This is a genomic window from Desulfofarcimen acetoxidans DSM 771 (genome assembly GCF_000024205.1).
GTDB classification, from domain to species: Bacteria; Bacillota; Desulfotomaculia; order Desulfotomaculales; family Desulfofarciminaceae; genus Desulfofarcimen; species Desulfofarcimen acetoxidans.
In genome coordinates this window covers 1,556,582-1,614,252 of sequence record NC_013216.1, presented here as the reverse complement: position 1 = coordinate 1,614,252, position 57,671 = coordinate 1,556,582, and the positions used below count along the sequence as shown (strand labels likewise).

Sequence of the window (57,671 nt, the reverse complement as noted above, 5' to 3'; positions counted from 1 at the left end):
GGGGCAAAAATCCAAGTCCAACCAGGCAACAGCAGGAATCTCCTCTACTAAGGTCATCTGGTTTATGATATCCTCACCCTCATCAATTCCCGGGGCACATTCCGTAACTGCCAAGTCCAGCTCACTAATATCTGTTTCAGATTTTTGCGTTCTGTCCACACTATTATAAAGAGAGGTTAAAATCTTAAATAAGAAATTTTCACTGTCATATGACTGCAAGTCCTTAATCCAACTAACTGCTAGAGTCTGCCCCTTAAAAAAGCAAAGGCTATTGAACAAATAATATTTTAAAATAGATTCCCTGTTTTTGTTATACGTATAGTCAACTAGCAAACAATGCCATATAACTTTATATGTATCAGGAAACTGGAGCCTGGCTGCTTCTTTTAACCATGTGTGGGTCAAATAAGCCGGCATACTGTTTATCCTTTTTATGTATTTTACCAAACTTTTCATGGACAAATCTGTTATATGAAGGCTTTCAGTGTTTAATATTAACCCGGCCAATTGCTCAATATTGTGTATCTCCTGTTTCTTGGTTCTTTCCTCCGATTTTTCCTTAGATTTTAGATTTAATAGAACAACTAAAAACCTTCTTAATTCTCGCCTGGTTGCCTTCCAGTCAGACGGGAATGAGTATTCTAAAGCACTTTCTAGTCTGTCAGTTATAATAGCTGATAAAGATAACGAGGTTTTTACTTTATACCATATTTGCCGAAGCATCTCTAGATGACTGTTAATACTCATCTCCTCCCCCTCGTCTGGTAACAGGTGCAGTAGGGTTTGCTCCAACTCCAGGTTAAGGGCAAGAAGTTGCTTTAGAGTAACAGCATAACGCTCCTCCAATATATAAGGAAAAACACGAAAAGGGTTGGTTAAATATTTTTTTGTTCTGTTGCGAAGGGTAATATCTTTTGCCTCATTATCAAAAATACTACTGACATGAACCAAATCACCTAGCACTTTTAACCTTTCATTTATCTCGGCAAGTGAGCTTACTCCCTCCATATAAGGCTCCAAATCTTTAAGCAGCGCACCGGCCCGTGCACCAGAAACCCCCTTATCTTTAACCCAGCCAGAGGTAATACATTCTATAAAAGTATCATACCTCAGGTAAATAATATCCTTTACCTTCTTACACTCGTAAAGATAAAAAAGAAATTTGCCTGCCGGATAAGCTATAATATTATCTTTCTCTTCTTCATTATTACCGTTAAGTTCATCACGCAGAGATTGATTTAAAGGTTCCGCTGATAAAGCTACATACTGCATTTTCCCGCGCTCCGGACGGTTACCTGGAATAGTTAAATACCGTTTAAATTCCACCGGAGAAGAAAAAGAACAGATATTTAATGCAAGCTCGTCCGCCTGGACCCCGGTATTTCCACAAACCTCCTCACCAGGTCCTAAATTTCTTCCTTCTAAGAATTCTAGAAAACGGGTTCCTCTTTTTATAACGATCTTCTCTCCATGGTTCCAGTGTTCACAGGATGTTCTGGCAGCAGTTTCATAGAGTTCCTGCCACCCTCGAAAGACTGATGGAAATCGTTGGTCATAAGGAATGCGAAAAACTACCGGTATGCCCCAACCCCGACACAGGTGAAAGAAAGCCATTTCACAGGCATCTAATTTATTGAAATGATAGGCATAAATAACCCTGATGTGACTATGCCCTAATCTTTCTGCTAAATGCCCGGCATTTACAGCTTCCCTATCCCGCAACAATTGCTGCACCTGCCGGTCACTGACTAAACTGTGAAAAATATCCCGGAACACTTCTTCTGTCCCGCTCTCCCCAGTTAAAACCGGCAGTTGCCTGATCCCCAACTCTACAGCAAAACAAAAACTTCGTACAATTTCTGCCTCTTGATTTTCCATACTTTTTATCACTGCAGGCGACTGGCCCAACATATTATTTAAGCAATTTCGCACCTTAGTAGCTAAAAATATCTGGGTAAAGGGGAAATTCCAATTAGGGTAGAGTAAAGACTGCAAGTTATCATAGGTTAGTATGCTTCTTTTAATTTCGGGGTTAGGAACCTTGTCCTGCAAATACACAGCAAGTTCAGAAACGGGTGTCAGATGTATTTCATTCATGTTAAAAGTAAGCTTATCATAAAACTCTATCGGGTTAAGATATGTTTCCACCTTAAACACTAGATTTCACTCCCGTATAACAAATCACTCCAACAGTTAACAGTATTGGCCCGGGCTAATTTATCCTTGACGTGAACATACAGATTCTTTTTTGCCCTGGTTAAGGCTACATACAAAAGTCTCGTCTCTTCAGCCACAATCTCGGTGTTTTCCGAAGACTTAAGCTGCTCCCAATAACTGTTGCGAAATACATTTCCCTGCATATTTAGCTGATACCCCATAATATAACTGCCGCTTTCCTCCCGCAAAAGAACCTGCTGGCGATCATCACGCAAAAACTGGTGGTCAGTTACAGGCAAAATCACATGATCAAACTCCAAGCCCTTAGCTTTATGAACTGTCATACACCGGAAACGGTGACTTCTCTCCTCCGGGGATGCAGTCATAGGCAGCACATCCGTATCAGTTTGCATCTTCAGGCGTATAAATTGTTCAATCCCGTGCCAGGTCATAACTGTATCCGAGAAATATTTCTGCAGTATATATAAAAGGTAATCTAAATTCAGCTGATACTCTATTTTACAGGTCTCGGCCTCTTTTAACAGCAAATCCCGATCCTGGTCCGGTTGAAGTTTTCTCATTTTATCAATAAAACGACGGGCATAAACCCGGGCCGGCTCAATTTCCCCAATAATCCTTTTCAACACTTGCAATACCGGATAACCATTCGCCATTTCTCTGTATGCCTGCCACTGTTGCCAGTCCGGCTGTGCCTGAAATAAATCCGCTAAAAATCTTTTTTCGGCATTAAATTCTTTAAGAACAATGTAATTGGATAAGGTATTTGCACCATAGGAAGAATGGTGGAGGGCAAAATAGTCCCGCTGAAGATTCTGATTAATCAGTACCCTGAGCATAATATAAAATTCTCGAACAGCCACGGTGCGATAAAAGTTCCCTCTTACCTCCCCATCACAGAAAAACCCCAATGACTGGCACCATTCAGTTAAATCCTGCACATCTTGATTAGAACGAACTAGTATGGCTGTGCTTTCATTAACCTTCCATCTTCCACCCAAACTTTTTAAAATCTCACCTAATTTGGCCCAGGTAACATAGTGTACCAGACCCACCCCGTCTTTATCTTTACTTAACGACTGCAGTTTGTCGTCTGGCCCGTATCTGAATTTTATTACCTTACTGTTCCATTGTTCAAATAAAGGATTCAGCTGAACTAATAATTTTGCAGTGCTGCGATAATTTTTCTGAAGGGGGTATTGCATAACCTGCTCACTACCCAAACCCTCCTCAAGCTGCCGAAAGGCAGTATAATCGGCTCCCCGAAATCGGTAAATGCTCTGTTTTTCATCTCCCACCACAAACAGCCTGCAATCCAACTGCTTCCTTAGCCAGAGCAACAGCTTAACTTGAATGACATCGGTATCCTGAAACTCATCTATGAATAAAAAGCGAATAGGTAGTCCTTTCTGTAAATCTTGTACTTCTTGCAGGCGCTCTAGCTCACGAATAAGATCTGATATCTCCCATTTATTTTCCATGTTTTTAAATTCCTTTAATTCTACATGGAGTCTTTGTAATATGAATCGCAAAAAAATAACAAAATTATCAATATTCTCTCCCAAATCTAGTTCCTGCGCAATTTTATCACTGCTTAATGACTTGTTTTCTAATACTGAATTTACATACAGGACTATATTAACGAGTAGAAACTGTGGCACATACATAAACATCTGATATTCTGCAGGATACTGCAGTGCGTACTCATCTATAGCTTTTTCAATTATTCTTCTTTTCTGAAAATGATACCCGCGTAAAGCTACTGATGGGGAAAATCCTAACTCTTGGCCAACCGTTCCCAGTAAGTATTTGGCAAAGGCATGTACAGTTGATATTTGCATTTTTTGGGTATCCTCAAGCCACTCTAAATATTTTCTCTGCCCGGTTACATGATAATAATTTATTAACTTTTCCGCCAACCTCTGCCTCATCTGAACCGCGGCTTCGTTGGTAAAGGTTATCATAACTATTTCGGCAAAAGAAAGAGACGGATCTATGTGCTTAAGGTAAAGCAGACGATTAATCATAACTGTGGTTTTTCCGGTGCCAGCACCGGCGGAAATCATCAGATGCACATCTGTCCGGGCATGCTCTATAGAAAATTGCTCAGCATTAAAGTTAGTAGTTTTACAAATACATTTGCAAAGAAAATCTTCTGAAACTACACCATCTACAATAGTTAACTCATGATCAGGTATAGAACTACTTTCTATTTGTTCCCAGTATAATAGACCGTATTGTCTAGCTTTAATCAAAAAGTGGTTTTTTTCGTAGTTTTCCAAAGAATCACTTGTAAAAAGATAAATTTTTATCCCCCGTGATATTTGCTTAGTTATATGACTAGCTAAGGATTCATTAATCTCTGAAGTATAAATTAGCAATGAGTATTTGGGTTCATTTCCCATCATAGCACCAATCCCTAACGTTTGTTATAAATACTGGTTGTAGATTTATTCACTGACAATTCAACATTTTCCTGCTTTAAGTTTATTTTTATTACTTTTATCAGTTATCTTTTTAAACTATAATGTTAGGTTAAATATTATTAACAAAATAAGCCACGGTTTTTAAGAGTTCACATAATGGCCACAATACCTTCTGAATTATCTATGATTGTAACAGACGGTTATGACTGTAGTTTGTCAGTATCTATTGTCCTGGATAAAAAAATATCGCCCTAGTTTTCGGGCGATATTTTTTTATCCAGGTATCTTAACAAATATCATACTCAAATTGCTGTCGATAATAATTGACCGGCCAATCTTTAAGCCGCGGTGTAAATATGTAAGCCAAATCTAGCAAAAGTTTGCAATCTTTTTATTGAACCGTCCATATAATCCCACTGCTGCCAGGATGTATCACGTTTTCTATAACTTATGTACATACTTTAGAGTATGAGGCTTGTCTTTCCTTGTCAATTTTTTGCAACCCATTTAAATCTCTGTTTATGCTTATTTAAGTGACTAGACCAAGAAATTATATTATCATGTTGGAGTCGACCAACTAATATACCGGGAGCAATATTTAACTTCTCGGCAAATTTACGTGTAGAATCATGATCAATTATCCCTTTATCAATAAAACGTTTATATTTTGAAGAAGGAATTAAAAAATCTGCTGCAAATTGATTGGCTTCATCTTCTAATTCCCCTTCTCGCCCATTGTATTCAAGAAAAATCTCTCGTTTGCCATGCAAAATTATATGTCCCGCCTCATGAAAAAAGCTAAACCACAAATGGTCATCGGTTTTATATCGTAAGCTTAATTGAATTAGGGCTTTCTGTGGAGTTAACCACCGTGCCACTCCACTAACAGGGCATTTTGGCAACTCAGGAATAAAAACAACTGCAATACCCGCATCAGCACAAATTCTAACCATATCTTTAATGAATACTTCAGGAACTTCTTTTGTAAGACTTTTAATATGCATGAGTGATTTTCGAAATTCTGATACACTGAATGGCTTACAGTCAATTTTTTGTGCTTTAATTTCTCCTTGCCTAAGCCATGCAGATACTGCTCCTGGTTCAGTGTCAAAGACACTAGATTTACGAAAAACTAATCCTGACGTGTTTAAAATATTATCCCAAGTATCCTTCCAAACCTCAATTGATGCAACTCCATAGAAATTAAGCAACTCTTGCAATTGTCTGATTTTATCTTTAAATTCCTTAATCCACCCATATTCAATCATTTTCTTTACAGGTATCTGTTTTAGCCATTCTATTTGAGCTTCTAATCGTTCCTTTTCTTTCTGCATTGCTAATTGTTCCTGATAATTACGTTCCAAGTTATTCCAAAATGTAGCCGGAACACCTAACACCCGCTCCAATTGCAAGGCAGTTTCCGGAGTAATTGCAGATTTACCCTTTATAATTTCGTTTATGGTCTTTACTGGTCTACCAGTGCGTTTAGCTAGATCAGCTTGTGTCATTCCTAAATGTTCGAGCGTTTCCAGCAAAGTTACACCGGGTGGAATTGCATAATCCGGAGTGAATTCATAATTTCCTTCATTTAGCCCTTTTTTACTAGTCACGGTGCTCACCTCCTTCAAAATTAATGGTAATCCATAATATTGACAACCATTATTTCTGTGACTCTACTTAGATCGATTCCACCATCTTCTTTTCTTGGTATCGGCTCAGTAGGTTTAAAAATAATTCTGTATGGATGTCTAATATCTACTGAAAAATGATCCTCCCAATTTTCTCTTAATTCATGTAATCTTGGTGGAGGTAAGTGACTTATATCCGATAAACAGCTTGCCGCCCGCAATTCAGATAATCTTTGCTGGATTTTAAAGCCGTTTCCTTGACCCCACTTTTTTATAATCTCTTGACCCGAGTCGCAGATTTTTTTAAGTTTTCTAGTTTTAAATTTTATTAACATATAATATTCCCCGATTACAAAAATATTAACACAAAAGGTTAATAAAATCTATATAATTTTATGATGCATGCTGACTATTACAGACTGGTAAATATATACCCTATTATAAAAGAAGCACCTGGTCCAATAAGCGGCAAGTGCTTCCTTTATAATGAAAACTAATTAATCAATCTTTTTCTTACCTCTACTTCACGCTGCAGTCGGGCCAAAACTGTATCAACAAGGAGCCTACCCCTTTTCTTCTTCATACTGTCCGCCAGACGACTTGCGGCTTCAACTGCCGCCCGGCCCATTATGCGCGGTACCGGCAGGATGGTTTTATCACCAATAGTAGGAACCTGGCAAGCAAAAAGTAATTCGCCGGTGAATCTCCTCAGGATGTCCGCCGGTAAACCGGTTGCCTGAAGGGGCTCGCGCTCCTCAATTAGAGAGGCAACTTCCTTTAAAACCGGCCAAAAGAGTGCATTTTCTCCGGCAAAACTTGCCCTGACTTTAAGAAAATCTTGAATTACCAGGAAATTGAGCATTTCATGCACCAGAGCAGCCCGTATGTTTTCTCGTTCAATGCGGTCTGCTACCAGGTAGGGCTCAAACTCTTTCAAAACCAGCTGGTAAAGTTGTTCTCGTTGCGACATTATTTCCTCGTCATTTATGGTCTCATCCTCTGCTAAAGCCAAATCCTTGAGGTCACTCCACGCTCGGATAAGCCGCATTTGGCAAACACCACCGTCGCCACGGCAGATTGCTACATAAATAACCACTTCAACATCCTCCAAACCGGGAACAGGGACGGCGATTCGCCGAACACAGGAAGGAAGTTCGAAACTGCTCAGGTGCTCCAAAATAGCATCAAAGAACGGATCACCGTAAGAGGCGAAATGCACGCGTGCGCCGCCATCAGCCAAACCTTCCTCGTAAAGCGCGCGGGAAGTAGTAAGGACTGTTCCACTGGGTATGCCATCAATTCCGAACAATGTCAACGCTGGCTTCGCTGGTTCATCCGAAACGGTGCAACCCAAATGGCGCAGGTACTGCGATTGGCTCAGTGTTTCCCATATTGCCTCCAGATTTACCGGAGTAGTTCTCTGATCATCAATCTGGGCCATACGCTTGTAAATTTCATAAAGTTCTTTAGGGCTAATTTCCATACTCTCTGTATGTTGGCGTTGCAACACGAGTCGTTCTTGGGCACGGGCCATCAATTCTTCGGGTGTCAGTGTTCCTTCAGCCAACTGGCTGAACTCTTCTTGTTCCACCGGCAGAAGCGATACCTGCTGCGTGCCAACAATCATATTGGCATTAGCTAAGCGGTTTAGTAAACGGCCATACACCACTTCTTCTGCACTTCCGGCATAGCATAGGTTGAGGACGTAAATATCCTCATGTTTTTGTCCAATACGGTCAATACGCCCTATTCGCTGCTCAACTTTCATTGGGTTCCAACCCAGATCGAAATTAACCAAAAGATCAGCAGTCTGCAGGTTTAAACCCTCCGCTGCTGCGTCAGTACACACTAAGATGTCAACCTCGCTGCGCAAGAATCTTTCTTTTACCTCTTCACGATCTAGGTTAACCATACGGCCTGTAACCGAATTAAAACACTGTGCTCCCTGCCCCGAATAGGTGCCTACTAGCATCTGCGGGTCTGCCTGGCAGAGTCGCTTCACGATATCAGTGAGCGTATCGTAAAAACGGGTAAAGATAACCGTTTGCTGGATACGCCCGGTTTGCCGGTCTTTACGTTGATCCAGCGTTTGTAAAAGCAGCTTCATTTTAGATGAGTCGCCGGTGAGGTCTGCCATGTCTTTAAGCATGCTCTTGAGACATTCGCGTTCCCATTCCAAATCATCCTGTGTCCGGTTTTGGAGCAATGATTCCACAACCACCAAGTCGTCTTCATCTTCCCCCTCAAAAATAACATCCTGTAGCGAAGAATTGGACCCAGAATCTTCTGCCTCCATTACAAGTTGCTGCCGCAACGTTGCTTCCACTTTATGCAGACGGCGTTCTAATGTCTTATGGAATGCATAAAGACTGGAAGCGAATCGTAACCGCAGAAAGCTAAGTAAAAAGCTCATCATCTGTTGTGATTGCCTGTCTCCATGTTTACGGATTTGCATGGCCAAACCCTTACAGTAATCCTCAAGTTGGTCATAGACACGACGTTCCAGGGGGTTAAATCGAATGCCATCTATCGGCAGGATATGGCGCCGGGCAAGATTTTGCTGTAATTGCTTATTAGCCATTATTGTTTGACCATGACAAAGTAACAACCGCCTATACACAGAATCCCAGTTAATAGTACCCTGCTTATAATTTTTCTTTTGCATGGAATAACAATATTTGCCCCAAGAACCACAATCAACAAATACCTCTACATCAAATTTTACTCCTTCAATATAACCAGAATTAAAGCTTGAATAAATTACAAAGTTACCCCTCTTAAAATAGGTCACAAAAGGTAAATTTGATTTTATATAGAACTTACCCTCTATGGGCAATTCTTTATATGATGTAGCTACTGCACATGCATTTTTATCTTCAACTTTTAACTCTAAGCCCCTTGCCTCGCAACACATTGCATTTTCATCTTGATGTATATCGTATAACATAGGTGTCAGTTCTCCGCCAAGCATTATCGGCTTTGAGAAACCAACATTAATTTGAACTATCTCGGAGACATCATTTATTTTCAATATACGTGATTGAATCTGAATGATTTTGTTTCCCTCCAACGTAAAAAGCTTTTGATCCTTTATATTACCTCTGCTAGTTTTGTGCAAAAACAAAGATGTTTTGTCTTTATAAATCAAGTCTCTACCTTTAGAAACTGCTGGCGGCCAAAGTGGAATTATTTCATCATTTCTATGTTTTAAAAGATATCCTCGTTTTGCAAAATATTGCAATGATTCAGTTGTTACCTCTATGGGTGTTAATTCATAAACATCTATTGAGGCAAGATTTTTAAAATTAACTTCGCCAACCTTTTTAATTTCTATAGCATTATTTTCCTTGTCATAATTCCAATCTGTTCTGCTTTTTAATATTCTGTATGATGTACCAACATAAATAAATCCACCAGTTGATACTCTCATACCACCATCATTCCAAAAATGAAAAATATCCCGACTCACATCTATAGCAGATATACCACAAACCCATTTTCTTTTTACTTCTTCCGGCACATCTCTTAATACATCCCCATTGGAATCTTTTATTTGAACTTCAAAGCCATGTTTTGTATAAGTTGCAATATCAATGTAATTTACATTTTGAGAGCTAAACACATAATGCAAAGAATTATTTTGAAAAAGACATACTTTTGCATTTGATTCTACTAACATTTTCATGGATTGATCAGATAATTGTGGAAAGTAGACTCTTAATTTAAAAAGATCACTTTTCCCTAACAGATATATTGGAATAGCACCTGAGATTCTATATGTATCTACAGGTTTATATTCCCTTTTGTCCGCATTTGTATATCTTGAACAAGCAAGATGTATAGCCGTTCTATTTTCCTTATCTAAATGCTCATGTTCAAACCATGGTGAAGCTCCAGCCCTTGTCTTTAAAAAAACTGGAGAACGACATTCAGGACAATAGAAATCAACTATTACACCTTTAGGAATTCCAACACGACTTCGTATGGTATTACACTTTTTATAAATCTGCTCTGCATATACAACACTATTTGAATTGATATCTAGAGCATCATTCACAAAATCACCTCGAGTAATTTTACTTAACATAATATATAGAATGCTTAATACGTAATAGAAATTAAATCCATAATATTAGCTAAATTCTTACTTTTCCTAAATTAATACATTATTTTCCATGGATACTTTCAAGACTATTGGAAATGGGGTGATTATATTCAATCCAACATAAATTTTCCTTTAGTTGAGTAGTACCTAAATTATCACAAAACCATTTTGAAACATAAACATAGTATAACAGACATACCCTCTGTCCTTTGGGAGCATAATAGAATTTTGTTTGCCATCCATATTCCCCGCGGTGAGTTAACCCATCAATTCCACCGTCACGGCTATGACCAACGGCTTGTCTTGGATGCTGCTTTTACCAAAGTGAAAGCTTTATAGTTTGGTGATCCAGAGTAGTCCTGCAGTACCTCATTTTTCAGGTATTACTTTCCATGTATTAAAATATTCTCTATAACACGACATATTCCTGCAATAGGGGGGATATACAGGAGGAATTAAACAGCGTTTTGTAGAAATAGTTTAAAACTGTAATTGGAGAGTTCAGATGATGAACTACTACAAAAAAAACATAAATTCATTTCTCTCAAACGTATCATCAAACATGTCTGCAATATACCTTCCGGCTTTCTTTGTATCTCTAATTGAATTGCTGGAGGATTTTTATAAGTTTGATGCTACACCAAATAACGGTGAAATAAAGATTAAAAAAACTACAGTAATAATTTCTTACTCTTTAGCCACTAAGGTGGATACCGGAAAGAGTTGCATTGTAAGGAAAAGTTTTAATTAGTGTCTATTGAGGAGGGTAAGCGTGGTAACTTGGCTTGATAAAACTGTTGATTTTATTGCTAATTAAAAGAGGACAATTAAAAGCCCAACATTCATAAAAGAGTTCTCAAAAGAAAACCAACAGATAACTGATTTAGAGGAATTAGCAAAAAAACTAAAAAACGGAGTAAAGAAAAATTTAATTTTACGTGACATATCCTACTTAAAGAAGGGTCTTGAGGGTGAAAATAATGTTTACTATGAATTAAAGAACTCATTTCTTCCTATTCTCTGCCTTCATGATATAAGGTTAGAATATGAAGGATACACTGCACAATATGATTTTATTGTTATATCTGACAGATTTTTATGCGTCCTTGAAACAAAGCAATTAAACGGCAATATTCTAATAAATTCAGATGGTACCTTTATAAGAGTTATTCATGATCGAAAGGGGATAGAAATCAAAAGAGAGGGCATGTACAGCCCTATAACGCAAAACCAGAGACACATAAATATTTTAAAGAAAATACTACTTGAGAATCAATTGATGAGTGAGGAATGGTTCTATTTATCATTTGTAGTTATTGCTAACCCGAAATCTATTATACATAAAGAAAAATGCCCAACTGAAATTAATGAGATGATAATTAGACATGATCAAGTGATAAATAGCTTAAAATATTATCAGCAAAAAAGCATTTATCATAAATTGGAAAAGTATTTGTTTAAAATAGCTTATTGGCTGAAAGAAAATAACAAACCAATAACTTATGATTATTACGCAAAGTATAATTTAACAGATGCTGACTTTTTAGTAATTGATGAAGCGAAAGAGAGTAAACAAAGTAATAATCAATCCGACGCAAGAGAATATATAACAAAAGAAGGCAAAAAGTACATAAAAATTTTAGGAGATTACCAATATGCCGAGATTGTTAGGCAAAAGTATATAGTATATTTTGATTCAAATGTTAGCCCATTGAAGAAGGATAGATATAACGAAAATGAATTTATTTTCTTTATAAATGAAGATCCTTCCGATTTTAATTCTGAAACCATAAAGCAGGTGGCCTGTACAAAAGACAGAAATCAAGAAATAAACAAAAATAGTAGGGAGCAGTTGGCTCAAGAACTAAAAGAATTTAGATTATTAAAATCAAGGGAAGAGAAAATAGCTGCTTATATGATTTATAGTAACGAAGAAATGGAAAATCTAATTTCAGCCTATCCAACAAATAAAGAAGAATTACTGAAGGTAAAGGGGTTTGGACTGAAAAAGGTTGAAAAATATGGTGAGCATATATTAAAAATTTTAAATAAAACAATATAAAAACATTTAAGTAATTGCATAGTAGAGAAAATGTAAATCAACCGATATAAAAGCCAAAAACCCTAGGAAAAAATCCTTAAGGGTTTTAATAAATGAACAATTACAGTTCCATCAAAACTACACAGCGTGAATTGTAGGTCAAGCGTTCGACCTATTAGTACCGGTCAGCTAAACACATTACTATGCTTACACACCCGGCCTATCTACCTGGTGGTCTTCCAGGGGTCTTATTCTTTTAGAAGGGAAACCTAATCTTAAGGTGGGCTTCGCGCTTAGATGCTTTCAGCGCTTATCCCTTCCGGATATAACTACCCGGCATTGCCGCTGGCGCGACAACCGGTACACCAGTGATCCGTCCATCCCGGTCCTCTCGTACTAGGGACAGCTCCTTGCAAGTTTCCTGCGACTGCGATGGATAGGGACCGAACTGTCTCACGACGTTCTGAACCCAGCTCACGTACCGCTTTAATGGGCGAACAGCCCAACCCTTGGGACCTACTACAGCCCCAGGATGCGATGAGCCGACATCGAGGTGCCAAACCTCCCCGTCGATGTGAACTCTTGGGGGAGATAAGCCTGTTATCCCCGGGGTAGCTTTTATCCGTTGAGCGACGGCTCTTCCACTCGATACCGCCGGATCACTAAGCCCGACTTTCGTCCCTGCTCGACCTGTATGTCTCGCAGTCAAGCTCCCTTTTGCCTTTGCACTCTGTGAGCGCGATTTCCAACCGCGCTGAGGGAACCTTTGGGCGCCTCCGTTACTTTTTGGGAGGCGACCGCCCCAGTCAAACTGCCCGCCTGACAATGTCCACCGGCCTGATTCAAGGCCGTATGTTAGAACTTCAATACTGCAAGGGTGGTATCCCAACGTTGGCTCCGCCAAGGCTGGCGCCCTGGCTTCTCCGCCTCCCACCTATCCTGTACATGCAATACCAAAATCCAATATCAAGCTGCAGTAAAGCTCCACGGGGTCTTTCTGTCCTATCGCAGTTAGCCGGCATCTTTACCGGCAGTTCAATTTCACCGAGCCCCTCGTTGAGACAGTGCCCAAATCGTTACGCCTTTCGTGCGGGTCAGAACTTACCTGACAAGGAATTTCGCTACCTTAGGACCGTTATAGTTACGGCCGCCGTTTACCGGGGCTTCAATTCAAAGCTTCGAGTTTCCCCTGACCTCTCCTCTTAACCTTCCGGCACCGGGCAGGCGTCAGCTCCTATACTTCATCTTAGCGATTTAGCAGGAACCTGTGTTTTTGGTAAACAGTCGCTTGGGCCTTTTCTCTGCGGCCTCTTCACGCTCCGAATGTATAAATCTTCACGTTAATGAGGCACCCCTTCTCCCGAAGTTACGGGGTCATTTTGCCGAGTTCCTTAACGAGGGTTCTCTCGCGCGCCTTAGGATTCTCACCCTACCTACCTGTGTCGGTTTGCGGTACGGGCACCAATGAGTCTCGTTAGAGGTTTTTCTTGACAGTATGGGTTCAACCACTTCGGTACTTGTTTTCCCTCCCCATCACTTCTCAGGCTTTGTGTCAGACGGATTTGCCTATCTGACGCCCTACGAGCTTGGACGCGCTTTTCCATCCGCGCGCTTGGCCTTCCCTCCTGTGTCACCCCATCCTGATAACGACTTTTGGTGGCATAGGATTTTCAACCTATTGTCCATCGCCTACGCCTTTCGGCCTCGGCTTAGGTCCCGGCTTACCCTGGGCGGACGAGCCTTCCCCAGGAATCCTTAGGTTTTCGGCGGGCAGGATTCTCACCTGCCTTTTCGCTTACTTATACCGGCATTCTCACTTCCATACGCTCCACCGCTCCTTACGGTACGACTTCGCTGCATATGGAACGCTCCTCTACCATGTCTTGCGACATCCGTGGCTTCGGTGACATGCTTTAGCCCCGTTACATTTTCGGCGCAGGGCCACTTGACCAGTGAGCTATTACGCACTCTTTGAATGGTGGCTGCTTCTAAGCCAACATCCTGGTTGTCTGTGCAACCCCACATCCTTTTCCACTTAGCATGTCTTTGGGACCTTAGCCGACGGTCTGGGCTGTTTCCCTTTTGACTATGAACCTTAGCACCCATAGTCTGACTCTTGAGTATGTTTTAATCCGGCATTCGGAGTTTGATTGAGTTCGGTAACCGGTGAAGGCCCCTAGCCCAGTCAGTGCTCTACCTCCGGATTTTTTTCTCAAGGCTAGCCCTAAAGCTATTTCGAGGAGAACCAGCTATCTCCGGGTTCGATTGGCATTTCACCTCTACCCACGTTTCATCCGCCTCCTTTTCAACGAAGGTCGGTTCGAGCCTCCACTTTATTTTACTAAAGCTTCACTCTGAACATGGGTAGATCACCCGGTTTCGGGTCTACTCCAACGGACTTGCCGCCCTATTAAGACTTGCTTTCGCTTCGGCTCCGTCTTTTCTGACTTAACCTTGCCCGTTAGATGTAACTCGCCGGTCCGTTCTACAAAAAGTACGCCGTCACACTTTTAACGTGCTTCGACTGGCTTGTAAGCATACGGTTTCAGGTTCTTTTTCACTCCCCTTCCGGGGTGCTTTTCACCTTTCCCTCACGGTACTTATCACTATCGGTTGCTGCAGGTATTTAGCCTTGGGAGGTGGTCCTCCCTGTTTCCCACGGGGTTCCTCGTGTCCCGCAGTACTTGGGATCCACTCTAAACTTCTCGCCTTTTCGCCTACAGGGTTGTTACCTTCTGTGACGGGTCTTTCCAGACCACTTCGGCTAAAGCAATGGTTTGTGATGAGTGTCCCGCTACCCCTAATCTGCAAGCAGTTTAGGTTTTGGCTGGTCCCTTTTCGCTCGCCGCTACTCGGGGAATCGCTGTTGCTTTCTTTTCCTCAGGGTACTAAGATGTTTCAGTTCCCCTGGTGCCCTCCTATAACCTATGGATTCGGTTATAGGTGACGAGGGTTTTCCTCGCCGGGTTGCCCCATTCGGATATCCACGGATCGTTGCCTGCTTGCGGCTTCCCGTGGCTTTTCGCAGCTTGCCGCGTCCTTCTTCGGCCTGCAGCACCTAGGCATTCGCCGTATGCTCTTTTTTGCTTGACCTATTTTTTGCGCTTGAGAGTTCTATTTTGTTAAATAGAGCTTTCTTTTGCTTCACGCTGTGTAGTTTTCAAAGAACTTTTTTTTGGTTGCGGAGATAGGACTTGAACCTATGACCTTCGGGTTATGAGCCCGACGAGCTACCAACTGCTCCACCCCGCGATGTTGTTTAAAAACCCTTTTTACAGGGTAAATTTAGTTTCCGGCAACGTCTTACTCTCTCAGGGGGTAACCCCAAGTACCATCAGCGCTGAAGAGCTTGACTTCCGTGTTCGGGATGGGAACGGGTATGACCTCTTCGCTATTGCCACCGGAAAAAGTCTCTCAAAACTAAACAGTTGTGTCGATGGATGTCGACCAATATTGAGATATGGAGATTTTGTTAGCTGTGTGAGATTTCTCTCCCTGTGGCTAACCGTTAACTTCCAACATCCAATATCCTTAGAAAGGAGGTGATCCAGCCGCACCTTCCGATACGGCTACCTTGTTACGACTTCACCCCAATCACCGACCCCACCTTCGACGGCTCTCTCTCTTGCGAGTTAAGTCACCGGCTTCGGGTGTTGCCGACTTTCGTGGTGTGACGGGCGGTGTGTACAAGGCCCGGGAACGTATTCACCGCAGTATGCTGACCTGCGATTACTAGCGATTCCGACTTCATGTAGGCGAGTTGCAGCCTACAATCCGAACTGGGACCTGTTTTTAGGGGTTGGCTCTACTTCGCAGTTTCGCTGCCCTCTGTTCAGGCCATTGTAGTACGTGTGTAGCCCAAGACATAAGGGGCATGATGATTTGACGTCATCCCCACCTTCCTCCGTTTTGTCAACGGCAGTTCTGCCAGAGTTCCCACCCTAAGTGCTGGCAACTGGCTGTAGGGGTTGCGCTCGTTGCGGGACTTAACCCAACATCTCACGACACGAGCTGACGACAACCATGCACCACCTGTCTCCGTGTCTTAGTAAACTAAGAAAACCATATTTCTACAGCGGTCACGGGATGTCAAGCCTTGGTAAGGTTCTTCGCGTTGCGTCGAATTAAACCACATACTCCACCGCTTGTGCGGGCCCCCGTCAATTCCTTTGAGTTTCAGTCTTGCGACCGTACTCCCCAGGCGGAGTGCTTATTGTGTTAACTGTGGCACCGAGGGGGTCGATACCCCCGACACCTAGCACTCATCGTTTACGGCGTGGACTACCAGGGTATCTAATCCTGTTTGATCCCCACGCTTTCGCGCCTCAGTGTCAGTTACAGGCCAGGAAGCCGCCTTCGCCACTGGTGTTCCTCCTAATATCTACGCATTTCACCGCTACACTAGGAATTCCGCTTCCCTCTCCTGCACTCAAGTCTACCAGTTTCAGAAGCAGTCTCCAGGTTGAGCCCGGAGTTTTCACTTCTGACTTAATAAACCACCTACTCGCCCTTTACGCCCAGTAATTCCGGACAACGTTTGCCACCTACGTATTACCGCGGCTGCTGGCACGTAGTTAGCCGTGGCTTCCTCTTATTGTACCGTCATTTTTCCTTGCTATTTACAAGAAATCTGTTCGTCCAATATCACAGAGCTTTACAATCCGAAGACCTTCTTCGCTCACGCGGCGTTGCTCCGTCAGGCTTTCGCCCATTGCGGAAGATTCCCCACTGCTGCCTCCCGTAGGAGTCTGGACCGTGTCTCAGTTCCAGTGTGGCCGGTCACCCTCTCAGGCCGGCTACCCATCGTCGCTTTGGTGGGCCGTTACCCCACCAACTGGCTAATGGGACGCGGATTCATCTGTAAGCGGCAGCTTTGTTAAGAGGCCACCTTTTCTCTTCAGACCATGCGGCCCAAAGAGGTTATCCGGTATTAGCACCGGTTTCCCGGCGTTATTCCTGTCTTACAGGCAGATTATCCACGCGTTACTCACCCGTCCGCCACTAAGTTAAGCAAAAAGTAAACTTCTTTCTTAACTCCGTTCGACTTGCATGTGTTAAGCACGCCGCCAACGTTCGTCCTGAGCCAGGATCAAACTCTCCGTTAAATATGTGAAAAGTTTGATTGCTCATTAAAATTTGGCTAAAAATTCGTTAAAAGTTAAAACTTCTGACGAGGTTTGTTTAATTTCATCCATCTTACACTGTTTAGTTTTCAAAGACCTGTTTGTTCGCCGGTTTTCCGCCGGCAAGAACTTATTTTATCAGGTCTTGTCCTCTCGGTCAAGAACCAGTTTTTGTTATCGCCACCACAGCGGCGACAATATGTATTTTACCGCAATATACGCTATAAATCAATAGGTAATATTTGAAAACAGATATTAACTGTAATTAGCTCTTTTATATATAAACAACAGCCCATATTGCATATTCCGTCTTTACTTGTTTTCTCGCCTTGTCCATTGGACATATTGCATTCGCTGATAGGATATAGTTTCTTATCTGTGTGTTCTACTGAGGCAAACTACTGTCCCAACGTGCCTCGAGGCTGTGGAAAAAATGTCGTACTCCTCTTATATCCCCTTGGCGGGATATTATTTTCCTTTAAAACGGATTACAATGATCCGCTTTTTTCTGGTCCTAACCTCATATCTACAACAACATTTTCATAACTTGCATCTATTATTGTTTTGGGATTTTGATCAAATCCTAGTTTGTTTTTAGCATATTGAGATACGCTGTGTGACAAATAATCCCCCAATGCTCTATCAGTAATATATCTATTCTCCTTTATAATTTCATGTACATTACCGCTAATAGCTTCGACTAGATAATGTGTCCATATTCCATTTTTCAAATCATCGCAGGAATACGACTTTTCTCCTGTTTGACAAGACAAAAACAATGCATAGTAAGGGAAATCATTTGAAAAAATTATTAATTCTTCATCGTTGATATTTGACAAACTGCTCCTTGCATTTTCATCTGTGAAGCTTTGCGCACAAGCATCAATACAAATCAATGCATTTTTGCATTTAGATTGTTTCAAAGGGTCAAGTAATAATTTACGTAAGGAAATTGCTGTATTGGCTATATCGTATTGGCTCATATCATATGTTGAAAGATAATTAGTAACTCCGTTATGAAAACCATGCCCCACATAATAAAAAATCAATCTGTCTTCTTCTGACATAGAAAATATTTGATACTTAACTACATCCTCAACTTCAGTTTTTATTGCTTGTTCATTTCTTAATATATAAATATCATCTTCGCTTATATCTAATTTGCTTAATAAGACTTCCTTGAATTTTTCAGCATCGCTATCCGCGTATTTTACTGGTGGAATTTGGTTTCTTTGCTTTGGATAATAGGTTTCTATCGCTATGATAATTGCAATTGTTCTTTTGATGTCTGGATTATTCAATATGCATTGGCTGCTTATATGAATTTCCTCTAATTTACTTGTAGCACTTTCTCGGATATATTTTTGTTCATTTAATAGTATATCTCCATCTGATTTTTCTGTTCTAATTACAAAAATAGATTGTTCTCCAACTTTTAGCCAGTCAAAAGTAACAGCAGGTATTGGGGAAAGCATAGAAATTGCTTTTTTTGTAATCTCAACAACTTTAAATTCCGAACTGAGTCCTACAATCTCGTTATCAAGTGATGAAGTTTCTTTTATTCCAAAAATTAACGTACCTCCATCTGTATTCGCAAATGATGAAATAATTCTTGCAGTTTTTTCTGGTGAATAGGGTACGGCACTAAAATCAAAAACATCAGATTTTGGATTGTTTAATAATGTTTCAAGTTCATAATCTTTAATATCAATATTTTTAATAGGAATTTTATTTATTCCTGTCATTTTTAGAAGCTGCCCAAATGTAAATTGTTTTGGTGGTGTAACGCCATCTTCATACCATAATTCTGCATCTACATATTCAAGTACATCAAATTCAGCGTCGTAATAAAGTCGTATTTTATCATAGTCTGATGGTCTGGCTACTACTGTTATTTCATTTCCATTTTTAGTAATACCACTAATAATACTCTCTGCAATTATATAAGAAGATGAGCAATCATACTCTGGCAATACACTAAGGTGTGCGAGTACATTTTTTACAGCTCTAGGTATAAGTTGTTTTATGTACTGCTGCCGACCAAAATCATGTATTGTCGTATCAAAGAAATCTTGAGATATAATATTGGGGTTAATCTCTATCAAAGCATTCGTGCTCTCCACTGCATCCTTGAAATCATCCACATCTGTTGGAACTTGTATGTTTTCTTGTTCGAAATATCTTTGTATTTCATCACTCGTAGACCTAAGTAAAAAATCCAGTTTTTTGTCATGACCAGTCAAATCAAAATATCTACTCAGAACCTCTGATAACTTTAATAACACGCTATTTGAGTTCCAGGGGGTTGTTACATAGAGTGCATCTTCATCAAAATGAACATTTACCCCTTTTGTAAAATCTATCACATTATATGTTATGGCAAGGCTCACAGCTTGATATATTTCTAGCTTTTCAATTTTATTTTTAAGATTAACCAGGCATTTCAGCGTATCTACATCTTGATTTTCACTTTTAATCCAAGATTCGAAATATCTATAAATAAACGCAAGTTTTTCTTTCAAACTTGAACACACTTCTTCTCGAACTGAAATAAGTTCAAATTCGCTTTGTCTCAATACACTTATGTTAAAACACTCTAGAAACGTTATCAAATTTGGATGTTTCTTATTTTCAGCATTTATCATTACAAAATCATATTGATTTTGAAATATCCCTTCATTACCATCTAAGAAATATTTGAGAGAGCTACATTCTGTGAATTGATTTTTTGTATTTAGTAAATGTCCTTTAATAGCCCATACTTCGACTTTTTCAATATCATCAGTGCTCCAATTAACACATTGGGCTAACAATGCCGCGTAGATAGATTGAATTCTTTTGTAGTTATCATTTTTTATTCTTCCTTTATCGTCTATATCTGACGAAATTGTACCAAGCAATTCTAAGTAATCTGATAATTCAAAGCTTGTTCGAAAATTAAAGAAAGCTTTCCAATCTGGCGATAATTCAGGTCCATTGAATACTGGCAAATATTTACCAGCAATAGCTTTTATCTCTTCTGTATTAAGAAATATAGAAGAGGCAATTTCACATTTTTCTGATACAGTAGGGATACATTGCATATTCTTGATAAACCATGGAACAAAGTTCTCTACTCGATCACCGCTTGTCCGTCCAGGCCTACCCTCATACCCCCAATATGCGATTGCTGGAGTCTTGATAATACTTGGCAGATAATTTTCAATATAATCAGACCAGAATTTGAAAGCAAACTTGGGGTTATTTTCTGTAAGTTGAATATAGGTCATAGTTGCTAAATCGCTGAAACAATCCGCTATAAACGTAGATTGAAAAGGGGTAAACCTTTTATCCTTAGTTCCAAAATATTCATCATTAAACTCAGCATTAGTTAATTCAGAGCGATAAAGTCTATTTGTGAATTGTAAGGCTGTAATTCCCTCATGAACCCCAAGCAATTTAAAAAAACGTTTCCATTCATCCTTCTCAAGGATATCAAGACAATAGGTTTCAGAGACGAAAATATCATTTTCTATTATTTTTTCAATTTCTATCCTCGGTTTGTAATAATCCGAAAGAAAACAGTCTCTGGCAGGACATAAAGAATCGCTTTGCGTTATAAGTTTAATTCTCGATAATTGTCCAATCAAATCTTCCCTAAGATTTCCTTTTTTATACAAACTAAATAAATCACGAATAGTTTGCAATGCATTCTCGGGCGTTATGTAACTTTCGATTTTCGGTATAATAGTCTGAGTAATATAGGTGACATCCGTCTTTTCTTGAACTCCCAAACTCTCCAGCCAGTGCCTAATTTCTGAATCTTTGAGCAGCCATATCTGCAATTGCTTATGTAAGAACGATAATTCACTATTTGGATTATCCCAGTTTTGATCGTCTGCTGTAGGAAAACATACTTGATATGGATAATTAATGTGATTTTTATGATCCCAAATAAATGGTAATTTCATTAATACTTCTTTTGAAATTTCTATAACCTTATCTGATTCGCAGAGTTTCTTTAAATGTTTTATAAATTCAATATTATATGCTATTGTGTGAGCATCTTTAAAATATGTCGAGGCTAGAAATCGTTGGAGATGTATCCATTCAAAACAAGAAGCACCAAGCCTTTTGAACTCAGAGAAAAAACTAGAGTTCTTAGCAAATTGTTTAGAACTACCCGTCTCATTTGCCTCAATAATAAACTTTTTAATTGGTTCTTCGCCTATAAAATACTTCTCAGACAAGTATGTAAAATCAACTATTGTTTCTTCTATTTTAATTAGTTGCTCTTTTCTAGAAACAACAAACGGAATGCTTTTTAGCGCATCTTTAATTCCATCATTAAATTTCTTACCCAGTTCATCAGCAATAGTTTCCCTAGGTATTAATTGATATGCTTGAAAATGGAACTCAGTATTAACCAATCTTGAAATCCACTTAAAAATTTCAACGGCAATTGTTTTAAATAGCCATTGGTTCCATTTTGAATCAGCATGAAGTGATTCGCGATTCGCAGCGGTTAGAAAACTTGTATTAACAAGTACTGGCAAAGAATACTTCGTCTCATCAGTCGGCAAATATGAATATAGAAGTTTTTCTTGATTAGAAAGCTTAGTAATGCCATCGCTCCCAACTTTTGCGGCCAAAGACAACTCTATAGAATCAGTATTGAGTAATTTTTCAGGAATATTTCTTTCATCTTGTAAGACAGCCTTTACGTCATTAGGCACTGCAAGACTAACTGTATTTATTAACCAGTCTACTTTTGAACTGTTACCTTTCTGTAAAGTGATTCTATCCTTTTTTGTGCGATCAATTTTAACAGTAACTGATTCTGCTATATCAAAATTAATCTCACTAATATTCTTAAGAAATAAGAACATATTTAAGTTCTGCGATAGATTTTGAGCAGCCAGACTCGTCTCATTAACATTCTTCATTTGAATTATTGTCGCAACGTTTGCATTGTTTTGGTTAAGGAACTGATTAATTGGCTCCGAAACTTCTTTTGCTTCTGTATATATAGGGATTATCTGCCAGGGAAATTGGAATTTTCGGTCGTTATTATTCTCCCATATTGTCTTTGATTCCGCCCACTTCCATTCAAACGAATAGGAGGCATCGAATCTAAAATATTCATTTTTTGTATATATCGTTACTTTATCAGATTGTCCAAAAACTGATTTAAAACCAATACCCTTATAGCCTGTTTTTGTCAGATCCGACTTTTTTGTGCCATTATTTACATTGCAAATTCCTTGAAGATCACGAACAGTAAATGGGCTCCCTGAATGAGCAATGACTAAGTTGTTATTAAAAATTTTTATCCATACTTTCACAGTGTCATTGTTTTGAGAAGAATCATCTGCATTTTGTAGAAGCTCATAAATAAATCGCTTTGAATCTGTATATAAATCAGCTGATAATGCGTTAAGCGAACTTGCTTGGTTTACTGCTTGACTAGGATTTGCATAGCTGGTATTATCCAGAAAAATTCTTTCAATGTCTGCTTTTAAACTCATTTTAATCTCCTGTTCGCACTTTTGCTATGTGATTTATATATTTGTTTAATATCTGATGCGCATCTCATTACATCAGCTTTTATGTCGCTTTCCCAAACTCTAATAACATGCCATCCCATATTCGTTAACTCGTTATTTACAGTTTCATCCCGGTTGATATTCCCTCTAATTTTATTCGACCAAAACTCAGAGTAATGGGACAGTTCCTCATCCAGGCTCTTTAATCCTCTGATAGCCCAATTGTGGCCATGCCAATAATCTCCGTCGCAAAATACCGCGATTCTGGCTTTTGTGAAAACAACGTCTGGTTTTCCGGGTATTTGCTTATAATTTATCCTATAGCGTAGCCCCATGCCCCATAAAGCTTTACGAAGAGCGATTTCAGGCCGCGTATCCTTTGATTTTACGGATGACATTATCTTATGTGTTATTTGTGGATCACGCGCCATATATAGTCTCCATTCACCAGAATTAAGTGAACAACCATGGATTCTCATCAAAAGTAGCCAGGTTTCTTATCCGACGTTCAACATCATCGGAGAATGGAGGAGGTACAACATTTCCGCTAATTAGTTTAGATGTACCATCATCATATTTTAAAGTGCATCTCCATTCATAACCATTACATATATCGATAGAGTAGTCGATTTCCCAATCTGTTGTTATCGGCTCGATAAAATTAAGGAAATCCCTTGTCCAATATTTATCCGCGCTATAACAATATGAATTTACCGCTTTCCTATTTTCTCTATTATAAAGGAAATGCGTCACTTTCCCAGTTCCATTGATATCAACTCTATGTTCAGCTATATCGGAAGGGCATAACAAATCTAACGACTTATGCCTTATACTAATAGACTTTATTCTTTTAACATCAACACCTGCTTTTTTCCTGCGATAATCAGATAAAAATCTTTTGAAAGCAAAAGCTGTAATCAATTTTTCTGTGCAGTCTTTAATTTCAAGTTTGTTGTTAGAAGAAATATGATATTCCTTCAGTTTTGCGTCATTAATATAATTCTCAACACATGTTGGATAAGCTTCTATTGATTGATGGAACTCCTCGTGTTCTTGTTTATTTTCGAAATACAGAACAACCTCATCAAATCTGCCCTTTGCGATTCTTGCCTCATCACTTTCTTCATCATATATAAACTGCTGTAAAGCGTAATCTATACTATCTTTTAGAATATATTTGTAAACATATAATGACTCCGAATATCTGGTTGGATCGTGAATAAATCCCCATGTGGGGGCAGGAGTCTTATATCTACCACTATCTAGTAACACTACTTGGAATTCTTTTAAAACCGTTTCCCTGCATAAAACATGCAAATTGATATAATTAGTGCTTTCATTATATTGATTATACGAATAATATTCGCGCTTGTAGTCCCTATACTCTTCCTGATCCCACTCTTCCTTCATTTTAAAGTCTGGGTTAAATACATTGTAGTATGTATCACCAATTTCTTGCCATTCTGATTTGTTCCTCATCCTTGAAACAATCTGCTCCAACGGCGGACTAAGTAAGCCCAGCCTTTTCTTCCAGAGCAATTCAATCTGCTGCATAGAGCTATTTTCAGAGATAGGAGTATTTCTATCATTCTTTCTGGAGTAAATATATCCTTCTACAATTGAATGGTACTTTTTTGACTTGGATCGAAGGTAAAAGGGTACATTGTACGAGTTAAAAACGGTAAGTACATCTATTTCCTTTTTGTTTACTAATATTGTTTCAACAGAAACCTCTGGTACAAAATCGCCCGCGAACATTGAATTTGATAACAGATCTATTACGGCCGCTTGATTCTTTCTATTTGGGCTATTTTCCGTTAATCCTATAATCTCACCATTATCCGCAACTCCAATTATTAGATAGCAATCTTTATTATGGACGGTATTGGCAAAACATAATATATCAAGAAGAAGGCGCTCATTATCACTATGCCATTCTTGCTTATAATCCCAATAATCGCCCTCAATTTTTTTATCAATCAGTTTAATTATTTCGCTATATTCTTTTGAATTGATTATAAACACCTTCTTATTGTTAGCTGAGTTATTTTGTTTATGTTTCGTAACTGCCGCAGCATTTCTTATATTTAATGCCAGATTGGCATGGGCACGGATCATTGCGGCTAACCCGCTGGTTTAGGATTTGCTCAATTTCAAACATCCGCCTGACCATATCAGCCGGTAATGAAAATGTATTTCCTTTTGACTTTGCCGCTATTTGGTCACGCTCATTAAAAAGAGTAATGAACTCCGCCACCAATGGGGATGAAGTCAATGCCTTTCGAATATTAGGTATGCAATTGCCGTCATATGCCATTTGGGGATCGACTAAAAACAAGATGGAATCTTCTCCATTGTTGTGCGGGGTAATATCAACCATGTCACCGCTTGGAGACCGCCATACGGCATGAGCCTCGGCTTCAATTAAGACATTCGCTCTTTGCCAAATGCACCTACCGAAAACGCTTTGACCACCATACTCTTTAACATGTGCGGCAACGTTCGGGAAACACTCGTTAATGAGACTTCTTGGATCAGCTTTAACCTCGACATATGCAGGTTCATATTCAGATATGGATTGGCATAGCTGCCTAATCTGCTGTGTAATAACTCGTGGGGTGGTCACTCTTCCCATTTGAGAATCTCCTTGAATCAACACTTAATGTTCGGGTATTTTTGCTTGAAGCGCCGTTTTGCTTTGGCATATATTTTGGTCAGAGCTTCAGTATCTTCGCGGCTTTCCATTAAAACAACGTCCACACATTCTTCAGGCGTAAAAAGATGTAACGGAGCGCTTAAGCGATTCATCCGCTCAAGCATTGCTGTTTTAAGTTCTTCGTCCGACATATTAAGTTCTTTCTGACAATGAATAACCGCGCTGGTTATACCCGGTGCCATTGTAACAATGGAGTCCTTATACGGGAAAAAGCTCTGAGCGTATATATCAAGAAACTGGGGATCATAGTTATTGCTTAGTCCGCTCAAGTCGTAGAACACAACTTCCGACAACATACCCAATGCGTCCCTAATCTTGTTTTCTTCCATTAAAAAAGTTGACATGCTGTGTCTGCAGTTTCTGTATAGGCCAAAGTTATGGCCCGCGAAATGCTCCATGCCGCGTTTGTTGAGGTAGCCCCAGATTTTATCCCGATAGGGCATGTAGGGCGGGTCATGTATTATTCTGTTGAGTGACCATATATCCAGATCTTCAAGAGTATGTCGATGTATATATGGCACATAACCTTCTTCTTCAAGTGCCAGCTTTCCGAGGTCGGTTAGCTGGTATGTTCTTTTTGCGAAACGGGAATTAAGTTCTTCCTGTTTTACTTCAGACATTAGGCGTTGTACCAGTTCATCTTTTTTGCCACTAACCTTAAGCCCGTGCTTTTTCAATTCTTCTTTGAGAACTGTCGCATTTTCCAGTGCAATAGCACTATGTAAATCCCCCATTTGCAAGAATGCTCGATTCATCAGGGAATGCAGACATTTTCCGACATCCCTTACACCATACCGATACCACCAAAAACCTTGAAACGAGTTACTATCCGTATAAAAAGAACCAGCATAATCAAGAACCAACACTTCGTGCGGATACAGCCCATGCTTGCTTGCAATGGCGCCTTTGATTCTTTTCTCAACAGGAATAACATCATCTGGCGCAGAGGGTAATATCTCCGTTGTCATCTTAATAAATGACGATATGTTATCCTTGGGTTGCCTTTCAGCAGCTCTCGGCGCTTCAGATGGCTTACTAATTTTGTCTGGCTTCTGTTTTCCCTTAAATATATCGAAGAATGACACGACATAACCCCCTCTCTGACTATTTCTGCTCCTTCTCCTTCCATGTACCCATGGTCTTATAAGGCACGGGAGTAAAATCCGACCTGTCCAATAACGTAATCTTGTTGTGATCCATTAATTCAGAATCCGTTCCGTAACAGCATTTCTTATACTTCTTGGCACTTCCGCAAGGACAAGGAGCGTTTCTCTGAGCACCCACAAATTCTGGTTTCAGCCTTTTCTCTATCTCCAACATCCATCTGTCATATGGAGTATCCAGACCTTTGAATAGAATGTCTAATGCCTCATAGTTATACTCCATCCCCTCTGGGAACAAAACGGTACATTTATCAAACGGGTTTGTCACAATGGATTCAGCGAGAAACTCCACATCTTCGACCACCCGGCAACACATTTCGCCCATGTAGAGTCCTCCGACTTCATGCTCACATCTGCTCCTGATAGTGTTTATTCTACCGCATATCGAGCATGACTCTTTCTTAATTACCGCTTCACGGCTCATAAAAAACTGATACGGGAATAGTTTCTGGTATTTCCTCGTATATTCTTCGATAAACTCTAAGTCATATAAATTACCGCTGTAATCAAAGTGCTTTCGCAAGAAGCTCAGCTTTATATCAACAGAATCATATGAGTTCCATGCATCAAAATGCTTCCCATCTTTGATGGAATTGAAAGCACTAATATATGCCCGCTGTATTTCACTGATCGTCTCCAAACACCATATCTCATTAGCAAGAGCCTCATTATTTTGAGCGACAGCTTCAGCTTTTAATTCCTTTAAATATGCCTTGATGTTGGCATCGAAGTCCGACATATTATGTTGGCTCAGGTACTGCTTAATTTGATCTAAGTCCATAACAACTCCTATTTAAATATGGTTTCATCAAGACTCTTCATGGCCCTTTCAAAGCTTTCAATATCTCCTTCAAAACTTACGGTTTTTGCTTTCCCGTTTTTTTCAACGGTTATTTTTACATTAGCGTTCATCTTTTTCTTTCGTTGCCGGACCAAATCGTATAAATAAGCTGAAATCATGCCGGTTACTATGGGAAACAGCACCCATTGTATTAGGATATCAGCGATATTAACAACATCGGCATGAAGTTCAATTTCCTTGTAATCTTCATCCGAAACAGCAAGATCAACCGATAAGCTCTGCTTTTCCGCTTCATTCATAAGATGCGTATAAAATTGATATGTTTGTTCAGGAAACAGGCAATTTTGATACCCTTTGAAATCCGTATAAGGCAAAAGTAAAATGTCTGCCGTCTTAATCTTCTCCAACAATTCTGAAGACAGATTAGGGGCTTTATAAACATCTTCAAATGATACGGTTGCGTCATTTATTTGTATTTTCGATTTTTCACTACTTCCATGAAGCATTTCTATGTCCCCCTAAAAAAGATGCGCCAAAAGGCGCAGTTTTAGCTATTAAAGAAATTATGTAAGTATTCAGCCACGCGCTGCTCTACCTGCTCAGCTGTGTATTGGCACGGTTTTAAACGTGTCGCCCAGGCACGACCTGGATGCAAACAGTCCCATTGCGGCATCATGCCATTATACCTGCCACTGCCGGGATCATGATTTCCGAAGCCGTCAAGCACACGGTTCCATACCGGCTGAAATCTCTCAATTAGCAAAGACTCCGTAAGTGGAATCCAGATATCGTCCACAACGAGAAAACGGCAGTAAAAGTCGTTGATATCCAGATTTGTGGCGGCGGTTATTGATTCCCCATGCTCCGCAAGCCTTTTTTGAAGAGCTTGTCCATGGTCAACCTCCAGACCTAACCCACCTTTACGCGCTCCGGCCGGAACCGCCTTACCAACATAAATAGGGCAGCGGAACTGATTATCCCGATTGACTGCGGCAAGTTCCTTATAACCTGAAAAAGGGCCGGTATAATACAAAGCATATACACCCGCCCCTATAAAAGGTTCGGGTGGTATGGGATGAACGTCTGTCGCGAGTAATGCTTCTGCGGCGCTTTCGCCGAGATGTTTTTTATCCAGTGGATTAAACGGCTTTATAACCGGAATGTCGTTGTTTTTCATATTCATTCAACCTTTCAAGTTGGTGATAAACCGAGCTGCCAATAATATTAGCCAGCTGTACGGGTACAGCGTTTCCGATTTGCCGCATACTCTCTGTCCACGAGCCGTGGAAGACATATTCGTCAGGGAAGGTCTGCAGCCTTGCGCTTTCTCTCACTGTATAATATCTGAGCGAACCGTCATCCAACACGATCATATTCTCGCCCCCTGGAACACCGTGATCTCCGGCTTTCAGGGTCTTCGACGGTTCGTCCATGACACTTCCGGAGTGCCCTGGATACGGCTTGGCTCCAGCTCTGAATTCGTGATTTTCAAATTTGCTGTTTCTTTGGCTCTTTCGGGGGTCAGACAATCCGAGAAAAGCATCGCGCACGGTTTGCCACCGGCCAAGAAGCTCTCCGCGTTCCGTTGCCTTCCGAATCCTGAGCCGCTCCGTTTCTGATATCGTCGGGCGTTTCGCCTTTGCTATTTTGTGTTCTTCCCAATACTCTCCGCTGATCCATTTGGAGTATCGCAGAGCGTCCTGCGAATGCGTGGCGTCCGGGAATGACCAGTTGGCGTTCAGGTCGTTTCGGAATCCGACGATAATCACACGGTGCCTGGACTGCGGGACGCCATAATCGGCGGCATTAACCAGCCGGAAGACTACGTTATATGAAAGTCCGTGGTCACCAACGGATGTATGGTATTCTTCCAGTGCTTTCAGGTGTTCGAGCCAAGTCATTCCATCCTTGATTGTCACTTCGGGATGTGACAGCTGCAGGATGATATAGTTAAAGTATGTACTGAAGGACTTTCTCAGCAACCCCTTCACATTTTCAAAAATAAACGCTTGTGGCTTCAGCTCCCTTACAGCTCTAACGGCTTCGGGGAACATATCCCTTTTATCGTTATATGCCTGATGCTTACCGCCTAAAGAAAATGGCTGGCAGGGAGGCCCTCCGGCCACTAATTTAATGCCTTCACCAAAATCGTCGTAATGTACCAATTTCACGTCGGTCTGGATGACATTCCAGTTCTGGACAAGGGGAAAGCCCCGTTCAATGTTAGCCTTGATATTGTCGCACGAGTCCTTATCCCATTCGAGTAAAGCCCGATGGTCAAACCCTGACTTTTGTAATCCTAACGCGAGACCTCCGGTCCCACTGAACAATTCAATTGAGCTGTACAATACGAGCACCTTCACTTTCTGAGTATCTGTATATTAACGGCTGACCGTATTAATCCTCTTCAATTTCCATGATATCTGAAATATCGCATTTTAGGGCAGTGCAAACCTTCAGGAGCACGTCGGTGGTGACGTTTTCGTTCTTCCCCAGCTTAGCCATCGAAGCCGGGCTTATACCGGATAACTCCCGCAGATCCTTCTTTTTCATATTTCTATCAATAAGGAGCTTCCACAGCTTTTTGTAGCTGAGCGCCATGCTTTCACCCCGTAAAATTCATTTGTTCTAGTATATCACTCGGAGGGATATTTTTCAATCTAAAAATTCGCGGATGTGAATTAAAAGTTCACGAGTTCAGGCGTTTTTGGCTTGCGTGTTTTGTAATCAATACGAACAGAAAAGGCAGAACCATTTGGACAATTTTGCTTCTTATATGATTTATCGGGGCATAAATGACAAAAGCGGTTATCATTTCTTAAATGTAATACGCAGCTTTCCATCCTGTTTAACCTTGATGCGTTCTATCAAAACCCGCGATAGCCTATCGTCATATTGATTAGCAGGGAGGAAGTAGTCTTTTATCGCTTTTGCTTTGGCATTTCTGTTTATCGCGGCGGCAATCATTTTGTGGAGAGTGCCCTCATCAAGTGTCGGAGAATTGGTACAAAACCGGTTCCCATTCATGAGTCTGTTTTTGCAGCGCCATACGACTTTGGATTTACCTCTCCTCGCGCGTGTCACCCTGCGATAGGGATATCCGCATTCGCCGCATATCATGATGTTTGATATCGCGTACAGGGCGCTGTATTTTTGTTTCAGCGCGCTTTCCCCACATGACATATTGATTCGCCTGAGCTTTTCATCCTGAACGCTTTGGAATAAATCCGCGGGAATAATGGCTTCATGATTGTTCTTAACGTAGTATTGAGGTACGATGCCTTTGTTGACTACCCTCTTTTTTGTCAGAAAATTGATGGTATAGGTTTTCTGGAGCAGGGCATCTCCCATATATTTTTCATTACTCAGCATTTTGATGAGGGTACTGTCCCGCCACTTGGAATTCCCCGTAACTGTTTTTATGCCTGAGTTTTCCAGAGCCTGACATATTTGAATATAGCTTCGCCCTTCCATATACAGCTGAAAAATCATTCTGACGATTTCGGCTTCTTCCGGCACAATAATCAACTGCCCGTTTTCGTCCATGGTATAGCCCATAAACTTTTTATAGTTTACATGAAAGACGCCTTTCTCAAACTGTCGGACGATACCCCATCGGGTGTTCTCACTTATATTCCGGCTTTCTTCCTGCGCCTGGCCGCTTAAAACCGTGATCAGCAATTCACCTGTACTTTCCAGTGTGTTGATACCTTCCTTTTCGAATATGACTCCGATATTCATCTCTTTGAGCTTTCGGATGAACAGTAAAGAATCCACCGTGTTCCGGGCAAAGCGGCTGACAGATTTGGTGATCACCAAATCAATTTTCCCGGCCGCGCAGTCATCAATTAAGGCGTTGAAATCATCGCGCTTTTTGGTATTGGTGGCACTTCTCCCATTATCGGAATATATGCCGGCCAGAACCCAGTCGGGATTATTCGCTATCTTGTCCATGTAACAAGCGACCTGCGCGTCATAGCTGTTTTCCTGCCGCTCGTAAACCGTGCTAACACGGCAATAAGCGGCTACCCGCAAACAGACCGTTTTTGCTTGAATACTTTGATCATGCCGCTCTTGTGTTGGAATAATGGTCAGTTTCTTTTTCAAAATAATCTATTCTCAACTCCCTCAGTCTTGAAAAACAGGAACAACCTCTTGCGGCCACTCCTGCCAATGCCGCTTAATCAAAGTATGAAACCCTCTGCTTCATTACAATGCCGGATTTAAACTGGATTTCTATCTCGTCATCCCTGATGGCCTTGACGCTCTGCAGGAGCCTTCGAACAAGGTCATGGTCAAAGTCCCTGACATCGCAGGTGGTTTTCTTCAGGCAGGCGTCCATATCGTTGAGCCGTTGCTGATAATTCTCAGCCATTTTCAGCTCCCGAACCTGATCCAGCTTCTTTTGCTTCATGTCGTTTATCCGCTCGGAGATCCCTTTATACCGTTCGTCAAAATCCTCCGTTACAACGCCTTGCTTGGCGTTTTCCTCTATCAGAGCCAGCATCTCGGTTTGGAGCTTTTCTATCTGCATGTCATATTCGGTAGATAAATTCTTGGTAGAGTAACTGCCGATGACCCTGATGACATTTTCCCGGAAGGCGCCGACAAACTCACCGCGATTTTCCACGACACTGTTGATAGCGGCCATTATGGCTTCATACAGCATGACCTCTTTGTAGGTGGGGGAGTGCTTGCAGTTCTTGGTCCCGTTCTTCAGGCGGTTCTCACACCGCCACACGGCGTTTTTCTGGCCATATTTCGACCAGACCTGCCTGCGGTAGGGCTGTCCGCATTCCCTGCAGACCATAATGTCGGACAGGGCGAATTTGGAGCTGTACCTGCTTTTTTCTTTTTCATCCCGCTTTGCTTTTCGAGACATCGCCTGTTTACAGAGGCTTGCCCGCCTCGCCTTTTCCTCCTGCACCTGATAATATAATTCCTTTGGGATGATGGCCTCGTGGTCGTCCTCTATGTAATACTGCGGGACAATACCTTTGTTTTTCACACGTTTTTTGGTGAGGAAATCGATGGTATAGGTCTTTTGCTGAAGGACGTCGCCCATATATTTTTCGTTAAGTAGCATTTTATCTATGACAGTGGAGCACCATTTACTTTTGCCGGTAACGGTAAGGACACCTTCTGATTCTAATATCTTGGCTATCTGTATTGAACTGCTGCCTTCAAGATAAAGCCGGAAAATCCGTCTGACCAACTCGGCTTCTTCCGGCACGATGACCAGCTCACCGTTCTTATCTTTGGTGTAGCCTAAAAACTTGTTGTGGTTGACTGAGACGACGCCGTTCTCAAACCGCCTTACCAGACCCCACCGGGTATTCTCACTGAGGTTACGGCTTTCCTCCTGTGCCTGGCTGCTTAAGATGGTTATTAAAAGCTCGCCGGTACCCTCCAGCGTATTCACGCCCTCTTTCTCGAAGAACACGGCGATGTTCTTTTCCTTGAGCTTGCGGATGTTCTGAAGACTATCCACTGTGTTCCTAGCAAAGCGGCTGACAGACTTGGTGATGACCATGTCGATTTTCCCAGCCATGCAGTCCTCGATCATGGCATTGAAGTCCTCGCGCTTTTTGGTGTTGGTGGCACTTTTACCGTCATCGGCGTAGATCCCGGCGAGCTTCCAGTTGGGATTGCTCTTTATTTTTTCCGTATAATAGGAAACTTGGGCTTCATAGCTGGTTTCCTGCTGCTCCAGCGTGGTGCTGACTCGGCAGTATGCCGCTACCCGCAGGGCTTTAAACTGAGGCTTTATACTCCTGTCGTATTCCGGCTTGGAGGGTATCATGGATATGCTTTTCTTTTTGGCTGTCGCTGCCTGCATTGTGCTTTTCTCCTTCCTTGGCTTAGTATCCGGTTTCCATGGCCAGGCCGTTTATAAATTCAAACACCAGCTGATGGTCGGCGTGGACCGTGATTTGCTTTACCACGGTATCAAACAGTTCCTCATCAAACTCCACAAGAAGCTGTTTGCCTGAAAACATTTGCTTCATCTTCTCGGTGTTGTATTCGGCATCATTGATTCGCGCTGTTTTATATAGGGCTTTTGCCCTGTTAAAAATAAGAGCCGGAAGCTCTTTGGACGAATACCGTCCTTCCGCTTCCAGCTCTTTGATTTGTTGATCCAGGTTATTAAACTCTCTATTATTTGCAATTGGCTCTTTCCATGGTGCCCGGTCGAGCACTTGAGGTCTTGCCAGAAGCCGGTTTATCACATCAAGGAAGGCTTCCTTTATCTGCTCATCTGATAGAAATCCACACCGGCAGTGTACACGGTTCTTGTAAATATATTTCTTACATTTCCAGAGGGACTTCTCGGATGCCTTGCCGCTATGCTCAACGTATTTGCGGTAAACCTCGCCGCATTCTCCGCAGCGGAGCCTTCCCGTGAATGGGTATTGCCGGTTCACACTGTTAGGCTGGAGGCTTCGCCCCAGCTGGTCACAGCGTTCTTGCCGGCGCTGTTGCACCCGCCCGAACAGCTCGGCTTCAATCATTTGCGGATAGAACTCATCCCCAAGATATTTGACATTTTCCAGTATCTTGCCGATGGAGCCATGGTTCCAGGAGGCTTTGTTGTTGGCGTTGGGGAAGCCCAGTTCAGTGAGTTGCTTCGCGAGGGCGGAGGTGGAGGCACCGGACAGATAGTCTGAAAATATCCTTTTCACAACAGCCGCCTTGTGTTCGTCAAGCTGTATTTTGCCGTCCACCAGCCTATATCCTATGGGCATATGCCTTTGCACCATCCTCTGCCGCCTCCTTCCTGATTGACTCGGACAATTCCAGCCGGTTGATGAGCCAGAAGGTGATTTGTCCGTTTTTCTGTACGATGACTTTGTCAATAGCCTGTAAAAATAAATCCTCACGGTATTCTTCAATAACGTGAGGATTGTTTCTGATTAGCTCTATTAGCTGTTCTGTTCCGTCTATCTCTCGGTCGAAGCCGTTATTATCCAGCAGCTGGCTCCGTTTCTTTTTAGCTGCGGCAAGCTCTATAGTCAGAGCGTTTTGACGCTCTATAAAAACCGCGTGGTCGATATACCCCTTCGATACCAGTCTGCTGAGTATATGACCCTGCTCTGTCAGTTCCATGATCCGGTTACCGCATTCTCCGATTTCCTGCTCCTGCTGTTCGTCTATCCGGAGCTTTTTAAGCACCTCCAGAAGGGGAGTGAGGATTTCGGTATAATTGCTTACGAGCTTGTTCCAAATTGTGGTGAAAGCCCATTGAACATCATCCTCCCGGACTGCCTTTTGACCGCATTTTGTGCTATCGAATATGTGCTGGCGGCAGCACCATTGGATTTTTTCATATGGCTTGCCGATGTAGATTTTCTGCCTCCGGAACAGGCTGCCGCATTCTCCGCAGAGGATTTTACTGCTGAAGGCATACCGGCTTTGGTATTTCTCCAAATCATCCACCCCCATCTGCTTTCTGCGGTATTCAAAAATTTCTTTGACTTCCTCCGCCTGATCCTGCGAGATAATGGCTGCATGGTTATCCTCAATCAGGTACTGAGGAAGCTGGCCTTTGTTTCTCTGCCGCCTAAAGGGTAGCACCTCTGTGGTCATGGTTTTCTGATGAAGCAGCTTGCCGGTATAAATGGGATTTAGGAGCATTTCCTTTATCACGCCGTCATTCCATTTCTCAGCCGAGCGTATCGTGGGGAGTCCTTCCTCCGATAAATCCTTAGCGATGGCATATGTACCCTTGCCATTTAAGTATTCGTGGAAGATACGGCGGACCACCGCGGCTGCTTCCTCCTGTATGACCAGCTCGCCGTTTTCATCCTTGGTATAGCCGTATGCGGGAGTTCCGAGGATGAAGGTACCGTCCTGAAAGCGTTTTATCGCCGCCCACTTGTTGTTGGTGGAAACGCTTTCCGCTTCTCCCTGTGCCAGAGAGCTTAAGATGGTCAGCATTTGTTCGCTTTTCTCCGAAAGGCTGTTGATATTTTCCTTTTCAAAAAAGACAGCAACGCCAAGCTCCTTCAGTCTCCGGATTGCCTGGATGCTGTCCACTGTGTTTCTTGCGAAGCGGGTCACGGATTTCGTGATAATCATATCGACCTTGCCATCTTCGCAGTCCTTCATCATCCTTAAAAAGTCATCTCTTTTTTGCAGCTTCGTCCCGCTTCGGGCTTCGTCAGCATAGATACCAGCAAACTGCCAGTCCTCATGATTTTCAATAAAGCTTTTATAATATTCCAACTGTACAGAGAAAGAATTGTGCTGCTCACGGGAGTCGGTACTTACCCGGCAGTAGGCGCAAACCCGTTTCTGGGGCTGTAACTGCTTTGTGATCTGTTGCTTAACAGGATCGATTTTTACTATTTTCTTTGCCATGTTTTTCTCTCCTTTCTCTCGTATTTGATCTCCTGTTAGCAACACACAATACCACACAAGTATTGATATATCCAGGTGTTTTTACGCATATACCTTAGAAAGTTCAGGCGTGAAGGTCTGTCGGTTCAATTCGTCGATTTTTTTGTATTCAGCAGGGGAGATTAGGCCATTGCGAAGCATGATATCCAGTAGTTTTAAGGCTACCTTGTATTTCACCTCGTTGGCCGCCTGATTTTTTGACATATAGCTCGCCCTCCTTTACTGCAGGGAAAGGTGAGGGCTTTGCTCCAGCTTGATTATGCCCTCCAGCGGTGAATAAAGCTCGATGCCCAGCTGTTCCAAGCCTCGGATAAATTCCAATGTCTTGGCGGTATCCCGCCCCAGACGATCAAGCTTCTTAACCAGCAGCACATCCATCTTGCCTTCTCCGGCTGCCTTCAAGACCTCCGTTAGACCAGTGCGGTCAAAATCCTGTCCGTTTCCGAGATCCTCAGATTCACCGACGACCTCAAAGCTCATCTGCTCCGCGTAATCCATAAGCTCCTTTTTCTGACCCTTCAAGGCGCCATGGGTATCCTCCGGCGCATCGATCCGACAGTAAAGCCAGGCGCGTTGCTGATTTTCCTGGCTCCAGAAGGCTTGAGCTTCCTCCACACTCACAATCGGTATTTCAGCCGGCTCCTTATCACCCATCTGCATGGGTACCAGCACCTTTGTGATTTCCTGCAGGAGTTTCTGATCTGGGCAACGGTTAATAAATTCACCGTAGGTGTCCAACACCAGTCTGTCCAGCGTATCTGTCAGAATCATCTTGTCCGCATGCTCCTTTTTTAGCATGATAAAGCTCGCAATGCCAGACGGGGACTTCTCAAAATAGAATTCCTGATGCTCTCCGTCAGATCCGTACACATATCCGATAATGAGATCCTTCTTTAGCAGTTCTGCTAATGCTTCCTTTTGCATATCGATTTCCTCCTTAATATTTTGAATTTAATCTCAGAAGGATACGGCAGGGCGGAAAAATCCGCTCTGCCGCATAGTTTCCAAGATCAAAAAACGATTTGCTTGTTCTTCATAACAAATTGCCGCTTCTATTCGACACTACTTCCCGAAGCGGAAAAGCCTTACGGCTCTCAGGGCGGCAGCACAAACGGCTTGTGGTTAATAAGCCTCATAGGGATTTCACCTCTCCCAGGATCTCTGCGAGCCGCCCCCATTGCGTGCGTCTGTGGCTGGACGGAAGTAGCATTATCACTGTCCATTTCATTGCGAAACAGTCCACCACAGACTGTTTTATAACCGGGACTTGTCGCTCGTCACCTTCGATGCCATCGTTTTGCGGATGCCTGTCACTCATCCGAGGCAGTCTTGGCGCTCCCGTCAACGTCGCTGCCGCTTTTTAGACGGCTGGACAGCTCATGTATTTAAGCTGCCGGATATGAATTTTTCAAAGAACAGCAGGGATAAAAAAATCCCCTCACTTCTTTAGGGAAAAAAGTGAGGGGCTGCACGGAAAAATTTTTACTTTTACATCATATTTTTGAGCTTATTAAGTATTTTTCTCTTGCGGTCATGTATCGTCATAGGCGGAATACCGATTTCCTTGGACAGCTGGCGTTCGCTTTTACCTCGAAGATACAGTTCTATGATCAGCCTTTTCTCAGGTTCGTTAAGCATTTTAAGGCATTGGCGAAGCTTAACGAGTAACATACCGGTTATAATCGTATCCTCCATGGAATCCTCTGCCGCAGAAATTATGTACTCCACAGAGATGCCTTTCTCATAACAGCCTTCAAGTGAGATATTGTTATCCTCCGCGAGCTTGTCCAGATATTTCTCTCTGTCCCGGCAGCGGTAATAGGCCTTATAGACCTCCTCGTATAATAGAGTCAGAACAACCGAATACGACATGTTCTAAAATAGTAGAATGTTGTGGTCCGGATGTTCAGGGAACCGGTTCCCATATCAAGGGTACCTGGGTTTGATGAAGTCAATAACAATACCACAACAATGCAGTAAAGGTACCTATTAATCACGTGAATTACTGCATGTGGGTTACTTATTGGAAGTAGTTGCGCCAAGGTACCCAATCAATGATAGGATGGTGATGTCTATACGAACCGAAAATTTTATTGACAGAAAAATATCCACAGGCAAATCATTTTCAAAGAGACAGCCCACACTGAAAAATTAGTAAGATGAATTCATCAGTCCTCCTCGCATGTGGTGATATCCACAATGCTTTTTAAGTCTGTTTCTCTTTCCCCGTCAGGGTTTGATTCTGACACTTAGAATGTTTGCTTAGCAATTCTGATTTACGTGAGGCTGTTTAAACCCGGGGGAGTGGTGTTGTCAACTTTCTTTAAAGAGTGCTATAATTTACAATGGTTTAGATAGTACTTTTTAGGTGCCTGTCTGTCAATGTTTGATGAAATAAGCAATTTAAATAATCATTTAGTTAGAATGATCCCGGTAAGATGGTAAATTCTCAATACCCCGAGCAGCATAGACTGCTTAATAAAGTATGTTTCTTTTCCTTCTACGTTTTAGTTCTAACACCTAGCCTGTTCAGCATGATAGTTGACCTGGATGGCAGCAGATCCAGGTAGTCTCCCGCTCCATGTCAGTTCTGATTACGAGGATGTTCTCGCGTAGAAAACGGAAAAGTTAATCCACTTACCAGAGGTGTTTTTATGACAATATCCTTGCATGTTGGCATTGATATTGGTAAGAATAAGAATGTGGCTTGCTTTATGAAATTAGACGGAACGATTTTGTTGAAAAAGTTAGTTTTCGATAACTCCATTTCAGGTGCCGAGAGTTTGGCATCTAAAACTAAAGAGTTATCGATTAAAGATAGCTTTGATCATGTTGTTTTTGGAATGGAAGCTACTTCTTTATACCACTTTCACTTGATGAATTATTTACTAATCACCGAAGAATTAAAGCCATACAGGCCTACAGTTTACCAACTCAATGCCAGAAGTATCAAGAACTTCAAGAAGTCTTATCCTCCAAAGGGCAAGAACGATGCATATGACGCTTATATCATAGCTGAAAAACTAAGACACGGCAGATTACCTAAACCTTACGAGGTTGATGAGATGTATCTTCCGCTACAGCGACTGACCCGTTACAGGTTTCACCTGGTGGGTTCACTTGTGCGAGAAAAAAGTTATTTTTTAACTATGTTGTTTATGAAATTTAGTAATTATGGTGATGTATTCAGTGATATCTTTGGAGCCACCAGCATGTCTATTATTACCGATTTTTTTGGCCCGGAAGAAATTATTAATACACCACTTGAAGACTTGGTTCAATTGCTTGTGGATAAAGGAAATAAGCAATTTTCTAACCCTGAAACATTGGCTACTGAGCTAAAACGAATTTGCCGTGAATCCTACCGGATGAGTCCGAAGCTCACGGATTCGGTTAATCTGATTCTTGAAACCAGTATGAATAATATCCGCTTTTTTGAGCAAACCATCCGCAAATTGGACAGTGTGATTGCCAGGGATATGGCCAAGCTCTCGAATCCATTGATGTCAATCAAGGGAATTGGGCCAGTGTTTTCCGCCGGCATTATCTCTGAAATTGGGGATATTAACAAGTTCGAAGATCAGTCCCAGTTAGCTAAATTTTCAGGTATCACCTGGAATAGCAATCAATCCGGCGAATTTGACGGTGAAGATAAACCCCTGAATAGGGCTGGAAACCGGTATCTCAGGTATTATCTGATAGAAGCTGCGGACAGTTTGAGGAGACATAATGACGAGTACCGAGCTTACTATCAAAAAAAATTTCAAGAATCAAAAAAACATGCCCATAAACGAGCTCAGGTTCTTACAGCTAGGAAGTTTGTAAGGCTGGTTTTTTCCTTACTTTCAAAGAACCAGCTTTACAGGTCGGACAGGGGATAGCTGTTTAAATAACTGCGGTAACGGTGCTGATTAATATTCCTGCGGTTGTCTGCTGCCAACTGGCTAGGAATATTAATTATCATAGTTATCCACAGGTAAAAGAGTGGTGATGCACTGAAATATTATTTGTGCACCAATATATGTTTTTCCCTGAGCTTTATTGGTGCAAACAATAACCATATTTTAAGATTATGCCTTAATATCAGGGAATAATTTTATAGCCGCAACAGGAATTTTTGGGTGTTTCTGTGGTGGTTAATTTTTTATACCCAAAAACAAGGAAAAATATGTTTTTAAATTCCCTCTTGACATATTACCCTAGCACTTGGTGACAGAAACGCGCATGCCCCTAACCAACAGGGTGTATTTCTTGTTATTGTCAGCCATATGGCTTGTCCTCCATTTCATGATTTTTTGAAATCGGAAATGAAGAACAAGCGGGGGAGAACGACAGCCGACGCAATTCTCCTTTATGCGACAAAAAAAGCTCGCTTGGATGCAACCCAATTGAGCTTTTACTAATTTATGGAATTTATATATCCTATTTCCAAGTCCTGACAGTTCTACTTGCTGGCCGCACTTTACCCTTAAACAGAATAGGATTTTTTTAACCGTTTACCACTAAATGCGTTATATAAAATGATGTCAGCTTTATTACGCCCGGCTGCTATTCAAAAGCAGCCTCTGAATTTTTGTTGCGTCCTGAATAAGCATTAAAATACCCTCCAAACTTGCGAGTCTGGAGGGAAAGAATATTTTAGCATGAAGAATGCCCCGCCAAACTCAAGTTTTTTTTGTTGGGCGGGTTTTGCCTCATACTTCTATGTAAACTTTTTTAATAGGGAATTATTGCATTGATACGCTCCAATAATTCCTATTTATGCGTTCCTTTATATCGTTTCACCTTCTAAACAGGAACTATAAACTGTTATCGGAGGTGAACTAATGGAACTAAATAATTCTGATAGACTCGGCAGTATCCTTAAAACTGCCCGAAAAACCAAAGGCCTTACACGAGAGCAGTTAGCTGAAATCATAAACATAACACCTCGCTATCTAATGTCCATTGAGAACGAGAGCAAGAAACCGAGCTACGACGTCTTGTTCCGGCTTATCAGGGAGCTAGGCATACCAGCGGATACAATCTTTTATCCCGAAAATCAAAATATTGATACCGAGGTTGAACATCTTGTGCGATTATTATATCTTTGCAATGAGCGGGAGCTAAAGATTGCAACTGCAACAATTCAAGCATTGGTAGACAACAAACAATAACTAAAATCAACCATCCCCTTCACGAATTATATTAATCAAATGAAAAAACCTGCCGCAAAAAATGGGCAGGTTTTGACACAGCTACTGCGGCAACCAGGCTATCATAGCGCTTATTCAGCACCTTAGACCCTAGGCTTTGCGTCCCTATTTTTAAATAGGTTTGCCCTTACTAATATCCTATTGAGTTTTTAAATACATACTTGAGAATGTGGTTTTCCTTCAATCAAAATTGCCCGATTTATTTTTTCTTATTTACCGCCGGTCTTTATTAAGTGCTATATGATTTCCGCAAAAATTCTGCAGTGATTGTTTCTCCATTTATTAACATTTCTGATGGCGTTCCCGCAAATACTAATTTACCACCATTTATGCCTCCCTCCGGACCAAGGTCTGTAATCCAGTCAGAGGCTTTGATTACTTGCTGATTATGCTCTACAACAATTACCGTATTTCCTGAATCAACCATACGGTTTAAAAGGGTAAGAAAATTCTCAACATCTATTGGGTGCAGTCCGGTTGTTGGCTCGTCCATCAAATACAGACTGTGCTTACCGTTATTGTTAATCAGTTCCTTTGCTAATTTTAAACGCTGTCCTTCGCCACCAGACAGGGTTGTCAAAGACTGACCGAGTTCTAAATAGCCTAGTCCCACATCCTCAAGCAGTTTCAGTATCCGTTCAATTTTGGGATGGTTGTGGAACATGGAGAAAGCCTCTTCAACAGACATTTGCAGAATGTCCTTTATGGAGCAATCCTTGTACTTTACAGATAAGACGTCATCGCTAAACTGCTTTCCACCGCAGACCGGGCATGTTACCTCAATGTCTTTGAAGAACAGCATGTTACTGGTGACATATCCCAGCCCCTCACAATTTTCACAGCGGCCTCCCGGTGTATTAAAGGAAAAATGTTTAGCAGATAACCCTCTGTCCTTGGCTTCTTTTAAACTGCCAAAGATTTTCCTAACCTCTGTATATACCTCGGAATAGGTGGCAATATTGGAACGTTTCATTTTAGTTATCGCAGACTGCTCTATAGTAACAATCTGATCAAATTGCTCCATTCCGGATATAACGTTTCGGGAAGTCTGCTTTTTATTCCTTGCTTCCGCGAGCACTTCAAATACCAATGTCGATTTTCCTGACCCTGAAACACCTGTGACGGTATTTAGACATCCAATCGGGAAGCTTACGCCAATGTTTTTCAGGTTATATAAATTAGCATTTTCTACTTTGATTGCATTACCGGTTCCTTTTCTGAACTCTTTCCGATCCTGCTTTTCTTTTCTTAAATATGTCCCTGTTACAGAGGCTTCTTGTTCTTTAAGTTCATCCAAAGTTCCTGTTCCAATAATTTCACCGCCGTGCTTTCCCGAACCAGGGCCGATATCCACGATATAATCTGCAGCCTGCATGATATCAGGATCATGCTCAATGACGATAACTGTATTACCTAAATCCCGCAGCTTTTTCAGTATCGTTATCATTCCTTCAGTGTCCTTCGGATGAAGACCAATCGTTGGTTCATCCATAATATAGATAATACCAGTTAAATCTGAATCCAAAGTTGCAGCGAGTTTTACCCTTTGCAACTCTCCGCCAGACAGGGTAATAGTTTGCCGGTCAAGAGAAAGGTACCCCAGACCGACATTTAAGATTCTCTGAATTTTTGTTTTTAAATCCATTAAATAGGGTTCAACGAGCTTATAATTTTGATCCGTTAAAGAATCTTCCAGCTTTTGTATCCACGTATATAATTCTTCCAAGGACAGCAAAGACAACTCCGGAAGACGCGTGCTTTCAACCGTAACGCTGCGGCTTAATGCCCCCAGCCTTTCACCCCTGCAATCCGGGCAAATGTCATAATTAAAATAATCATTCAATTGTTTAGCTTCGCCGCCCTTATCGGACATCCGCCTCCAGAGTGTTGGAAAAACACCTTCGAATCTGCCTCCTGCAACGGTCTTTGGCGGGAGTATTCCTGAAAACGCTTTTTTAACCTCCTCACTCTCCACCCCTTGATAAAGAATGGCTTTTTGAATATTGCTAAAATCCGCTACCGGAGTATTATCATTGAAAGGAATGCCATAATGCCGGAAAGCGTTGTATAAAGATGAAATTTGATATTCCTTATATTTCTGCTCCCAAAAGTCAATCGCGCCGTCTTCCAGTGACAAAGATTCGTTAGCAACATTTTCTTTGTTTATGTCAAGAACCTTTCCTAATCCCTCACAGGTTGTGCAAGCCCCTTCCCTGGTGTTACACGAAAAGTAAGTTCTTGTCAGTTTTTCCATCCTGTAACCGCATTGGCTGCAATACATAAAAACTTTAAAATCTTCATCCGTTTTTTCAACTTCCTCTTTGCATTCTGCAGCCGAAATTACTTTATTGCATTTGGGGCAGACTCGTACTCCCAGCTTTTCATAGACCATCCGCAGGTCTGTATAAATATCAGTAAGTGTTCCGACGGTCGACCGGGGGTTCTTATTGGATTCATTCTGTGTAATAATGACTGCCGGTGACACATTGTGGATAAAATCAATTTTGGGCTTATTAATACCCTGAAGCCCCATTGCTTCTAAATACTGTCTCTGGCATTCTTGAAAAATTACATCAATCGCCAAAGTTGTTTTTCCTGAACCTGACAGTCCAGTAAAAACAATTAGCTTTTCACGGGGTATCTCAAGTGAGATATCTTTTAAATTTCCCTCTCTTGCACCTCTTACTATAATATTTGACATTCATATTCCTCCTTCCTTTCTTATGTTGAGACATTAATTGAAACTGATAAAGCTATGCTTATACCAGTAATAATTATTATGGCTATTCCCGCAATAACAAACCAAACAGGCACACCATAACGTTCAGCAGTCGGCCCCGCGATCAACAATCCGATAGGCATTGCTACCGACATTAAGCTGCCCATGAGCGAAAATGCCCGGCCATGTGCCTCTTTTGGTATGGTTTCCTGTAAATAAGCTGCATATGGAATGCTATAGGCATTCCCAACAGCTCCCATAACCAAACACACTGCTGTGAAAAACCAAAATCCTGTTAAGTTATGCGGTAGAATTCCGCTGAGAATCGATGTTACACCTAAAGCAACAATTCCAATGCGTACTATTCCTAGCTTGTTTTTTATTACTCCGATACTACTTATAATAGCAGCTCCAATCATCATACCGACAGCATACGAAATTTGATTAATGCTAGCATGCCAAGCAGTAGCCTTAAAATAATCACTTATCATAAGAGGATACAATGATGCTAGGGGCATAAAGAAGATCATGCTGACCATCATAGTAATTGTAACGTTGAAAAGCCTTTTGTCGCTCACATATACTTGAAACCCTTCCTTGATTTCGCCTAAATAATTCGGGCGGATTTGCTTTTCATGTTCGATTTCGGGGATTTTTACTATGGCAGTTGATACACTTGCAACTATTGCGCCAACAAGATCAGAAATCAGGATAATAGGTAATGGTAATGATGCATACATGGCGGCGCCCACGACAGGGCCGAGCATGTATGCTCCCGATTGCATAAATTGGTTCCACCCGTTTGCTCGGATAAGTTCTTCCCTAGGAACGAGCATAGGCACAACAGCTTGAATTGCTGGTGTGTGAAAAACACTTCCAACCGCACGAATACCTAGTACCATACAGGCCATCCAGAATGGTGGGTTCCATATAATGAATGAAATTGCAAAAAATGCAGCAACAAGACCGATAAACAAATCAGCGCAAATGATGATAGTTTTTCTCTTCAGACGGTCAACCCAAACACCTGCAAATGGCCCCAATATGAGTTGCGGCAAAAATGCAAACAAGCCTGCGAATGACATCATGAGCGGCGAAGAAGTTTCAGTGGCCAACCACCAAATTAACGAGAATTGCACCGCACTGCTACCAATAATGGATATTGTTTGCCCGCTTATAATAGTAAGGAATCCTTTTTTCCAATCCTTGTTGCTTAATTGATTATTATTCTTATTATCCATATTACCCTCTTGCTATTTATTATTTTTTATTCTGCATATTAATTATATAACATTGATGCAACTGCTAAACTTCAAGGGCTTTAACCTTAATATTTATAGAATGATATTTGAATAAACCTTACACCTATTGTATAATGTTTTCTATATATGTAGAGAGGTGAGAGAATGTCTATGTCTATAAGACCAATTGATATTGCTAGAAAGTTAGGTATAAGCACTACAACTTTGAGAAAGTATGAAGAAATGGGTTTGGTTCCTCCTGTATTACGCTCTGAGTCAGGTTATAGAAATTACACAGTGGAACATATTGCCTATTTTATTTGTGTTCGAGACATGCTTCCCGGATTCAATTTGACCATTATATCCGAGGTTTTAAAGTATGTAATGGCCAATAGAATAGATTCTGCATATTGGGTTCTTAATAAAGCTCAAGCGGATTTACGGCAAGATAAAGCTATATCCGAAAAAATTATTAAGCATCTTTATCATAAGGAAGGTTTACAGAAAAATTATAAGCAAACCATATTGTCTATTAGCGACATCAGCCAAGAGACAGGCATTCCTGCAACAACGATTCGCTATTGGGACAAGATCGGACTTATAGCTGCACAACGTAGTGAAGAGAACAATTATAGGATTTTTACACCTGAGCATGTACAACAAGCATTAGCGGTGTATGCTTTAAAATTATCCGCAATTACAAATCGTCGCAAATATTTTATTGACCAGGTCAGGAACGAAATAAAAGAGTTTAATTATAATGATAAAAATAAAATCAAAGAAATCGCAAACAATATTATGCAAAATCTTGACAAGATGAACAGATTGCAAATTCGAGGAATCGCTGCCCTATATAATTTATGTGTTCAGGTAGAAACAAATTTTTTCTATAACTCCTTTAATAAAAATTAGAAGCTGTAGGTTTAGCCTACAGCTTCCGAATATAATACTTTGTTTTGCTGAAAGGGAGGCTCCTCGGACTGTTATTTACTTAAACTTTATCCATCAAGTATATTAATTGTAAACCATCATTCTTTCGATAATTCTACAATAACTTTGGAGTCTTTATGCAATCCACATCGCAAAGCAACCATATGACAAAATAAAATAATTAGACAATTATTCTTTTTCTGATTTTAGTATTCTTAGAGTGAGAGGTTCGCCTTGACGGTTCACCATGAACCCTTCCATGGTCCATTGAAGGACAGACCTTCCCCTTGGCGGAGAAGGTCATTTTAATACGATTAGCTGGAATCCAGCTGCTTAATGCAATAGAGATTGCTGCTCTTGCCGCCGTTCTCACGCCACCGCTGCTCCTTGCGCAGATGGCCGCTTTGCTCAAGGTCGACTATGGCGCGCTTGACTGTGCTACGAGAGAGATTCAGCTCTCTGGCAATGGTACCAATCGCAGGGAAGCATTTGCCGCCCTTACCGGCATGGTCGCGCAGGTACATATAGACAGATCTCGCCCGGTGCGGCAACTCCGAGGTATAAACGGGTGTAAAATAACCCACGGCTTCACTTCCTTTCAGGTCCCTTCGGTTGTATGAATTCTTCAAAGGTTATCGCTTGCGTTGGCGTATGCACCGGACCGCCCGACGCAGCCGCTTCTGTTTCAGCTTCCTCCGGCACATCCTCACAGGCTGCATGGCGACGGATTATTTCTTCCTCTACCTGGCGCCTGTCGGCATACTCCACCTGTCTGGCCGATTGCTCAGCAACCTCATAGGGCTTGCCAAAGGTAATGCCCCATTCCTTGAACAGTTTAAGCCGGGTACGCATGGGATAGGCGCCGGTCTTGGTAACGATAAAGCGGCCTTTGGGCATGGATTTGAGTTCGTCGGGTGTCATCAGCGGCCGTTCGATCATCTGCAGGCTCTGCGAAGGATCATTTTTGTTCCGGCTCACCGAACCACTCATGACGGTCTTTGTTCCCATGGCTTTCGATAAAAGCTGCGCCGACTCGCTGTTGGGAGCAAAGCCGCCGAACACCGTGTCCTGGCAGTTGTCGATGATGATGGCGGAGCCTTCTCTGCCATAGCTTTTCTCCAACTGCGCAAAGCTCTGGATGATAGCCACGATGGACACACGGCGGGAGCGTGATGCGGAAAATATCATCTCGGCCGACTCTATTTTGGGTATGGTCCCGATCTCGTCGAGGAACATCATCACACGGTTGGGGAGCTTGCCGCCATGCTCGTCAGCTACCGACAATATTTCACGGTAGAGCTGCTGGACGATCAGGCTGATAATGAAATACTTTGTGTTATCTTCCTCCGGCATGACGAGAAAGATGGCGTTTTTTTTGGTGCAGAACCTTTCAGCGTCGATTGCTGTGTCAAAGCACAGGATCTGCTCCAGCTCGGAATCCAGAAAAGCGTTGAGTCGGGAGAGCGCGGTTGAGAGGACGCTCTGCATGGCCTGCTCCGCTGAGTTGAGCGCTGCCCCCGCAAACCACTTGGTCTTGTGCTCGTCCGGCAGATGAGCGAGGAGCAGCTGAAACAAAGTCCTGCCCTTGACGCCGCTGGGCGCCAGCAGATCCTGTATGAGCTTGAACACTGACACGATGTGCCGCTGCTTCGGCTCACAGTATTCGGCGATGAGCAGAATCACGGAGGTCAGCAGACCCTCGGCGGCATCGTAGAAGAAAGCGTTTTGTCCTGCCATCGCCGTGTCGAAGCCGCCGGAGGAGATAATGGTCTTTGCAGTGATCTTGGCATATTTCTCCGCTCTGGCCTTGTATGCCAGGTTCTGAGAATTCTTTAGATATGCGTCCATGTACCTGTTGACCAGATGGAGCAGATTGTTTCCGTCCGAACGGGTGGGATTTCTCAGGTCGATGACCGCCACGTCGTAGCCGTAGCTGTCCTTGGCGATCCCCGCGTAGTTGCGGTAGAGATCGCCCTTGGTGTCGGTGGTGACAAAACTCATGCCGCATGCGCAGGCGTACTCCAGGTTCGGATAAAGGAAGTTGGCGGTCTTGCCGACGCCGGCCGCGCCGATCATCAGGCAGTGGATATCGTCATCGTCCACCAGTGCATATCCGTGGGGAGCAGTATTGTCAAATAGCGAGGCTTTCCTCCAGCCGACAATGAAACCCTGCGCTTTCGGGAGGCTTTCTCCCTTGCGCCATTTTTCAGGCTCATATGCAACCTCGGAATATGTCTTTTTTATCTCCCTCTTGGTAGCCCAGCGAGCTGTACCATGCTGGCCGTCGCCGACCGTTTTGGATTTGATGCCATTCAGGGTGTAGTAGTGCGCTATAAGGGATAATAAACCGATCACGCCGAACATGGTCGCCCCCGCGGCAGTTAATATTATGATTTGGGATGTCTGCAATCAGATCCCTCCTTTACATGGTCATAGAAAAATTTACGGCCTGCTCCTGTGCTGGAAGCATGGACGGCAGCTCCTGTTCAACAAACATCATGGCTTTGACGCAGTCCAGCGCAAGGCGCTGATAGGAGGACAGGAGCTTTTCCTTATCTGCCTGTGTGCGGATGCCCGGTGTCTGGAGCTGTCGGCCAATGTCCGATACATCCTGGCATATCTGTTCCGCCTTGGTCCGGAGCCAGCCCCTATCTTCATGGGGACGGTAGCTGTCCTGCAGCTTTTGAAGGAGCCGCTCTGTTGTCAGAGGCAGCTCCATCTGACGGAGCTGCCTCTGCATTGCAATAAGCGAACCGGAGGCAAGACACTGCAGGCATTCCCGAACAGCCTCCGCGTTCTCCGCCGCCGACTTGCCGGATGCCAGAAACGGCTCCACTGCCTCGGCGCACTCTCTGAGAAAGAAGTCGATGTCCCTATTCGTTTCCAGGGCTTTGCACAAATCGTGCAGCTCTCCGACAACCTTCGGCAGAAGCGTGAGCTTCGGATGCTCCTGTGCCGGAATCGGATTAACGCCGTTTCCGGCTTTCAGATCCTCGTTCCAGTCCTTGTACTGAGATTGCCTTATTGAATTATCCACATAACCCTTTTCTGTCAGGATATCCTTCAGCCGTCCTGTGGCTTCGATGCCAGCCTCGTCATGGTCCAGGCATACCACGACGCTTTTCAGGTGAGGGTTCAGCTCCAGTTGGCGGAGCATGGCGTGTTCCGACACGCCGTCCAGTGTGACGTAGCTGTGCTGCTGCCAATCCTTCCGGTTCAGCGTGATAAAGGACAGCATATCCACCGGCGCCTCGAACACATAGAGGACTCCGCTCTCTCCGATCCAATGGAAGCTGTATTTCGGATCGCTGCCCTCCACGTTTCCTTTGTAGGGTGCGCCCTGAGTGTAGGTGCCGCGCTTGTGAGCGTGGCGGGCGGCGCCTTTTTCATCCAGTCCGACAAACACCGCGTTATGGTATTCCTTGTCCTCATAGATCAGCTTGTAGCGCGCGAAGTGAGACAGCACCTCACGGTCAATGAACCGCTGCTTGATCAGGTATGCGAATACCCGGCGCATATCTTGGTTGGCCTCCGGAAGGGCGAATTCCTTACGGGGCGTCGGCGCGCTCTTGGCGGTCTGATTCCATTCCACGCCGCAGTCCTCTCCGAGCAGGAAATTCATCGCTTTGGGAAAACTCATGTCAAAGAACTGCTGGACGAAATCGACGGCATGACCGCCTTCCTTGCGGGAATGACGGAACCACTGATTGCCGCGCACGGTTACGCTGTCATGACGCTTCCATCGCCACTCACGGCCGGAGCGGATGAGCTGCTCTCCCTGGCGCTGGAGGAAGTCCACCAGGTCGACGGAGTTTGCCTGCTGCTTCTGCTCGTCTGTAAAATGAATGTATGCCATACCATAACCCTCCTTTGTCAGCGCTTTCGCTTACCGCACCGGCGAAAAAAAGCCACCCGCTTGTGAGCGGATGGCCTGCGTGATGACGGATTGAGTTTTTCGGGGAGCGGTTCTTTTGTCTGTATATGTTTCGTTTGAGGCTTTTGCATGAAAATCCTCCTTTGCTAATAGGTTGTTTGTCTGAGCTCGTGATCGTCGGTCGCGTGACCCTGGGCGATCTTCTTTTCCCGTATCCTGCGCCGGAGCTTGCTGTCGGTCTGCATACCTGGGCCGCCGGAGAGTCTTGTCTGTTCGTCGCGGAAGATCCGGCTTAAGTGATGCAGAAGCCTTGTCGCCGCCAGGAAGAGAGGCGGATCACGATAAACGTCGGGATGGTCGAGGAAAAACTGTGCGTAAATATTGCCCTGTTCGGCGGACAGGGTGAACCAGCGCATGGCGGCTTCCCGGTCGCGGGGAACATCCCTGCCCATGAGATACAGCTTGCCGAGGGTATACTGCGCGTACTGGTTATTCTGCTCCGCGGACATGATCAGCCATCTGAGGGCGGCTTCCACGTCCTTTGGTATATCCTCTCCCAGCAGATAGAGCTTTCCGAGCTGATACATAGCGAATGAATTGTTCTGTTCTGCTGCTTTCGTGAACAACTCTACTGCTTTTGCGACGTCCTTCTCCACATGCTCTCCGTCGCGGTAGAGCTTGCCCAGGGCTAACTGAGCAAGGTTGTTGCCATTATCCGCAGCTCTGGTCAGCCACAGAACAGCCTTTTCCGGATTTCTGTGTCCGCCGTCCTCGTCGAGATAAACCTTGCCCAGCATATACTGAGCGTAGACGTTACCGAGCCGGGCGGACTTTTCAAAATATTCAATAGCCGCTTTCACGTCCTTTTCCGTTCCGGTCCCGGTATAGAGCATCTGGCCGAGACGGTATTGGAGCTTATCGTCATGGCTTTTTTCCTCAAGCTGTTTAAAGACATAAAAGGCTTCTTCAAAATTCAGCTCCGCTTCCTCGGCGTCCTTCTCCGTGCCGATGGCGTCCCTGTACATCTTCGCCAGCTCATAATTGGCGTAGGGAACATGCTGGGTAGCGGATTTACCGTAGAGCCGGAACGCCGTTTCGTAGCTCTGCTGCACACCCTGCCCTCGGTAGTACAGACCGGCGAGAGAATATTGGGCGTATTTGTGATTTCGGGAAGCCGCCATTTCAAACCATCCGGCCGCTTCCTCATAGTCCTGCTCTGTGCCAAGCCCTGCCGCGTGCATTTTACCGATACGGTATTCCACATACCGACTGTTCCTATTTGCTTCGATATCCATAAACGCGGAGAGCGCTTTTTCGTACCATGCGAATGAAACCCCCGCGTCCATGTCGACACCGAGCCCATCGGCGTACATCCTGCCAAGGTCGTGCATGGCGAGAGCGTTGCCGCTTTCGGCTTCCTCCAGAAATAAACGGAGGGCCTCCGTGAAGTCAGGCTCCAGCTCATCGCTGCCATAGAGAAAAACGCGGGCTTGCTTGTAGCGGTCGCTCCACTTGATATGCGGTATGCCGGATTCGGCCTCATCGGAATTACCCTGACGGGATGAAGTATCCGAAGCGGATGAAGATATATCTTCATCGCCATCTGGAGCTTCATCCCCGGCCGGTTGGTATTCGTCCTCCATGAGCAGGGTATCGGAAGCTTCATGTAAATCCTCCGCCGGTTCATCGCCCTCGAAGGTGAAATGGTGACTGCCAATATTCACGGCTTCCGTGATCACCATATTTTTTATGTGCTTGAATTCCTTTTGTCGTGAGAGCGGAACGGGATCGGGGAGCTTATCCAGATAGGTCCGTAGCACTTCATTACGAAGTTCCTGCCATTTCGCATAGGCTTCCGCCACCCGAGTCTCCTTCGCCAGCTCATCCACGATCTGATCCACGATAGTTTTCAGAGGCGCTTTGAGATAGCCGTACTGCTTTTTACCGGAGGTATGCTTTAGGCGCTCTGCCAGATGCGAGAACAGAGACTCAATAGTTTTGCTCTCATAGACGCCGCCGTTCATCCTGCCTGTGATTTCCTTCAGGGCCTCACGGCTTTTTTCGGCCAGCATGTCTCGCTGTGAGGTCTGCTCTGTATAGAGCTGAATGAGATCCTGCTGAAAAATCTCCCTCGCCAGACTGCTCCGCATTTTTTCGATGGCGGGCTTGGTGACATACCCCTCGCGGGGATCGGTTGAATACACGAGCATATGACAGTGCGGATGATGCCCCTCGTTATGAAAGGCGGCGTACCAGTGCAGGTTTTCGGGAGCGATCTTCATCTGTTCGGCGAAGATATTCCGCTGCTTGCGGATGAGCGCCATCCACACCGCGGCGTTATTATAACCCAGCCGGGCGGCGTCCTCTCTCTGCAGAGATATGATGGGCGTCCACACATTTCCGGTGTGCGCACCGACCTCCGACATCACCTGTGACAATACCAGCGGAGTGTTCTCATCGGAAAACAGGCCGTGCGTTCCAAGCTTCTCGGCGCGGGGACGGGTGGCGATATATTTCGCATAGACCTCTTGGTGCGACAGCTGATCCATGTTTTGATCCAACGCCGCGCTGATGAATTCCGAAGCATTTTCTACGTTGGGCTGATTGATATAGTCCTCGTATTCAAATAGATCTGTGGTATCCGGAAACTGATTGAGGATATCCGCGATGAGCTGCTCCTGTTTTTCTGTGGCGGGGCGTTCGCGGGAGGCGGAAGAGATTATCTCCACGCCATCCCGTGTCGCTACATACTCTACCAGATTCTCAGCATGCACCGAGGCGTTTTTGATGTACCTGCATTTGAATATGATTCTCGGCATGGCTAGTTACTCTTGTCCTGTTTCGCTTTCGCCACATCCTCAAAGGTTACGGCGCCCACGGATCTTTTTACATCCTCGACGCATCTGCCGCGCAGCGTATGAAGGGATGCGGGATTGTAATCCGCGTTGAACGCCACGATATTCATCATCATGGACATCTCCACCGCCAGCTTGAAGATGAGGCGCGCCATGCGGTTTTCGAGACTGTCCATCATTCCGGTCATTGCCGAGGTGATGGCGGCCGGCAGGAAGCGCATGCCTTCCTCCGCCGAAATATATCCGGTGTAAAACTTGATGGCTTTTTCGATGAATTCGCTCTGGCTCTGGCAGTTGTCCTTTTTGTACCAGTCCGTGACCAGCTTTCGGGTTTCCGGGTAAAGCCACAGGGCGAATTTGCTTTTGAGCGTATTTTCTTTTGGCATGCTGCTACCTCCAATCGTGATAAAAGGAGCCGCAACCCCGGTCGCAGCCCCTATGAAAAATCCTTTATTTGTGGCGTTTTCGGTTGTGCTTTTGCTCTATGACCCCGAAGCCGACTCCAAGGGGCATTTTCTGACCCCGGTGAAAAACGTCCTTCGACCCGCATTGCGGGGCGATGTTTGCCGGAGCGGGGTAGCAGCGCAACCCCGTTCCTTTAACCCGCATGGTTTTCGACCCCACGGTTCATCCCCAAATCGACGGTTTATGAGGCTCTATCCGGAGATTGGTCTTTATCCTCTCCATGCTCCGTCACAAAGCCCCGACACGGAGCGTTATCCTGTCCACGGGGGTCGATGCCACCCCCGCCGCCAAAAGCCGACACAGGGGCGCACAGGCGTCGACATTCGCGCCCACGGTTCGGTTATTCACCGCCGCCCGCGGAATGGCTCTGCGGCCTTGCGAAAGACGCCGGTCTGGAGGGGCGTCTGGGCGCTTCCGGCTCGTCCTGCTCACGGTTTTCAATGTAATCCCTGACGGGAGCGGGAACGTGCTTTTCGTAGAGCTTCTGCATGAAATCCTCCAGCTCGGTCTGAAGCTCCGCTTCCTTTTTGCCCATATACTGGCGGAGGGCGCCGAGCTTTTCGGCGTCATAGCTGATCTGAACGGTTGCTTTCTTCATAGAAAATCTCTCCTTTACAGTAAAATATTAGAACTTACATACTCATGGTCATGCCCTGGTTTTCTTCCTCGACGGGATCTTCAGCCCCGTTCTGAGCCTCTGGAGCGGAGGGCGTTTCAGGCACAGTCTGTTCTCGCTGACGGCGGGAAGGACGAGGCGGGCGCTCTCTTAGAGCGGGTGTCTGACCCTCTCCCGAAGCGGAAGCCTGCTGTGATTCTACCGTCTGCTCCTGATTCTGTTCCGGCTCAATTCGGCTCTCAACATACTCACGGACGTTCTGAGGCACAAACCTTTCGTAGGTTTTGTCGAGGTAATCCTGCAGTTCCTTTTCCACGGTCTGCTGCTTCTTGTCCATGAAAAAACGGAGGGCATCCAGCCGCTCCGAGGGGAAAGGGACCTTTAATTCGGTTGTACTCATTTGCGTTTTCCTCCTTATAAATTCATTTGCATGGCAGGCGGCTCCTGCTCATTTTTCTGCTCCGGCATCTGGCTTTTGTCGAGATTGGGGCAGTAGTCCAGGTAAAACACCATGTCGAAGCCGTCCTCCATCGGCTCGATCTCCGCCATCTCCTGCCTCGTTTCAAGGATATTCAGGAGCATGGAGCCGATGCCGTTGTCGGGTGAAACAGGAACATGATACCGCTCCTGTATCTCGTCAAAGTAAACCGACCGCGTCCCATTGGAGGTGCTTTGCGTACTTTCGCGGATGATCTGATCGGCCAGCTGGTTCAGGCGCACGCTCACAAATTCACGCGCCCCCGGCATGAAGCTGGAGTATCTGGCGTAGCTGTATCCCTCCGCTTCAATCAGAACGCCGTCCTAACAGCCTTCTCCCAGCACCAACAGGCAGTGAGCCATGCCGTTTTCGTCCTTGCGCATGACCTCGGTATTTTCGGCAATGAAGGACATATCCCGGAGGGGAGCTGACTTGAAATACTTATACTCGGCTTCGGGAAGCTCGACGATTTTTTCGATTACGCAGTCCCATACGGGATAATCTGTTGCCTTCCGTTCAAAAATTGCTTGCAGATTAAGCATGATATTCACTCTCCTGTGTTGTAGTTGATATAGGGAATTTCGAGCCACGCCGACCATGAGCGGTCGGCGAGATTCGTTTTAACGACGCCATATTTTGTTCCCATGGCTTCGATGACCTTCCCATTTCCGACGTAGATCCCAATGTGTCCCGACTTCCAGACAGCCAGACCGGGGGTGTCGGGCATGGTATCCATGGAGCCGGAAACCGACGCGTTGTTATGCATGGTATCGGCTCCGATATCGGGCATGCCGTTGGTTCCATACTCGATTTTCAAGCTTTCAGGATCGAGCCAGCCGTAACCTTTTATCAAACCGACACAGTCCGTTGTCCTGCCGCCAAGCCAGTTATTTCGGATAAAATCCTCGTAGCTGCCGACACCGTCAGGGTATTGCTCCAGCTTATAGCTGAACAGCGAATCCGTGAGGATGTCGCCGTATGTACCCCATACATAACCCCATCCGGCTTCAAAGGCTTGCTCGGCATAGGTGACCAGATCCAGGTTGTTCTTGGTCGACGGATCTATAAACGCGGAGATATCCAGCACGGTATTTCCGGTACCGCCGCGCTCAATCTCGCCGGTGAACAGCCCCGCGCCGCCGAACGCGATCCGCTCATAGATTTTCTGAGCGTTGGCCTTGACCTCGGCGGTCACCGCCAAGCCCTGCCGGGAGAGCTTGGTATAGGCGGTATTCAAGCTAACCGGAACAGCGACTGTATACGTCACCTCCGCGCCATCGACCGTCCGCTTTCTTTCCTCATAGGAGATGAAGCAATCCACAAAGGCGCGAGCCTCGGTCGATGCCAGGGTCAGATTTTCAGCGCCGAAATTCAGAGAATAAAAAAGGGACTTGACGCGGATGTTGTCCAGCGGACCGCCTTCCATCTGGGCTTCCACATCCGATATAGCTCCATCCAGAACAGTAAAGCAATCAGTCATGTTGCTGATGTGCGAGGCGTATTCGGCAGGCATTGCCGCAGGAATGCCGCCACCGTTAAAGGCTAGGTCGATGGCGGCTTTGTTGTGGTCGGAGCCTGCCGAGAGAATGCTTGCGATCATCACGACAACGAGAATGATGGGAGTCAGGATGGCGGCGATGACCACGCCGATTGCTTTCCACATTCGTTTGTCGGTGGCGAGCGCGACGGCGGATTTGACTGCCATAGCAATGGTTGCGGGATCTGCCATAGGGAATCACCGCCATTTCGGGCTGAACAGCGTGCCCTGTTCCGGCTCCTGTTCCTCCTGCTCCCGCGCCAGACTGATGGATCTTTCTACTGCACGGTCCAGTATCTCGGTGTCGAAGCCTGCGGTTTTATATCCCTCCGCGATGACGTTCAGGTAGTAATCCGAAGGAGAACCGAAGGGATGCCTGTCATCCATGATGTAGAGCATGCCGAGAACCGGCTTGCCTTTCAGCTCCAATTCGAGGATTTCCTTGCGGTAAAGATGGGGATACCCCTCATAACGGTCAAGGGCCTGCAGGTCCCGATCCTTCAGCGTCCATAAAAGAACAGGGACGTTGGAGCCTTTGAGCGGTTCCACGGTTGCGACGGCGCTTGTCCGTCCGCCTCGGAACCGCAGCTCGTAATCCATGATCTCGCTGGCGCCCACCACCTGTGCGGTGGGGCAGCGCATCGCCATCTGAGGCAGGTTAAGATTGCTGCCATAGGCGATGTAGAGCATCTTGTTTTTCATTTTGTATCATTCCTCCTTGCTACATTGACATAGAAAAACCGGGGCTTTGTTCATCAGCCCCGGTCTGTCCCTGTTCATTTTCGATTGTCTGCTCCCGCTGTTCCGCTGTCGCTTGAGCTGCTTCCGCCAGCTCTTTTTCTTTTTTCTGCCGTAACCGTTCCTTTTGCTGGAGGGCCTGTGCCGGGTCTTTCCACGCGATACAGCCATCCAGATGCTCCAGCAGATGAAGCCGGGCGGTCTTGAATTCGTCCCCGATAAGCCCCAGCCGCAGGAGCCAGGTGCGGAAGGTATATTTCTCGTTGGTGCTTCTGGTTTTCTGGCGGCTGGCGCACCGCTGATTCAGAGCCTGCGCGGAAATGGCGAGGCAGAGTTGGATGTACGCCTTTATTTTTCCGGCGTGAGTGGTAGAGTTAAATAGCCGGAATTCGATAGTCCCTTTCTGGAACACGCTGTGAAGGTTCAGGCAGTGATAGCGGCTGTCATGATAATGCTCATAGCGGCCGTCGCTGCCGTTGTACCAGATGCGGCTGACCGCGTCCAGCGTCCGTGGCTTTTTGCGATTCAGTTCTTCGAGAAAGCTCTGCTCAACCTTCTTGCAATACTGCCGCTCTCTCGCCACCTCCACCTGCATGGCCTTGTAGATCAGATCCTCCTTGGAGGCCATGATGTTGGTGATGTTTCGCAGGGTATTGGCATCAAAGGGAGAAGCGTCTACATGAACATGGATGCCGCACTTGTTATTCACAATCGCTCCGGCGCCGCGGAGCTTTCTCACCAGCTCCTGTATGGTTTCAATATCTTCGTAGCGGCAGATGGGAGTGACCATCTCGGTTTTATATTCATCAGAGGCTTCCGTTATGGTTCTTCCGACCTTCTGCTGGGGAGTGATGCTGCTGTCGTAGGTAAAGCTCCACTTGCGGTTTTGTCCGTCCAGCGCGGAATATGTTTTGTAAAA

42 protein-coding genes, 1 tRNA gene, 3 rRNA genes, 2 pseudogenes and 1 riboswitch (2 of these 49 running past the window's edge) are annotated in these 57,671 nt (G+C 43.8%); of the genes and pseudogenes, 6 read left to right on the top strand and 42 right to left on the bottom strand.

Features of this window, described 5'->3' with window-relative positions:
- The 5 genes from DTOX_RS07550 to DTOX_RS21370 all read right to left on the bottom strand — a co-directional run.
- Positions 1 to 2,157, bottom strand: partial view of a hypothetical protein gene (locus DTOX_RS07550; protein WP_015757120.1) — the 5' portion only. 489 nt of this gene lie to the left of the window's left edge; the window shows 2,157 of its 2,646 coding nt (coding positions 1–2,157); the start codon lies at positions 2,155 to 2,157; the stop codon falls past the left edge of the window.
- Positions 2,157 to 4,583, bottom strand: a complete 2,427-nt coding sequence (locus tag DTOX_RS07545) for a UvrD-helicase domain-containing protein (protein ID WP_015757119.1) — start codon at positions 4,581 to 4,583, stop codon at positions 2,157 to 2,159. The genes DTOX_RS07550 and DTOX_RS07545 overlap by 1 nt, the downstream gene beginning before the upstream one ends.
- A 506-nt stretch (positions 4,584 to 5,089) precedes the next feature.
- Positions 5,090 to 6,211, bottom strand: a complete 1,122-nt coding sequence (locus DTOX_RS07540) for a HigA family addiction module antitoxin (protein WP_015757117.1) — start codon at positions 6,209 to 6,211, stop codon at positions 5,090 to 5,092.
- Between the two features lie 20 nt (positions 6,212 to 6,231).
- On the bottom strand, positions 6,232 to 6,564 hold the full coding sequence (locus tag DTOX_RS07535) for a type II toxin-antitoxin system RelE/ParE family toxin (protein WP_015757116.1): 333 nt from the start codon (positions 6,562 to 6,564) through the stop codon (positions 6,232 to 6,234).
- Between the two features lie 158 nt (positions 6,565 to 6,722).
- The gene (locus DTOX_RS21370) at positions 6,723 to 10,286 is read right to left on the bottom strand and encodes a helicase-related protein (protein ID WP_015757115.1); all 3,564 of its coding nucleotides are present in this window, start codon (positions 10,284 to 10,286) and stop codon (positions 6,723 to 6,725) included.
- Positions 10,287 to 10,839: 553 nt separating this feature from the next.
- Between DTOX_RS21370 and DTOX_RS07525 the strand changes: the two genes are divergently transcribed.
- The 3 genes and pseudogenes from DTOX_RS07525 (at position 10,840) to DTOX_RS25540 (ending at position 12,396) form a co-directional block, all read left to right on the top strand.
- Entirely contained in the window at positions 10,840 to 11,085 is a 246-nt protein-coding gene (locus DTOX_RS07525) for a hypothetical protein (protein WP_015757114.1), read from the top strand.
- A gap of 75 nt (positions 11,086 to 11,160) precedes the next feature.
- Positions 11,161 to 11,601, top strand: a pseudogene (locus tag DTOX_RS25545) (nuclease-related domain-containing protein); the annotation flags it as partial.
- 12 nt (positions 11,602 to 11,613) lie between these two features.
- On the top strand, positions 11,614 to 12,396 hold the full coding sequence (locus tag DTOX_RS25540; RefSeq protein WP_207636010.1) for an HRDC domain-containing protein: 783 nt from the start codon (positions 11,614 to 11,616) through the stop codon (positions 12,394 to 12,396).
- Positions 12,397 to 12,530: 134 nt separating this feature from the next.
- Here the strand turns inward: DTOX_RS25540 and DTOX_RS07515 are convergent.
- From DTOX_RS07515 to DTOX_RS07415, 21 genes are all read right to left on the bottom strand, one after another.
- Positions 12,531 to 15,468, bottom strand: a 23S ribosomal RNA gene (locus DTOX_RS07515).
- Positions 15,469 to 15,551: 83 nt separating this feature from the next.
- Positions 15,552 to 15,627, bottom strand: a tRNA-Met gene (locus DTOX_RS07510).
- Between the two features lie 38 nt (positions 15,628 to 15,665).
- Positions 15,666 to 15,780: ribosomal RNA gene (gene rrf / locus DTOX_RS07505) — 5S ribosomal RNA — on the bottom strand.
- Positions 15,781 to 15,910: 130 nt separating this feature from the next.
- A 16S ribosomal RNA gene (locus DTOX_RS07500) occupies positions 15,911 to 17,480 on the bottom strand.
- The 16S, 23S and 5S rRNA genes sit together here with 1 tRNA gene alongside, the layout of an rRNA operon.
- A gap of 506 nt (positions 17,481 to 17,986) precedes the next feature.
- Positions 17,987 to 23,005 (bottom strand): ATP-binding protein, encoded by a 5,019-nt coding sequence (locus tag DTOX_RS07495; RefSeq protein WP_015757113.1) that lies wholly within the window; start codon positions 23,003 to 23,005, stop codon positions 17,987 to 17,989.
- Entirely contained in the window at positions 23,002 to 23,454 is a 453-nt protein-coding gene (locus DTOX_RS07490; protein WP_015757112.1) for a very short patch repair endonuclease, read from the bottom strand. The genes DTOX_RS07495 and DTOX_RS07490 overlap by 4 nt, the downstream gene beginning before the upstream one ends.
- 22 nt (positions 23,455 to 23,476) lie before the next feature.
- On the bottom strand, positions 23,477 to 25,141 hold the full coding sequence (locus DTOX_RS07485; protein ID WP_242652566.1) for an AlbA family DNA-binding domain-containing protein: 1,665 nt from the start codon (positions 25,139 to 25,141) through the stop codon (positions 23,477 to 23,479).
- Complete coding sequence (locus DTOX_RS07480) at positions 25,077 to 25,658, bottom strand: SEC-C metal-binding domain-containing protein (RefSeq protein WP_015757110.1); 582 nt, start codon at positions 25,656 to 25,658, stop codon at positions 25,077 to 25,079. Before DTOX_RS07480 ends, DTOX_RS07485 begins: the two co-directional genes overlap by 65 nt.
- Positions 25,659 to 25,675: 17 nt before the next feature.
- A complete protein-coding gene (locus DTOX_RS07475; protein ID WP_015757109.1) occupies positions 25,676 to 26,824 on the bottom strand; it encodes an SAP domain-containing protein in 1,149 nt (382 codons plus the stop codon).
- A gap of 19 nt (positions 26,825 to 26,843) precedes the next feature.
- A complete protein-coding gene (locus tag DTOX_RS24185; protein WP_015757108.1) occupies positions 26,844 to 27,683 on the bottom strand; it encodes a YecA family protein in 840 nt (279 codons plus the stop codon).
- An 8-nt stretch (positions 27,684 to 27,691) separates the two neighbouring features.
- Positions 27,692 to 28,210 (bottom strand): hypothetical protein, encoded by a 519-nt coding sequence (locus tag DTOX_RS07465; RefSeq protein ID WP_015757107.1) that lies wholly within the window; start codon positions 28,208 to 28,210, stop codon positions 27,692 to 27,694.
- A 41-nt stretch (positions 28,211 to 28,251) separates the two neighbouring features.
- Positions 28,252 to 28,881 carry an Eco29kI family restriction endonuclease gene (locus tag DTOX_RS07460; RefSeq protein ID WP_015757106.1) on the bottom strand — a complete coding sequence of 210 codons (630 nt, stop codon included), beginning with the start codon at positions 28,879 to 28,881 and terminating at the stop codon, positions 28,252 to 28,254.
- The gene (locus DTOX_RS07455) at positions 28,844 to 30,061 is read right to left on the bottom strand and encodes a DNA cytosine methyltransferase (protein WP_174260377.1); all 1,218 of its coding nucleotides are present in this window, start codon (positions 30,059 to 30,061) and stop codon (positions 28,844 to 28,846) included. The genes DTOX_RS07460 and DTOX_RS07455 overlap by 38 nt, the downstream gene beginning before the upstream one ends.
- A 40-nt stretch (positions 30,062 to 30,101) precedes the next feature.
- The gene (locus DTOX_RS07450) at positions 30,102 to 30,305 is read right to left on the bottom strand and encodes a helix-turn-helix domain-containing protein (RefSeq protein WP_015757104.1); all 204 of its coding nucleotides are present in this window, start codon (positions 30,303 to 30,305) and stop codon (positions 30,102 to 30,104) included.
- Positions 30,306 to 30,515: 210 nt separating this feature from the next.
- On the bottom strand, positions 30,516 to 31,811 hold the full coding sequence (locus DTOX_RS07445) for a recombinase family protein (RefSeq protein ID WP_015757103.1): 1,296 nt from the start codon (positions 31,809 to 31,811) through the stop codon (positions 30,516 to 30,518).
- A 73-nt stretch (positions 31,812 to 31,884) separates the two neighbouring features.
- Positions 31,885 to 33,543: a recombinase family protein gene (locus DTOX_RS07440; RefSeq protein WP_015757102.1), complete on the bottom strand. Its 1,659-nt coding sequence runs from the start codon at positions 33,541 to 33,543 to the stop codon at positions 31,885 to 31,887.
- A gap of 22 nt (positions 33,544 to 33,565) precedes the next feature.
- The gene (locus DTOX_RS07435; protein WP_015757101.1) at positions 33,566 to 34,465 is read right to left on the bottom strand and encodes a recombinase family protein; all 900 of its coding nucleotides are present in this window, start codon (positions 34,463 to 34,465) and stop codon (positions 33,566 to 33,568) included.
- Complete coding sequence (locus DTOX_RS07430) at positions 34,434 to 36,065, bottom strand: recombinase family protein (protein ID WP_015757100.1); 1,632 nt, start codon at positions 36,063 to 36,065, stop codon at positions 34,434 to 34,436. The genes DTOX_RS07435 and DTOX_RS07430 overlap by 32 nt, the downstream gene beginning before the upstream one ends.
- Before the next feature lie 81 nt (positions 36,066 to 36,146).
- Positions 36,147 to 36,308 carry an SHOCT domain-containing protein gene (locus tag DTOX_RS23630; RefSeq protein WP_015757099.1) on the bottom strand — a complete coding sequence of 54 codons (162 nt, stop codon included), beginning with the start codon at positions 36,306 to 36,308 and terminating at the stop codon, positions 36,147 to 36,149.
- A 15-nt stretch (positions 36,309 to 36,323) separates the two neighbouring features.
- Complete coding sequence (locus DTOX_RS07425; RefSeq protein WP_015757098.1) at positions 36,324 to 37,028, bottom strand: recombinase family protein; 705 nt, start codon at positions 37,026 to 37,028, stop codon at positions 36,324 to 36,326.
- Positions 37,029 to 37,592: 564 nt separating this feature from the next.
- Positions 37,593 to 37,976, bottom strand: a complete 384-nt coding sequence (locus tag DTOX_RS07415; protein ID WP_015757097.1) for a sigma-70 family RNA polymerase sigma factor — start codon at positions 37,974 to 37,976, stop codon at positions 37,593 to 37,595.
- A 782-nt stretch (positions 37,977 to 38,758) separates the two neighbouring features.
- On the opposite strand from DTOX_RS07415, the gene DTOX_RS07410 reads away from it, so the two are divergent.
- Together DTOX_RS07410 and DTOX_RS07405 are read left to right on the top strand one after the other, a co-directional pair.
- Positions 38,759 to 39,985 (top strand): IS110 family RNA-guided transposase, encoded by a 1,227-nt coding sequence (locus tag DTOX_RS07410; RefSeq protein ID WP_015756467.1) that lies wholly within the window; start codon positions 38,759 to 38,761, stop codon positions 39,983 to 39,985.
- Between the two features lie 945 nt (positions 39,986 to 40,930).
- Positions 40,931 to 41,260, top strand: coding sequence for a helix-turn-helix domain-containing protein (locus tag DTOX_RS07405; RefSeq protein ID WP_015757096.1), 330 nt, complete (start codon positions 40,931 to 40,933; stop codon positions 41,258 to 41,260).
- Positions 41,261 to 41,345: 85 nt separating this feature from the next.
- Positions 41,346 to 41,435: riboswitch (cyclic di-GMP riboswitch) on the bottom strand.
- 93 nt (positions 41,436 to 41,528) lie between these two features.
- Here DTOX_RS07405 and uvrA read toward each other — a convergent pair.
- Positions 41,529 to 44,000: an excinuclease ABC subunit UvrA gene (gene uvrA / locus DTOX_RS07400; RefSeq protein ID WP_015757095.1), complete on the bottom strand. Its 2,472-nt coding sequence runs from the start codon at positions 43,998 to 44,000 to the stop codon at positions 41,529 to 41,531.
- 20 nt (positions 44,001 to 44,020) lie between these two features.
- Positions 44,021 to 45,259, bottom strand: a complete 1,239-nt coding sequence (locus DTOX_RS07395) for an MFS transporter (protein WP_015757094.1) — start codon at positions 45,257 to 45,259, stop codon at positions 44,021 to 44,023.
- A gap of 165 nt (positions 45,260 to 45,424) precedes the next feature.
- Between DTOX_RS07395 and DTOX_RS07390 the strand changes: the two genes are divergently transcribed.
- Entirely contained in the window at positions 45,425 to 46,171 is a 747-nt protein-coding gene (locus DTOX_RS07390; protein WP_015757093.1) for a MerR family DNA-binding transcriptional regulator, read from the top strand.
- Positions 46,172 to 46,503: 332 nt separating this feature from the next.
- On the opposite strand, the gene DTOX_RS07385 is transcribed toward DTOX_RS07390, so the two are convergent.
- From DTOX_RS07385 to DTOX_RS07335, 14 genes and pseudogenes are all read right to left on the bottom strand, one after another.
- Positions 46,504 to 46,773, bottom strand: coding sequence for a helix-turn-helix domain-containing protein (locus DTOX_RS07385; RefSeq protein ID WP_042315539.1), 270 nt, complete (start codon positions 46,771 to 46,773; stop codon positions 46,504 to 46,506).
- Positions 46,774 to 46,777: 4 nt separating this feature from the next.
- Entirely contained in the window at positions 46,778 to 48,598 is a 1,821-nt protein-coding gene (locus DTOX_RS07380; protein ID WP_015757091.1) for a VirD4-like conjugal transfer protein, CD1115 family, read from the bottom strand.
- Between the two features lie 13 nt (positions 48,599 to 48,611).
- Positions 48,612 to 50,045 (bottom strand): DUF3991 domain-containing protein, encoded by a 1,434-nt coding sequence (locus DTOX_RS07375; RefSeq protein ID WP_015757090.1) that lies wholly within the window; start codon positions 50,043 to 50,045, stop codon positions 48,612 to 48,614.
- Between the two features lie 17 nt (positions 50,046 to 50,062).
- Positions 50,063 to 50,194 carry a hypothetical protein gene (locus tag DTOX_RS24770; RefSeq protein WP_278184576.1) on the bottom strand — a complete coding sequence of 44 codons (132 nt, stop codon included), beginning with the start codon at positions 50,192 to 50,194 and terminating at the stop codon, positions 50,063 to 50,065.
- A gap of 15 nt (positions 50,195 to 50,209) precedes the next feature.
- Positions 50,210 to 52,882, bottom strand: a complete 2,673-nt coding sequence (gene mobP3, locus DTOX_RS07370) for a MobP3 family relaxase (protein ID WP_015757089.1) — start codon at positions 52,880 to 52,882, stop codon at positions 50,210 to 50,212.
- 2 nt (positions 52,883 to 52,884) lie between these two features.
- On the bottom strand, positions 52,885 to 53,304 hold the full coding sequence (locus DTOX_RS07365) for a hypothetical protein (protein WP_015757088.1): 420 nt from the start codon (positions 53,302 to 53,304) through the stop codon (positions 52,885 to 52,887).
- A gap of 419 nt (positions 53,305 to 53,723) precedes the next feature.
- Positions 53,724 to 53,981, bottom strand: a complete 258-nt coding sequence (locus DTOX_RS07360; RefSeq protein WP_015757087.1) for a DUF6103 family protein — start codon at positions 53,979 to 53,981, stop codon at positions 53,724 to 53,726.
- Between the two features lie 34 nt (positions 53,982 to 54,015).
- Entirely contained in the window at positions 54,016 to 54,399 is a 384-nt protein-coding gene (locus DTOX_RS07355) for a DUF6103 family protein (RefSeq protein WP_015757086.1), read from the bottom strand.
- Between the two features lie 14 nt (positions 54,400 to 54,413).
- Positions 54,414 to 54,725: a hypothetical protein gene (locus tag DTOX_RS24180; RefSeq protein ID WP_242652565.1), complete on the bottom strand. Its 312-nt coding sequence runs from the start codon at positions 54,723 to 54,725 to the stop codon at positions 54,414 to 54,416.
- 9 nt (positions 54,726 to 54,734) lie between these two features.
- Positions 54,735 to 54,791, bottom strand: a pseudogene (locus tag DTOX_RS25105) (DUF6329 domain-containing protein); the annotation flags it as partial.
- Positions 54,792 to 54,800: 9 nt separating this feature from the next.
- Positions 54,801 to 55,019 carry a hypothetical protein gene (locus tag DTOX_RS24175; RefSeq protein WP_015757084.1) on the bottom strand — a complete coding sequence of 73 codons (219 nt, stop codon included), beginning with the start codon at positions 55,017 to 55,019 and terminating at the stop codon, positions 54,801 to 54,803.
- Between the two features lie 5 nt (positions 55,020 to 55,024).
- Positions 55,025 to 56,206: a hypothetical protein gene (locus tag DTOX_RS07345; RefSeq protein ID WP_015757083.1), complete on the bottom strand. Its 1,182-nt coding sequence runs from the start codon at positions 56,204 to 56,206 to the stop codon at positions 55,025 to 55,027.
- A gap of 6 nt (positions 56,207 to 56,212) precedes the next feature.
- On the bottom strand, positions 56,213 to 56,716 hold the full coding sequence (locus DTOX_RS07340; protein ID WP_015757082.1) for a gamma-glutamylcyclotransferase family protein: 504 nt from the start codon (positions 56,714 to 56,716) through the stop codon (positions 56,213 to 56,215).
- A gap of 19 nt (positions 56,717 to 56,735) precedes the next feature.
- A protein-coding gene (locus DTOX_RS07335; RefSeq protein WP_015757081.1) for an amidoligase family protein crosses the window boundary here: on the bottom strand, positions 56,736 to 57,671 show its 3' portion. It continues 111 nt past the right edge of the window; the window shows 936 of its 1,047 coding nt (coding positions 112–1,047); its start codon lies beyond the right edge, outside the window; its stop codon occupies positions 56,736 to 56,738.

Coding starts and splice junctions, on each gene's coding strand:
- DTOX_RS07545 (WP_015757119.1), bottom strand. CDS start 4,583: ATGATGGGAAATGAACCCAAATACTCATTGCTAATTTATACTTCAGAG.
- DTOX_RS07535 (WP_015757116.1), bottom strand. CDS start 6,564: ATGTTAATAAAATTTAAAACTAGAAAACTTAAAAAAATCTGCGACTCG.
- DTOX_RS07525 (WP_015757114.1), top strand. CDS start 10,840: ATGATGAACTACTACAAAAAAAACATAAATTCATTTCTCTCAAACGTA.
- DTOX_RS25540 (WP_207636010.1), top strand. CDS start 11,614: ATGAGTGAGGAATGGTTCTATTTATCATTTGTAGTTATTGCTAACCCG.
- DTOX_RS07495 (WP_015757113.1), bottom strand. CDS start 23,005: ATGAGTTTAAAAGCAGACATTGAAAGAATTTTTCTGGATAATACCAGC.
- DTOX_RS07490 (WP_015757112.1), bottom strand. CDS start 23,454: ATGGCGCGTGATCCACAAATAACACATAAGATAATGTCATCCGTAAAA.
- DTOX_RS07485 (WP_242652566.1), bottom strand. CDS start 25,141: ATGATCCGTGCCCATGCCAATCTGGCATTAAATATAAGAAATGCTGCG.
- DTOX_RS07480 (WP_015757110.1), bottom strand. CDS start 25,658: ATGGGAAGAGTGACCACCCCACGAGTTATTACACAGCAGATTAGGCAG.
- DTOX_RS24185 (WP_015757108.1), bottom strand. CDS start 27,683: ATGGACTTAGATCAAATTAAGCAGTACCTGAGCCAACATAATATGTCG.
- DTOX_RS07465 (WP_015757107.1), bottom strand. CDS start 28,210: ATGCTTCATGGAAGTAGTGAAAAATCGAAAATACAAATAAATGACGCA.
- DTOX_RS07460 (WP_015757106.1), bottom strand. CDS start 28,881: ATGAAAAACAACGACATTCCGGTTATAAAGCCGTTTAATCCACTGGAT.
- DTOX_RS07450 (WP_015757104.1), bottom strand. CDS start 30,305: ATGGCGCTCAGCTACAAAAAGCTGTGGAAGCTCCTTATTGATAGAAAT.
- DTOX_RS07440 (WP_015757102.1), bottom strand. CDS start 33,543: ATGCAGGCAGCGACAGCCAAAAAGAAAAGCATATCCATGATACCCTCC.
- DTOX_RS07435 (WP_015757101.1), bottom strand. CDS start 34,465: ATGGTGCAAAGGCATATGCCCATAGGATATAGGCTGGTGGACGGCAAA.
- DTOX_RS07430 (WP_015757100.1), bottom strand. CDS start 36,065: ATGGCAAAGAAAATAGTAAAAATCGATCCTGTTAAGCAACAGATCACA.
- DTOX_RS23630 (WP_015757099.1), bottom strand. CDS start 36,308: ATGTCAAAAAATCAGGCGGCCAACGAGGTGAAATACAAGGTAGCCTTA.
- DTOX_RS07425 (WP_015757098.1), bottom strand. CDS start 37,028: ATGCAAAAGGAAGCATTAGCAGAACTGCTAAAGAAGGATCTCATTATC.
- DTOX_RS07415 (WP_015757097.1), bottom strand. CDS start 37,976: ATGTCGTATTCGGTTGTTCTGACTCTATTATACGAGGAGGTCTATAAG.
- DTOX_RS07410 (WP_015756467.1), top strand. CDS start 38,759: ATGACAATATCCTTGCATGTTGGCATTGATATTGGTAAGAATAAGAAT.
- DTOX_RS07405 (WP_015757096.1), top strand. CDS start 40,931: ATGGAACTAAATAATTCTGATAGACTCGGCAGTATCCTTAAAACTGCC.
- uvrA (WP_015757095.1), bottom strand. CDS start 44,000: ATGTCAAATATTATAGTAAGAGGTGCAAGAGAGGGAAATTTAAAAGAT.
- DTOX_RS07395 (WP_015757094.1), bottom strand. CDS start 45,259: ATGGATAATAAGAATAATAATCAATTAAGCAACAAGGATTGGAAAAAA.
- DTOX_RS07390 (WP_015757093.1), top strand. CDS start 45,425: ATGTCTATGTCTATAAGACCAATTGATATTGCTAGAAAGTTAGGTATA.
- DTOX_RS07375 (WP_015757090.1), bottom strand. CDS start 50,045: ATGGCATACATTCATTTTACAGACGAGCAGAAGCAGCAGGCAAACTCC.
- DTOX_RS24770 (WP_278184576.1), bottom strand. CDS start 50,194: ATGCAAAAGCCTCAAACGAAACATATACAGACAAAAGAACCGCTCCCC.
- mobP3 (WP_015757089.1), bottom strand. CDS start 52,882: ATGCCGAGAATCATATTCAAATGCAGGTACATCAAAAACGCCTCGGTG.
- DTOX_RS07365 (WP_015757088.1), bottom strand. CDS start 53,304: ATGCCAAAAGAAAATACGCTCAAAAGCAAATTCGCCCTGTGGCTTTAC.
- DTOX_RS07360 (WP_015757087.1), bottom strand. CDS start 53,981: ATGAAGAAAGCAACCGTTCAGATCAGCTATGACGCCGAAAAGCTCGGC.
- DTOX_RS07355 (WP_015757086.1), bottom strand. CDS start 54,399: ATGAGTACAACCGAATTAAAGGTCCCTTTCCCCTCGGAGCGGCTGGAT.
- DTOX_RS24175 (WP_015757084.1), bottom strand. CDS start 55,019: ATGCTTAATCTGCAAGCAATTTTTGAACGGAAGGCAACAGATTATCCC.
- DTOX_RS07345 (WP_015757083.1), bottom strand. CDS start 56,206: ATGGCAGATCCCGCAACCATTGCTATGGCAGTCAAATCCGCCGTCGCG.
- DTOX_RS07340 (WP_015757082.1), bottom strand. CDS start 56,716: ATGAAAAACAAGATGCTCTACATCGCCTATGGCAGCAATCTTAACCTG.